Raw genomic sequence first — 57,321 nt, 5'->3', positions numbered from 1 at the left:
TCGGCGGCGGGGAAGGGGAGGTGTCCGGTGTCGGGGTGTTTGGAGTCGCGGACGGCCGCGCCACGGGGCAGGTCGGCCACCTCGACGCAACTCGGCTCTTGGCCGCTGTAGCTGCTCTTCCGGACGTGGGAGGGGATGTGCGCGACCTCGACGCACTCGCCGTTGACACCGCTGTAGCTGCTCTTTCGCCATGACAACTGGTCAGTCACTGCACTCACTCTTCTAGGGTCGTCAGGAGTTCCTTGATGAACGCCAGGGACTGAACCGGGGTGAGTGAGCACCCCTGTGTGTTCCCGAACATGTCGTTGAACATCCTGATCTGATGGTCCTCTTCGAGATACAGGCTAGTTGCCGGGTTCTCCAGGTAGGCGATGCTGGCGTCTCGGGGGTCCGGGAAGTCCATGACGATGAAGGTGCCCTCGGTAGCGGGATGGGCACCGGCTGCGAAGGGCAAGACGTAGATATCGATGTTGCGCCGAGCAGCCATGTGTATGAGGTGCTGGAGCTGTGCCCGCATCACTTCAGGGGATCCAACGGTTCGTTTGAGTGCGCCTTCGTCGATGATTGCTGAGTAAGTGGGAGGATTCGGCCGCTTTAGGACTTCCTGGCGTCGTATGCGCGCACTGACTCGATCTGCGATCTCGTCATCCTCGCGAACTTTGTTCGCTCGAAAGACTGCACCGGCGTACTCAGGGGTTTGGAGCATCCCTGGGATCACTTGGGCGTGATAAGTCCTGAATGCACATGCCTCAGCCTCGAAGTCCGGCAACATCTGGGGGAGCAGGTCCTTGTACCGCGCCCACCAGCCCCGTTCCCCGGCCAGGCGGGAGAGCTCGTGCATCGCGTCTCGAACTTCGGAGACTTCTATGCGGTAGAGGTCCAGAAGCTTGTTCAAGGTCGGTGTGGGGACCGTCTTGGACTCCGCCTGTTCGATCTTGCTCAGGTTGGCCCTGCTGATTCCGGTGTGCTTGGCAACGTCGTTCAGTGTCATCCCGGTTTCTGCTCGAAGCCGCTTGAGTTCTGCGGACAAGCGTCGTCGGCGGACGCTGGGGCTGTAAGGAGGGGCCATGGAAGGAGCCTAACGCAGTTTCTTTCCATGAGTGGATTCTACTTGACCAAGTAGAATCCACTCTCTATCGTTGGATGCAGCCAGTGGCGGGGGTCTCACTGAGAGTCTCCTGGCCAGGCTACGCCCTGCCCGTTCCGCGCATCACGGCAACCGTGAGACTCCTCCAACGGGCACCACGCAACCCCTGTTCACGCCGCTATGCGCAAGGAGTTCGTCCGCATGTCCGCAACCACACCGCTGGCCACGCTGCCCGAGGTGACCGTCCCGCTCGGCGCGCTGGTGCCGCCGCGCTGCCGCCACTACTTCACCGGCCGCACCGACCGCGCCCACTACCGCACCCGCCGCTACGACTTCATCGGCTCGCCCCGCCACCTGCCGCTGGTCCGGGCCTTCCTCGACACCTGCGCCGCCGAGCGCGAGGCCGACTACCGGTACCTGTTCACCCTGCTGGGCTCCGAACTCGCGACCAACGCCCTCACGCACTCGCGGTCGGGCGAGCGGCTGGGCACCTACACCCTCTCCTGCACCCGCAGCCGCGACGGCCTGCGCCTGACCTGCCGCGACCAGGGCGACAAACACCACCGGCCCCGGCCCCTCGGCCGGCGCTCCTACCTGGCCCCCGATCCCGGCGGGCTGGACCCGCACGCCGAGTCCGGGCGCGGCCTGGCCCTCCTCGACGCCCTGGCCACCACCTGGGGTGACAACGGCCAGAGCGACTACCGCCAGGTCTGGTTCTTCCTCGCCTACGACCTGACCGACAACCCCTGGAACACCACCGCGTAACAGCGCATCACGCCCACGACGTGAAACGGGCCCAGGAGAGCGCGCCAACGCCTCCCGGGCCCCCAATCCCGAAAACCACCACTGCTACATAGTGAGAAAGCAGGATCGATGACGCATCCTATCCCCGCACCCCGCCCCATCAGCGACCGGTTGTACCGCACCCCGCCGCCGCTGCCCCGCCGCACCCCTCTCGTGGGACCGTTCTGCCCGGCGTGTGTCCACCGCTCGTGCCGGCGGCGCCGCGCCCAGCGGCTGCCGCTGCGGGGCGGGCACCGCGACGAGTACCGACGCGAGCACGCCTGGGCCGCCGCCGTGCAGCGCCGCTACCGCCACCTGGTGATCTGGTGGGGCGAGGCCACCCAGTCGTTCTGGGCCGCCACGCCCGCCGGGCTGGAGGAGGCCCCCGACATCGACGCCCTGCTCCTGCTGCTGTGGCCGCACGCCACACCGCCCGCCACCCCGCGCACCGAACCCGCGCCAGAGCCGGCCCCGATTGCTGCCCCGACCAGCGCCCCGGCCGCCGCCCCGGCGGCCGCGCCACCCGTCCCGCTGGCCGGTCTGCCCGGCACCCGGCCGCCCTCCACCCTCACACTCCGCCCCTGGGAGCTGGCGGCGGTCTCCTCCCGCCCCCGGCTCCCCGCCGCGGCCTGACGGCACGCCGCACGCGGGCGCGGCCCTTCCCCCGGCCGGGGGAAGGGCCGCGCCGGCCGACCCGGCCGGGGCTACGCGCTCTCCGCCTCTCCGGCGGCGGCCACCTCGGGGCCGGTCTCCGCCGACCGCACCAGCTCGGGGGCGGTCAGTGTCCGGGGCTGCCGCTCCACCGGGGTCAGTTCGGACAGGTCCCTCTCGGAGCGGACGCCGAGTTCGGGGAACCTGCGTGCGGTGGGCAGGACCCTCCCCTCCAGCGAGGCGATCACCTGGTTGTAGTGCTTCACCGAGCCGTCCAGGGAACTCCGCAGCCTCCCCAGGTGCTCGCCCACCTTGGCGAGGCGGTCGTAGATCTGCCGACCCAGTTCGTGGACCCTCTCCGTGTTCTCCCGCATCGTCTTCTCGTCCCAGGACAGGGCGATGGTGCGCAGCATGGGGACGAGCACGGTCGGGGTCGCGATGATGATCCTCTTGCCGAGCGCGTACTCGTAGAGGTCGGCCCTCCGGTCCAGCGCCGCCTGCAACAGCGACTCGTTCGGCAGGAACATGAGGACGAAGTCCGGGCTGCCCGCCACCGTCACGAAGTACTCCTTCGCGGCGAGCGCGTCCACGTGTCGGCGGATCTGCGCGGCGTGCTCGTCCATGAAGCGCCCGTACTCGGCGTCGTCGTCGGCGGCCAGGGCGTTGAGGAAGGCGTCGAGGGAGACCTTGGCGTCCACGACGACCCGGCGGCCGCTGGTGAGGTTGACGACCATGTCCGGGCGCAGTGTGTGCCCGTCGTCGTCGACCACGGTCTCCTGGAGGTCGAAGTCGACGTGTTCGCGCATGTTCGCCAGTTCGACGGCCCGCTTGAGCTGGAGTTCGCCCCACTGGCCGCGTACCTGCGGCTTGCGCAGCGCCTTGACCAGCGCTTCGGTCTGGGTACGGCTCCGGGCGTTCTCCGCCGCCAGGTTCTTGATCTGCTCGTCCAGACGGGTCTCGGTCGAGGTGCGCCTGCCCTCGAACTCGCGCAGGTGGACGTCCAGCTCCCGGAGCTTGTCGGTGACGTCCCGGGTGGTCGCGCCCAGGCTCTTGTTCGCGGTCTCGGCCAGCTTCTCCTGGGACGTGGTCAGCATCTCGGACACGGTCGCCTTGACCTGCTCCGACTGGAGGCGGGCCTGCTCCTCGCGGACCTTCTCCAGCTCCCGCTGTGCGGCGTCCACCGCCGCCTGCCGCTTCTCCAGCTCCGACCGCTCGGTGCGCAGCGTCGCGAGTTCGGTCCGGTGCTCTTCGAGCAGCCTCTCGCGCTGCCCGGCAGCCCCCTTCAGCTCGTTCCTCTCCCTCTCGGCGACCTCCAGACGGGTGCGCAGCCCGGCCGTCGCGGTCTCGTGTTCGTGCTGGGACCGCAGTGCGCGGTCGCGCTCCTCCTTCAGGTCCTCGGCCCGGGCGCGGGCCTGGTCGCCCTGGGCTTCGGCGACCTTCACGTCCGTACGCAGGTGCCCCAGCTCCTCCCGCAGGGCACAGGCCTCGGCGGCGGCGCGGCGGCGGGCGAGCAGGTAGCCGAGCGCGGCGCCGACCGCGCCCGCGAGCAGGGCCAGGGCGATGCTGAGCAGTGTGTTCACGGTGATCTCCTCCAGGGAAGTGCGCGGTCCGTTCACCGGTCCGCGGAGAGGACGGTCCGCCTTCCCGGCCGCCGTGGGAAACACGGCGTCCGACAAGCGCGATGACCGACACCGTAGAAGGGCGCCCGTGCTTTATGCATTCGGATAACCGATAACAGGGGTTATCAGTCTCTGATTTTCTTCCTGCGTCTCCTGCATGGAATCCTGGAAATGTTCCATCGGGTATGGGGATTTTGTCAGGATTTCGGTAGTTCCCCGTCTTCCAGCCCCATCACCCTGCTCACCCCCTGTCTGTACGTGTCCGAGGAGGAACAGTGCAGGTTCTCTATGTCGTCGGCTTCGATGTGGCCCCGCGTGAAGAGGGCGTGCTCCCGTACGCGGCGGCGCTCTCCTGTGTCAGCGAGTGGCTGACCTACAACGCGGTCGGCGAGATCTCCGAGGCGGATCTCCGAGTCAGTGGTGCCCGGGAACTGCGCCACAACAAGGTGAACGGCGACCCCCGCCGGGCCTCCTGGGAGCTGGTCGGACCCGAGGGGTGCCGGGCGTTGCGGGTCAAGGTCAGGGACGAGGACGAGGAAACGGAGTCCTCCTTCATCACACACGTCACCTTGAGCGATATCGGCGGCGCGGTCGGCGTCCGTGTCTCGATGGGGCGCGAGACCTCCGCGACCTGGCTCTCCCCCGCACCGGCCCCGGCCCTGTACCAGCCGGGGATCGTGCGTTCGCTCATGCGCAAGAGCGGTATCGACATCACCGTCGTCGGACAGCGTCAGGACGGCCGTTACATCCAGGTGCGCAGCGACCAGGAAGTGCAGACACTGGCCGACATCATCTCTCACTCCAACCGGCTCCCGCTGCTCCTGCTGCACACGCGGACACTCGCCGCACTCGAAACGGCCAAGCAGGCCGCTGCCAAACTCGTGGGACTCGTCCGCGTGGTCACCCTCGACTACCGGGCCTCCCGGAGCCTCTACGAGCGACTGCCGGGATAGGCGCCCCCCTATGCGGGCGCACGGCTGATCTGGAGCGACCACGAGGCGAAACAGGTGGTCTTCGGTGAGGAGGAGATCAACGGGGACGATCCGGAGCGGGTGCGGGACCGCCTCATGCGTGTGCTCGCGCCTCTCTCCGTCCTTGCGCGCGGCACCGACCACGCCTTCCGCAGGGCCCGGCAGGCTGAGATCAACCGGCAGAGCAGCAAGGCGCGCACCCGGTCTGAGCTGGCCAGGGTCACGGGCGACATGGCGGCCCAGTTGGAGGCCCTCCGAGAGGAACTCGAAGCCGCCCGCGCCGATGCCGAGGATTGGGAGCGGCTCGCGACGGAGGAGGAGCGCAGGGCCGAACGGTACAAGGATGATGCCGAGAAGGTACCCGCCCTGGAGGACCATGTGGAGCAGCTCCGCCAAGCGCTGCGCGCCACGCAGGGGCCGCCGGAGCGACCGGTCGAACCGGAGGACGCCTGGGAGAACCTGCCGGCCCTCGTCACCGGGGACGCCGCCAGCGCCGAGGAACTCTTCCTGCAACTCCAGGACCTCTCCTCCGGCAGGATCGTCTTCACCCCGCACGCCGAGATCACGTGGAAGAAGAGCAAGTACCCCTTCCCGGAAGAGATGACCGAGTGCCTGGTCAAGCTCGCCCGCGTGGCCACCGCCCTGTACGACGGCACGGAGCGGTCCATGCCGCACCTGGACACCTGGATCAGGGACGAGTTCGACCTGAAGGTGGCCTTGCAGGACCAGGCGATCGGGCGCGACGCCAAGCTCCGCCACTTCGTCTACGAGGACCGCACCTGGTTGCGCGTTCCGCACGTCAAGGTTCGGGACTACACAGCCCCCTCGCAGGTGGGCCGTATCTACTTCGCCCTCGACCCGGAGCAGGGGCGACTGATCGTCGACCACGTCGGTCTGAAGCTCTCCTGAACCCTTCCGGCCTCCGAAACGAGGTCCGTTCCGGGGCCGCTGGGATTTCGGAGTCCCTTGTTTCCCGAGATGGGAAAGTTCGTTCCCCTGTGGTCTGATTTTCGCCTGGATTCGCCTTCTCCGAATGGGTTGACGGTTATTTGATTCCGGGTAGGGTTAAATCGACCTGCTCCTTATTCTCGCAGAGGAGAGTGCGGTGGCACTCAAGCAGATCGGTGGATCCGGGTGTGGGAACGGCCCCTGCCCGACGGTCTACGAAACCGAGAACAAGACCATCGTGGTACAGGGTTTCTCCGTCGACGGAGAACGTGTGGGGATCAGCCTTCCTCCTGGTGAGAACCTGGTCGAGATCCCCCGCTACATCCTCGAAAGAGCCCTGGCCAGCGACGGATCCTGACCCCGTCCCCGTCCCCGGTGGGTGTTGCGTGGGCGACGCTTCCCGGGGGCGGCGCGGCCCGCCCGGAACACGAACGACACAAGGGAAATATCCCATGATCATTAATATGGAGCAGTTCGGGCGCTACTTTACCGATTTTTCCTCATCGGCCACACGCATCGAAACCCTCGGGGCCTATGATGTCGGAGAGGAAAGGGAGAACTACGACCTCTACATGAGCGGTGCGCCGCTGCCGCCCGACCGCAACAGGGAGTGGGCGGACAACATACGGGCGTGCGCGGCCGCGGGAAAGTACATGGGCCGGGTCCACATCATCGACCGTCACCTCACCCCCTACCTCCAGTTCGAGATCGACTGGTACTACGCCGTCAACGGGGCCGCGGGCGAGGACATCCGCTTCATCTTCCGCGAGGACGTCCCCGACCTGGTCTACACCGACACCTGGATCTTCGACGACACCACCGTTTTGGACCTGAGCTACGACGACCAGGGGTGCCTGCTCTACATCAACAACAACGAGGACCCGGCGCGGCTCACGGAGGCCAGGGCCGCGTGGCAGGAGTTCCACCGGCGCTCGTTCCCCCTCGCCGAACTGCTCAGGGCGATCCGCAGCGAACCGCTGGCGGTACCCGGGACCGCGGCGCACGCGCAGGCGGCCGGTCGGTAGGCACGCACCGCCGACGGCCCCGGACACCCCGTTCAGCACGGTGGAGAACACATGACCCCCGGTGAAGTACCCGGGCTACGCACGGACTTCGTGATCAACGACCAGGTCAACGGCTACCCAACCCGCTCCGTCACCACCCCGGCCCGTGCCGGGGACCTGGAGGCGCTCGTCCGCGACGGCTACCTCGTGCACCGCCGCATGCTCACACCGCAGACCGCGGCCGAGCTGTCCGGGGCCGTCGCGGGGCTCGCCGAGGCGGAGGAGGGCCTGTCGGAGGCCGAGCACCTCCCCGGCGAGAACATCTACCTCCGCTCCCTGCTCGACAAGGACCGGGCCTTCCACCCGCTCATCGAACTCGAACCGGCGCTGTCCATCGCCCGGTCGCTCCTCGGTCCCCAGGTGTGGATCGACCTGGAGGCCCGGATGAACTACGCGGGCCGGGCCGGTGTCGCCGTGCCCTGGCACGCCCACACACCCGTGATCCCGGACCCGCTCCCGCCCCTCTTCTGCTTTCCGCACCAGATCCACTGCCTGATCTACCTCCGGCGGGTGACCCGCGAGGAGGGCGCGCTCTGTGTCCTGCCGGGTTCGCACACCAGGACCGACACCGCCAAACACCTGGTCGCCGAACGCAAGGCACCCTGCGTCCTGACGGCGAAGGCCAACCAGCCGACCTTGTTCGCCCAGGTCAAAGCGCTGCCGTGGGTGCAGGAGCCCACCCTGTTCCCCACCGCGGAGCGGGGCCACGTGCGGTATGAGACCAAAGCCGTGAGGGTGCTCACCACACCGAAGACCGCGTTCGCGTACACGAAGAAGGTGCTACGGGCGCACAGGTGGGTCAAGGACCTGGCCACCGGGAGGGTACGGCGCACCTACGCCTACGTGGTCACGAGTCTGAGCGCGGCGCAGGCCGGCCCGGAGCGATTGGCGGGCCTGGTGCGGGGGCATGGGCGGATTGAGGCGCTACACCATGTGTGGGACGTGAGCTTGGGCGAGGATGCCTCCCGAGTGCGTGCCGGGGATGGCGATGCTGCGTAACCGGGCCTCCCGCTGCTGGCGGGGCTGGGAATGTCCAGCATTCCCGAAGCGGTCCGCTGGGTCTCCTACGAGGCGTTCACCCGCTCTCTTGGTCGGCTGAGGATCCCCCGGTCGGGGAGAACACGTCTCTCACTCCGAATTTGAAACAGCCCTGGTAGTCCAACGGTCTCTCTGGTGCGTGCGTCGTTCACGGGCTTCGGAGGAGCAGGCGCTGTGGGCGTATGCCCATGTTCCCGGTACCCGTCGCCGCCGCCTGGCTGTCACCGCGTCGGGGTTTGTCATGGGGAGAACCCCGAAGGCAGGCAAGGATCCGTTGTTCGCTGGAGGCTCCTCCTCGTCTTTGCCATGATCTGATTTTCGGAGTTAGTCGTTTTTAGAAGAGTCTGTAGAAAGACATGGTCCGGGACCGCCTGAGATGTTGCCATCCGTGCACACGAAGTGGTTCTCTGAGCGTATGATCATCTCGGAGGCCACCTCGAACTCCCATTCCCCGAAGGCACTTCCGCACCCGACCTTTATCCGGTAGGGGCCTCGGACGTTATCGCGTGTGTAGTGGGCGATGGCAGGGTCTTCGCGGGTCGTCCAGTCAGCCCAGCCCCCAACACGACCAGATGGCTGAACCCAGATGCCTTGCACGGCTCGCCCCGAAGAGCATTCCACGATTCCGTTGACCGTGCGTGGAGTTGAATCTTCGAGGAAGTATGGTATGGAGATTAGGATGAAGACTGCGAGGATCACGAACGCAAGTAGGACGGGAAGCCTTGGAGCAAAGGCGCGGTGTAGTCGTAGACGAAGGAGACGCCACCGGCCGATATCCCACGGTCCTGGTCCCTTGCCAAGATTTTTTCTTTTGATATTTCCGGATGCGTTCATTTGATCTGTTCTGCGATTGTCGCATCGAACAAGAATGCTTGGTGGATCTGAGCATATACACTGCAATATGCCAGAGGGTTCCCGTCAAGATCGTCGAAAGGGCGTGTGGAGCTGGCCTCCCGTGCCATTTCGCCAAGGTCGTCTCTTTTGTAGGACAGGCCAGCCTGTGTCACTGCTTTTTTGATCGCGTGGTTCGATCGTGCGCCGCAGGCCAAGGCCCGCCATAGGGGAAGATGCCGAGGATTGGCCAGCAAAGTCATGCCGAGGGGGATCCAGGGGGCCCCGATGCCTTCCTCTTCGAGTCCCGGATCAATGTACTTCTTTCCTGCTGCAGTTTCCCGTATGGCTTGGTCAAGTCTAGAGCTGCCACTGGTGTTCTTGCGGTAGAAATTCTTCACGCCGAAGTGTTCCTGGGCGTAGCGCATATGGAGGAGGCGTTTGTCGTCGCTTTCGGACCAGAGGGCGGTGCGGACATTGGGCTGCAGGTCGGAGATTGATTTCAAAACCATTAGGCAACTGGCAATGAAGGGTCCATGGGTGATGGATAGTTTCTTCTTCCTCCGATTCTCCTCCAAAGAATCGACTTCTTGAGTGTAAAGAATGTCAACCAAGGCGACGTCGAAGGTGTGTCTATTCAGCGCCTGTCTTGCTTGGTGCGGGTCGCTGGCCGTGTGTACTTGGTGACCTCTCCTGGTTAGTCCCTCTGCAACGTCATCGATGAGTATGGCGTCATCAACCAGAAGAACATCCATCTCATTCCTACGCTTCAGATTCGGGGCCGTGCTCTACGGGAACGTATAGCAAAAGTCGTGCTCCTTCGCCAGGTGTGGATTTAATGGTCAGATCTCCCCCTAGTCTTCGTAGCTCTTTTCGCATGCTGGGCAGGCTGTTTCTTTCGTTATTCAGTTCGTTGGAATTGATCCCGTTTCCCGAGTCTCTAACTTCCAGGTAAAAAACATTTCTTACGCAGTTCGGAGTGAGGAAAACCGGGAGGCTTCCGTGTTGCTGGGCGTTGGTTACGAGTGCAGAGACTGTTCTGTACACCACTTCTCCTGCACGATTCTCCAGAGTGAATGAACCCGAGGGTGCTCTCAATATTATCTGGTCTCGGATCGGTGATGTATTAATGTATTTCCTCAGTAGGCGTAAGACGTTTACATTAGGCATGCGCAAATAGGTGTCTATCTCTGCTTTGCGCATGTTTTTTTCTGCTTCTTCGATCAGTCTTGGTATTTTTTCAAATTCTCCATTCTCAGCCCTTTCTTTTAGGCGGGAAAGAAGGATTATGCTGTCACTGTGAAATAGATTATCAAGGATCTTGAGCTCTCTTTTTGTCTGGTCTGCTTGGTTGTTGGCCGCTTGCTTGCACATGCTGTGCACCGTTCGCCCCGCGACGTAGTAGATGGCTACGTACAGGAATGACATCAAAACCGCCCAAAGATTCTCGGGGGTGAATCGGCCATTTGCACTCAGAATGACTAGTAGTGGGGATATCCCAATGAGTAGGAGCACGCCGAGTTCTGTAGCCAGACGTGTGCCGGGGCTCCGTCCCCAGGGGTACGCGGCCATGACCAGTACGGGGGCGACAGGGTAGCCACACATCTGGACACAGGAAGGGGTGCTTCCGTATTCGCCCTGTGGAATGAGTTGAACCATCAAGAGAGGGGAAAGGAAGGCTGAACAAACCCAGATGGTTGCGCTCACCCAGCCGAGCCCGAATGGTCCCTTGCGCTTGTAGAAGCACCAGCAGGCAAGCCCGGAATGGGTGATCAGGAGAACGAACAGAACCAGTTCTCCGTTTGGGGGGAGGTTGTCGACGATCAGACTGGCGAGGATTGCGGTTCCCTGAGCTGCGAAGGCGAACCATTCACGTTTGGTCACCAGGTCACGAATGATTCTGGAGACGGTGTCCTCGTTGATCGGCGCATCAGTCTGCGAATCCGTCATGCAGCCCCCGGATTGTACGTCATCCTGTCAAGGACATCTGTCCCTCACAGGGTTCGCTGAGCCAGACACGATTGGTGGTGAGCGGTCGTGTAAGGCAGAGGCGACCGCCGGGAGCAGGAGAGGCGCCACGGTGAATGATTCCAAGGACGGGCGTGTCACGTCCAGTGCTGGAGGGGACACGGATGGGCTCATGCCCCACAACGGCCGGATGAACGATCAGGTTGCCGCTACTTCCTCACCAACGAGTGATGGGGCCCACGAATCCGACAGGCAGCGGGTGCATCACTCGATCGACGTGTCCTTCGGTCCGCTGCGTGCACGGTCGTCGGCAGGATTTCCGACGAACTCGTCCACGGAGACGGCGCATGTCGGCATCTGCATGGTCGCGGCAGCGGGCACCGTAGCTCTGGCTGTAGGTGCAGTGGCCGTCGCAGCGGAGGCGCCGTGGTGGGCCGCGGTGGGTGGATCTCTTCTGGCTGCGATGGCAGCCGCCGTCGGTGTGCTCAGGCTGCACCGAGCAGCGCGGCAACGAAGCTGACCTTATGTCGCCTTGTGCAGGTGGCTCGGTGGTGTGGTGCCGACGTATACCGGCACCGCACCACCCTTGTGCGTCTATGGAATAGAAGTTGCTTGAGCACAGGACCCGGCCGCCCGCGGCTCCTGCCGCGGGCGGCCGGGCGGTGGCCGGTGCGTCCTGGCGCGTTGGGCGCACCGGTCCGCTCTAGCCCAGCGGGACGGTGACGCGGGCGGGGGACTCCTCGCCCGAAGCCACCGTCACCCGGTCCCACGGGTCGTTCTCCTCGGCGTAGCGCAGGTCGCCGCTGTCGACCACCACCGCGAGGCGGTGCCCGGCGGGCACGTCCCACACGATGTCCTGGAGGTCGACGCCGACCTGGGCGGGCTCACCGGGGGTGGTGTCGCGCAGGCTGTAGGGCGCGTGCGAGACGAGCGCGCCGCGGCCCCGCTCGTCGATGTCGTACAGGTACACGTACAGCGTCTGGTCGGCTGAGGTCGGCGTGGCCGTGAGCTCCGCCCGCGGGGTGCCCGCGATACGGACGCCGTCGGGGTAGGCGGGGCCGGTCCACACGGCGGAGTGGTAGCGGTCCACCCTGGGCAGGGACACGCCGGTCGGCACGTCGAAGAACTGCTGGAGCGCGCCGGTGAGCAGGATGGTGCCGCTCTGGGCGTTGGTCCCGTACCCGGACCGGTAGCGGTACTCCCAGCCGGTGGCGGGCTCGGCCGCCATGGCGCCCCGGCTCTGCCAGCGGAACCAACTGGTGCTCGGCTTGCCCAGGTAGTACGCGTCGGTGCGGCCGGTCACCGACGCCCAGTCCGCGTGGGAGGTCCAGCCGCCGCCGCTGTTGGGCTTGACGCGCACCGGGTCGGCGGCGGCCGCGCCGTTGTCCTCGCCCAGCAGGTGGTGGTCGAACCAGTCGCCGGCGGCGGACCACACCTCGTCGGGCAGGCCGAGGGCGCCGAAGGCGTCCTGGGTGGCGTGGTCCCCGGGGGTGAGCATGAGTTGCTTGGGGCCCTCCAGAGCCTCGTAGAAGTCGGTGATCTGGTTGGGGTTGAAGATGCCGTCGTTCCAGGTGTGGGCCATCATCACGGCGGTGCCGTTGGCGTTGATCGCGTCGACCTTGTGCATCGCGGAGCGGTCCAGGCTGGCCTCGACGATCGGCGCGACGTTGCCGTCGCGGTACTCCTCCTCGATCATCTGGAGCTTCTCGCCGGGGCTGCCGGTGAGGTTGCCCGCCAGCAGCAGGAGTTCGGCGGCCTGCTCGTTGATGGTCCGGTTCGGGTACAGCGACGCCGCCAGGTCGGCCCACCCGCTGAGGGCGGCGACGGCGTCCACGCGCTCGTCCTCGGCGGCGGTGAGCAGGCTGATGCCCGCGCCGTAGGAGATGCCGGCCATGCCGATCAGGTCGGGGTCGGCGTCGGTGTTGGCCAGGGCCCAGTCGATGACGGCGCTGGCGTCGGCCCGGTCCTCGGGGCCGGCGACCTCGATGCCGCCGCCGGAGTCGTAGAAGCCCCGCGAGGTGTAGGCGACGACCTGGTAGCCGGACTCGTAGGCCAGGCGGTGGGCGGCGCCCACGTAGATGAGGTTGGGGGTGCCCCAGGCGGCGGGCATGACCAGCAGCGGGTGCGGGCCGTCGGTGCCGGGGGTGATGGCCTTGGCGGAGAGTTCGGCGCCGTCGTGGCTCACGATCGTCTCGTGGGTGACGGTGACCGTGGCGGCGGCGGCCGGTGCGGCGGGCAGGAGAGCGGCGGTGAGCAGTGCCGCCGTCCCCGCCGACAGCAGGCGGGTGAGGGCGCGGCGGGTTCGGGAGCGGGAGGGGGGTGTCTCGGTCGCGGTCCGCAAAGCGGGGAACCTCCGGTTCTGGGGGGCAGGGGGAGAGGTTCCGATGGCGCGCGCCTTCGCCATCGGGGGGTCGGTGTGGCGGGGGACACGAGTTACTGTGAGGTAACTTACTAAACAGTAAAGTTAAGGGGTGCGGGCGTGGATGTAAACCCCCCTGAAACCCGGCGGATGCCGGGATCGAGGTCCGGGTGCGGCGGCGGCCCCGGTGCGGGACAATGACCACGTGCGACAACAGCAGCGATCAGTAGTGCTCCTCGGTTCCACCGGCTCCATCGGCACCCAGGCCGTCGACATCGTCCAGCGCAACCCCGACCGCTTCCGCGTGGCGGGCCTGGCGGCGGGCGGCGGCAGGGTGGACCTGCTCGCCAAGCAGGCCGTAGAACTCGGGTCCGGCCTGGTGGCCGTCGCCGACCCCGCCCAGGCTCCAGCCCTGGAGCGCGCCCTCGCCGAGCAGGGCAGCCGCGCCGCCGTTCTCACCGGGGCGGAGGGGGTCGCCGAACTCGCCGGGGCCGAGTGCGACGTCGTGCTCAACGGCATCACCGGGGCCCTGGGCCTGGAGTCCACCCTCGCCGCGCTGCGCGCCGGGCGTAGGCTCGCCCTGGCCAACAAGGAGTCGCTGATCATCGGTGGTCCCCTGGTGCGGGAGGCGGCCTGCCCCGGGCAGATCGTCCCCGTCGACTCCGAGCACTACGCCCTGGCCCAGTGCTTCCCCCGCGTGCCCGAGGGCGAACTGGCCAGCCTCGCTCAGGGACACCTGCACGCTCGCCGCGACGAGGTGCGCCGCCTGGTGGTCACCGCCAGCGGCGGCCCCTTCCGGAACCGGAGACGCGACGAACTGGCCTCCGTCACCCCCGAGGACGCGCTGAACCACCCCACGTGGAGCATGGGGCCGGTCATCACCGTCAACTCCGCCACCCTGGTCAACAAGGGGCTGGAGGTCATCGAGGCCCACCTGTTGTTCGACATCCCCTTCGACCGCATCGACGTGGTCGTCCACCCGCAGTCCGTCGTGCACTCGATGGTCGAGTACGTGGACGGCTCCACCATCGCCAAGGCCAGCCCGCCCAGCATGGCCATCCCGATCGCCCACGGGATCGGCGCCCCGGACCGGGTGCCCGAGGCCGGGCCGGGCCTGGACTTCACCCGTGCCCAGGAGTGGACCTTCCAGCCGCTGGACCACGAGGCCTTCCCCGCCGTGCGTCTGGCCGCCGAGGTGGGGGCGGCGGGCGGTACGGCCCCGGCCGTCTACAACGCCGCCAACGAGGAGGCGGTCGACGCCTTCCTCAAGGAAAACCTCGCGTTTCCGGCCATCATGGACACCGTGTCGCGGGTAGTCTCTGAACATCAGCGGTCGGAGCGACCCCCGGTCGGCCCCCCGGCCCGCCTGACCCTGGACGACGTGTACGCCGCCGACACCTGGGCCCGCGTGCGTGCGCGTGAACTTCTGACGGGCCGGAGCTGAACACCGGTTGAGGAGAGCTGCATGGTCGCGTTGATGACCGCGATCGGGATCGTCCTGTTCGTGTTCGGACTGCTGTTCTCGATCGCCTGGCACGAACTGGGCCACCTCTCGACGGCCAAGATGTTCGGCATCAAGTGCACCGAGTACATGGTCGGCTTCGGCAAGACCCTGTGGTCCTTCCGCAGGGGCGAGACCGAGTACGGAGTCAAGGCCGTTCCGCTCGGCGGCTACGTGCGGATGGTCGGCATGATGCCGCCCGCCCGCAGGACCGGCGGCGACCGGCCGCTCTCCCGCTGGCGGGCCATGGCCGAGGACGCGCGCGAGGCCTCCTTCGTCGACCTGGGCCCCGAGGACCAGGACCGGCAGTTCTACCAACGGGCGCCGTGGAAGCGGCTCATCGTCATGTTCGCCGGGCCGGGCATGAACCTCGTCCTCGCCGCGATCCTGCTCGGCGTGCTGTTCATGGGCCTCGGTATCCCGCAGAGCACCAGCACCATCGGCGCGGTCACCGAGTGCGTCGTCCCCGCCACCAGCACCGCCACCGAGTGCACCGGCGAGCACCCGCCGACCCCGGCGGCGGAGGCGGGCCTGGCGGCCGGCGACACCATCGTCGAGGTGGACGGCGTGCCCACCCCCGACTGGAACAGCGCCAGCCAGGAGATCCGCCACTCCCTGGGCACCACCGAGATCGTGGTCGAGCGCGACGGCGAGCGCCTCCCCCTCGACGTCGACATCATCGAGAACGAGCTGCCCGCGCGCGACGCCGAGGGCGAGATCCTCTACGAGACCGACGCCGACGGCGACTGGGTCCACGACGACCAGGGCTACCGCGTCTACCAGACCGAGACCGTGGGCTTCCTCGGGATCGTGTTCACCCAGGAGCGGTCCACCCTCACCCTGGGCGAGTCCGCCGCCGAGATGGGCGGCATGCTGGTGAGCGTGGGCCGGGCCCTCATCGACCTGCCGGGCAAGGTGCCCGAGGTGTTCGCCGCCGCCTTCCTGGGCGAGGAGCGCACCCAGGACTCCCCGGTGGGCATCGTCGGCATCTCCCGCATCGGCGGCGAGATCATGTCCCAGGGTCTGCCCGTGGCCGACACCGCCGCGATCATGATGCAGATGCTGGCCGGGGTGAACCTCTTCCTGTTCGCCTTCAACCTGGTGCCCATCCTGCCGCTGGACGGCGGCCACATGGCGGGCGCGCTCTGGGAGTGGCTCAAGCGCGCCTGGTCGAAGATGACCCGCCGCCCGGCCCCCGCCCCGGTGGACGTGGCGATGCTGACACCGGTGGCCTACGTGGTGGTGGCGTGCTTCCTGGTGTTCAGCGTGGTGCTGCTCATCGCCGACCTGTTCAACCCCGTGCGGCTCTTCGGCTGACGCCGGAGAGTGAACGCGGGGTTGCGTGAGGGGGAAGATCGGGCCGCCGACGCCCGTTGAGGGAGGTGGCGGACGGTTTCGGCCCCTTGGTCCCCGCGCTGCGGGTAACCTGGGCCCACGCTCTCGGCGGCGGCCCGGCGATTCGGTGCCGCGGGCGCGGTACCGTGCCCGACGGCCGTGCGCCCTGTGTTCTCGCATCCGGACGAATCAAGGCCGCCCCCTCACGGCGGCAGACGACGAGGTGAATCAAGCGTGTCCGTCGATCTCGGTATCCCCGTAACCCCGCCGCGTCCCCTGGCGACCCGGCGCGTGTCGCGGAAGATCATGGTCGGCAACGTCCCCGTGGGCGGGGACGCGCCCGTGTCCGTGCAGTCGATGACCACGACCCGCACCTCCGACATCAACTCCACCCTCCAGCAGATCGCCGAGCTGACCGCCGCCGGCTGCCAGATCGTGCGCGTGGCCGTGCCCACCAACGACGACGCCGACGCGCTGCCGATCATCGCGAGGAAGTCGCAGATCCCGGTCATCGCCGACATCCACTTCCAGCCCAAGTACGTGTTCGCGGCCATCGACGCAGGATGCGCGGCCGTGCGCGTCAATCCCGGCAACATCAAGAAGTTCGACGACAAGGTCGCCGAGATCGCCAAGGCCGCCGGCGAGGCGGGCACGCCCATCCGGATCGGGGTCAACGCCGGCTCGCTCGACAAGCGGCTGCTGGAGAAGTACGGCAAGGCCACGCCCGAGGCGCTCGTGGAGTCGGCGCTGTGGGAGTGCTCGCTCTTCGAGGAGCACGGGTTCCGCGACATCAAGATCTCGGTCAAGCACAACGACCCGGTCGTGATGGTCAACGCCTACCGGCTGCTGGCCGCCAAGTGCGACTACCCGCTGCACCTGGGCGTCACCGAGGCTGGTCCGGCCTTCCAGGGCACCATCAAGTCGGCCGTGGCCTTCGGTGCCCTGCTCTCGGAGGGTATCGGCGACACCATCCGCGTCTCCCTGTCGGCGCCCCCGGCCGAGGAGGTCAAGGTCGGCGCCCAGATCCTGGAGTCGCTGGGCCTGCGCGAGCGCGGCCTGGAGATCGTCTCCTGCCCCAGTTGCGGCCGCGCCCAGGTGGACGTGTACACGCTCGCCGAGGAGGTCACCGCCGGCCTGGAGGGCATGGAGGTGCCGCTGCGCGTGGCCGTCATGGGCTGTGTGGTGAACGGCCCGGGCGAGGCGCGCGACGCCGACCTCGGGGTGGCCTCGGGCAACGGCAAGGGACAGATCTTCGTCAAGGGCGAGGTCATCAAGACCGTCCCGGAGTCGCAGATCGTGGAGACCCTCATCGAGGAGGCCATGCGCATCGCCGAGGAGATGGGCGAGTCCGTCGAGCCCGGAGAGCCCACCGTCGCCGTCGCGGGCTGAGGCCGCACCGGACACACGCTCCGGGGGCGGGGCCGGGAGAGCCCGGCCCCGCCCCTCGTGTGCCGGGCGGCTGTGGCCGGGAACGCTTGCACCGGGTGAAAGCCCTGCCGCGTCGAGCGGTGCGGGTCACGTGCCACGGTGATCCGTGCCACTGGCGAAGGGGTGGTGGGATCTCCCGGGCGCTCGGTTCGGGCCCGGCGGTGCGTTGATCCGCATCGCCGACACGGATCGGGTGCGCTGTGTGCTTTTCATTCAGCTATGGGCGAATCATGGGCATGCCGCCGAAGAGGGAGCCCCGGGGCCCGTGTCGCTTCCCGTTTTCACTCTCCGTCGTGATGACAATGCAGAGAGAGGCCACGGTGGGGGAGGACACGGATGCGACGACGAACCCGGGCAGCCGTCTCCGCGGGAGTCCTCCTGGCCGCGTTCGCCACGGCAGCCCCGGCCACAGCCCAGGACCCGGCCCCCGACACGGAACAGGCCGCACCCGGCCTCGCCTGGGGGCCCTGCGCGGACCTGGAGGCCGTTGAGGGCGAGGCCCTGGAGTGCGCCCGCCTGGAGGTCCCCCTGGCCCGGACCGCCGACGGCGCGCCCGCCGACGGATCGGGGGCCACCGTCGAACTCGCGCTGAGCCGGGTGCCCGCCACCGGCACCCCCGAGCGCACCCTCCTCGTCAACCCCGGCGGTCCCGGAAGCCGCGCCCGGCACTGGGCCGCGCACACCGCCCGCCGCATGCCCGCCGAACTCCGCGAGAGCTACGACGTTGTCGCCTTCGATCCCCGCGGCATTGGCGCCTCCACCCCCGGCATCGTCTGCGACCCCGGTCACCTGGCCCCCGTCCGGCCCGACACGGTGCCCGCCGACGCCTCCGCGGAGGAGGCCCTGCGCGAGGCGGCAGCGGCCTACGCCCGCGCCTGCGGGGAGAACACCGGGGCGCTGCTCGACCACATGCGCACCGAGGACACCGCCCACGACCTCGACGCCGTCCGCGTCGCCCTGGGCCGCGAGCGGATCGACTACCTCGGCTACTCCTACGGCACCTATCTCGGCACGGTGTACTCCGCCCTCTACCCGGAACGGGTCCGTGCGCTCGTGCTGGACAGCGCCGTCGGCCCGGACACCCCCTGGTACGAGAGCAACCACCGCCAGAGCCGCGCGCTGGACCGCGCCATCGGCAACTTCTTCGCGTGGACCGCCCGGCACGACGGCGTCTACCGCCTGGGCACCACCGAGCGCGCGGTCGCCGACGCCTACTACCGCCTGCGGTCGGAACTGGCCGACGCACCGGACGAGGGCACCGTCGGCCCCACCGAACTGGAGACCGCGGTCCTCGTGGCCGCCTACACCGACGCCGTCTGGCCCGCGGTCGCCCGCGCCCTGTCCTCCCGCGTCAACGACGGCGAACCCGCCGCCCTGGTCGACCTGCACACACGCTTCGGCGAGGCGCCCGAGGGCGATCGCGCCTACGGCGGCTACCTGGCCGTGCAGTGCACTGACGCGCACTGGCCCGACGACTGGGGCACCTGGCGCGGCGACGCCGCCAAGGCACACGTGGCGGCCCCCTTCATGGGATGGCACAACACCTGGTACAACGCTCCGTGCGTGGACTGGCCCGCCGAGTCCGGGGACTGGTTCCAGGTCGGGGACGGCCCGGGGGAGCACTCCGCCTACACCGGCCCCGCCCTGATCGTGCACGGGACCGAGGACGGTGCCACCCCCATCGAGGGCGCCCACGCCCTGCGTGCCCGCCTGCCCGGATCGGTCCTGGTCACCGAGGACGGCGGGAGGGTCCACGGCATCACCTTCGGCGGCAACACCTGTGTGGACGAGACCGTCACCGCCTACCTGCGCGACGGGCGCCTGCCCGAGCGCACCGGCAGGGGGCCCGACACCGCCTGTGCGGCCCGGAGCGCACCCGCCCCCCGCACCGGGCAGGGTGCCCCGGCCACACGGGCCGACCCCGTCGGCCCGGTCCGGCTGGAGCGCTCCGATGAGTGCCGACAGCCGGTCTAATACTCTGGAAGCGGTGCGAACCGGCTCTGGCCCTCCCTTCCGGCGCGCATCGCAGGATCGACAACGATGGGGGATACGCGATGCTTCGGACCACGCCGGTACGGATCCTCGGAGAGCGGGACCGGCCGGCCGTCAGGGCGATCCTCGACACCGATCCCGTGGGCAACGTCTTCGTCGCCTCGCGGCTGAGGGCCACGCGCATCTCCTCGGGCTTCAGCGGCACCGAACTGTGGGGGCACGTCGAGGACGGACGCCTGGACGCCCTGTGCTACTCCGGTGCCAACCTGGTCCCGATCAACGCCGGACCGTCCGCGATCCGCACCTTCGCCGACCATGCCCGCTGGCGCGGGCGCCGCTGCTCCTCCATCGTCGGCCCGGTCGAGGCCGTCAACGACCTCTGGGAGCAGCTCGCCCCCTCCTGGGGCCCCGCACGCGCCATCCGCGCCAGCCAGCCCGTCCTGGAGATCGACGGCCCCCCGGCCGTGCGTCCCGACCCCGCCGTGCGTCGTGTCCGCCGCTCCGAGATGGACATCCTGCTGCCCGCCTGCGTCGCCATGTTCACCGAGGAGGTGGGGGTCCCGCCGGACTCCGGCGACGGCGGCGCCCTCTACCGTGCCCGGGTCGAGGAACTCGTCCGCGGTCGACGGGCGTTCGCCCGGATCGAGGACGGGCGCGTGGTGTTCAAGGCCGAGATCGGCGCGGTCACCCCGCAGGCCTGCCAGGTCCAGGGCGTGTGGGTCCACCCCGAGCTGCGCGGCCGAGGCTACTCCGCCGGGGGGATGGCGGCCGTGGTCCGCTACGCCCTCGCCGAGATCGCCCCCCGTGTCACGCTCTACGTCAACGACTTCAACACCGCGGCGCGCGCCACCTACCGCAGAGTGGGCTTCCGCCAGGTGGGCGAGGTCATGTCGGTGCTGTTCTGAGAAGGCCGACCCGCACGGCCGTGAGCTTCACGCGGAGCTCCACCGCGCTGTGCGCGACGGTGCACCGCGCGAACCGGTAACGGTAGCGGTGATCGGTCCCCGACCGGTGCCTGCCGGTCGAACGATCGCGCCACGCAGTGTGTCGCACGTCACCTCATGGTGGTCGCGGTGTGTACCCTGATCCCTGTCCGCAAAGAGGGGGAACACGCGGCGGAGCCGTAGGGCCGATCCCGGCCGCGCCGAAACCGGGTGTGCCGTCCCTGCCCCGGACCACCCTTGTCTAAGGTTGTGTGCTGTAGGCGGCGCACCCCGCGCGTCCGTCGCGGGTGAGGGGAGTGACCGGATGGCGGAGACGAGGCAGCTCCGGGAACAGGTGTCCTCGGACGCGCCCGGATTCCGCGGCACCGAACCCCTCCCCCCCGGGACCGAGGCCGGGGACCCCTCCGGCGACGCCACCGACCACACCGTCTGGAGCTGCGCGGGCAACCTCACCGCCATCAGGTCCATCCGCTCCCGCGTCCGTGGGTTCCTCTCGGGGAAGGGGCACGGCGACGACGCCCTGGACGACGCCGAACTGGCCGTCAGCGAACTCGCCACCAACGCGCTCCTGCACTCGCGCTCGGGGCAGAGCGGCGGCGTCATGACGCTCTTCCTGCGCTCGGGGCACGGGCGGCTCCGCGTCGCCGTCGCCGACCAGGGCGAGCGCGAGGGTGACGGCGGGTACACCCGCGAGGACGGCGAGGACTACGGCCGCGGACGGTTCATCGTCGACAACTGCGCCACGCGCAGCGGGGAGTACCGGGCCGGGACGACCCACGTCGCCTGGTTCGAGATCGACGACCCGGCCCCCTCATGACGCCGGTCGGTGCTCGCCGCACCCGCGCCGACGCGGGTGCCGGGCGGCCCTCTCCTAGCGTCCGCTTCCTGGCGCCGGGTGCGCCACCCTGACGGGGTCGGGCTCGCACAGGACCGTCACCCGGCGCCCCTCCGGCAGGGGCGCGTCGGCACCGGCCACGACGCAGGCGCCGGTCCACAGCGCCAGGGCCACCAGGGCCACGCGCGTGGGCTCGTCGCCGCGCTCGTCGACCGCCACCACGTCGTCGGCCGACAGCGCCAGCCGGTCGCGCAGGAGCGAGAAGCGCCCCATCAGGTCGCTGTGCGGGTACAGGGTGGCCAGCACCCCGTCACTGGTCCGCTCATAACCCAGGATGCCGTTGTCGAAGAGCCCCCGTGAGGGGTGGTAGCCGCTGCCGTCCGGGCTGGGGCGCAGCAGTTCGTCGAAGGGCGTGGTCCCCAGCGCGTCGCCGAAGGCGATCACCTGGCGCACCCGCGAGCGCTCGGCCAGCTCCAGCGCTGTGGGGGCCAGGTCCGCGGTGACCAGGAGCAGGCGGGCGTCGGTCTCGGCCAGGATCGCGCCCTGGGTCTCCAGGTCGGACGAGGTCGACAGCGGCAGTGCCCGCCCCCCGACACTCATCACCGTGTACGTGGCCAGGAGGCGCTCCGGCGAGACCGGGGCGAGGATCCCCACCACGTCGCTGAAGCACATGCCCCGGTGGCTCAGTCCCGCCGCGGCCCGCTCCACCGTTGCGGCGAACGTCAGCGCCTCCACCCTGCTGCCCCGGCCGCGGATCGTCCCGCCCAGCGCGGGGCGCAGCCGGAGCCGCTCGCATAGCCCGCCGGTCAGGGATCCGATGGGATCGTCCCTGCGCGGCAGGTGGCGTCCTGGTCGTTGCGGTCCCGAAATCAGCCCTACCCCCATGCAAACCCCAACTCTGCCGTGGCGCTGTGGCGACCCGGGCTCGCCATGCCCCCTCCACGTGGCGAGCCCGGGTCACATCCGCATCCGGTGCGGACACACGTCCTGATCTCCGGGACGCGACGCTTCCGGAGCGGTCCTTCCGGCCCGGGGCGGGCCGGTGTCACGGGTCCGTTCCCCAGTTGCCTGAAGCTTAGCGTCTTCACGGTTGAATGCACATGCACTATGCGGTGCATATGCATATGTAGATTCGGGAAACGCCCAGGACCGTGCCGGAGCGCCGGGTACCGGAGCCTTCAGCTCGCGGTGCCGTTGCGCTCCACCCAGTCCGTGATCTGGCTGCGTGAGTTGAACCCCATCTTGCGGTTGATGTTGGCCACGTGCCGCGCCGCCGTCGACGGCGTGATGAAGAGCGCCCGGGCGATCTCCGGGTTGCTCTTGCCGGCGCTCACCAGGCGCGCGATCTCCCACTCCCGCCGAGTGAGGCTCGGCTGAGCACCGTTCGCCGCCGCCGGAGCCGCGGTGGACGCGCCGCTCCGGGCACCCCGGGTGCCCCGGGAGGTGCCCTTCCCGCGCGTCGGGCCGTGCCCGTTGCCCTCCTCGGCCAGTCGCTCGGCCTCCTGGACCGCCTCGGACAGATCCATCTCCCGGCCGTGCTCCCACCAGCCGATCAACTGCCGTTTGCGGCGGCGGAGCCGCTCGGCGTCCCCGAACGGCCACGGCGCCCGCTCGGGGTCCCGGCCCAACTGCTCCCGGACGGCCGCCGCCGCGCCGGCGATGCGGCAGGCCCGTTCCTTCTCGCCGCCGTCGAAGGCCACCCGCGCGATCGCGGTCAGCGCTCGCGCGGCGTCGGCCCGCTGGCCCGCCGCGTGGCTCAGGCCCAAACCCTCGCTCAGGTAGTCGTAGGCCTGCTCACTGCGGCCCTGCGCGTGGGCGACACGGCCGATCCCGGCCAGGCAGCGCGCCTCGTCGGGGACCGAACCGATGACCCGTTGGGTGTCCAGGGCCTCCCGGAAGGAGCGGTCCGCGGTCACCAGGTCGCCGCCGGCCTCCGCCGCGACGGCCTGGCCCATGAGCATGACGCCGACGCCCCAGCGGTGGTCCATACCCCGCAGAAGCGTGAGCGCGGCGTTGAAGTACTGGTCGGCGACGGTGAGGTCGCCCTGCTGCGCGACCAGGGCCGCCCGGGTGCCCAGGGCGATCGCCTCGCCGAACAGGTCTCCGGAGTCGCGGCACAGCCGCAGGGCCTCCTCGACACGCACGGCCGCCCGGTCACAGGACCGGGTGCGCACCTCCACGAGCGCGAGCATGTTCAGGCACACGCGCACGAACAGTTCGTCCCCGGCCTCTCGGGACAGCCTCAGTCCCTGCTCGCCCAGCTCCAGGGCCCGGTCGTCGTCGCGTCGCACACGCGCCAACTGCGCCCGGCAGACCAGGGCGTGCGCCCACGACGGCGCCTTGGCCGCCTCGTCGGGCTCCATGAACCGGTCCATCCACAGCTCGCCCTCGAAGGCGTTGTGGTAGCTCATCCAGTGGGAGGTCAGGCCCGCACACAGGCTCAGCCCCGCTTCGAGGGCCCCCTGCCCGTGCACCCGGTGCAGCACCGAGCGCAGCGTCTCGTACTCGGTCCTGATCCGCTGCCGGTCGAGGTCCCGGTCGGCCCAGGGCATCGGTTCGCTCACCCCGACCCGTCGGCTGAGCCCCTCCACCAGCCGCAGCATCCGGTCCCGCAGCCGCTCGTGGAAGTCCGCCTCCTCCCCGCGCGCCGACAGCAGCCCCTGGGCGAACCGCAGAACGGCCCCCGTGAGCCGGTAGCGCACCCGGCCCTCGACCTCTCCGCACACGGTGACCAGGCACCGGTTCAGAAGGGAGGAGAGCAGGTCGAGGATGTCGGCCTCCGGTACCTCGGAGTCCGCGCACACCTGCTCGGCCAGCTCCAGGTCCCAGCCGCGGAACACCGACAGCCGGGCCAGCAGCGCCTGTTCCGGCCCCGTCAGGTCCTTGTGGACGAAGGCCAAGACCAGCGGCAGTACGTCGCTGCGCGCCACCGCCTGCCCCGGACCGGGGCGTGCGGTGGGTGAGGCCAGGTGTTCCCGCAGCCCCGCGGCGAGCGCGTCGAGGCCCATCCCCGGGGCACTCGCCCCGAGCACCTCGATGCCCATGGGGACACCGCCGACCAGGTCGCACAGCTCCGCCACCGTCCCCCACTCGTGGGAGGAGACCGAGAACCTGGGGTCGCGCGCCCGGGCCCGGTCGGTGAACAGGCGCACCGCCTCCGCGCCCGCCGGGTCGGGCGGAGGGGCGCCGCGCGCCGCCACCGGCATGGCCATCGGAGGCACCCGCCACACGGTCCCGCCCGTCAGGTGGACCGGCTCCCGGCCGGTCAGCAGCAGCGCCACCCCCGGGCAGGTCTCCAGCAGGGTCTCGCAGACCCCGGCCACCTCGTCGGCCGCGCGGTCGCAGGGGTCCAGCACCAGCAGGAGCCGACGCGGGCGCAGGGCCGCCAGAACGGTCGCCGACAGCGGTCGTCCGGGCTCCTCGATCACCCCCACGGCCTCGGCGATGCGCACGTAGACCTCGGAGGCGCAGGAGGCGTCGCCCAGTTCGGCGAACCACACCCCGTCGGGGAAGGACACCGTCGCCTGCTCGGCCACACGCAGCGCCAACCGGGTCTTGCCGATGCCTTCGGAGCCGCACAGGCTGACGGAGCGGCGTGTGTCCAGGAGCCGGAGCAGGTCACTCAGGTCCCGCTCACGACCCACGAACCCGGTACCCGGCCGGGGGAGGTTGTGGCGTGCGGGCGCGGTCAGAGGTGCCATGGCCTTCAATGTAGGGGCGGTCGGGGAGGGCCCCACCCGGGGACGGAAGGGGTTGCGGACGGTGTCGGGAGGAGGGACTCTCGGGTTTCTGGTTTAGCGCGTGCACGCGCACTGTGCAAGTGCTTCTGCGCGTTCCGGCGCGCCCCGGGCTCAGTCCTCGGCGGAGGTCCAGCCGGTCAACTGCGTCCTGGAGGAGATGGAGAGTTTTCTGAAGATGTTGGCGATGTGCCGGGCCGCGGTGGCCTGACTGATGATGAGCCGTTCGGCGATCTCCCGGTTGGACAGACCCGTCTCGGCGAGTTCGGCCACCTCACGCTCCCGGGGTGTCAGGGACGAGGGCCCGCCCGAACGGGGGAAGGCCAGGGCCCGGTCGCGTACCTGCTCCAGGGGCAGGTGCCGCCAGGCGTTCCAGGAGTCGGCGGCCGCGGAAGCGCCCACCTGCCGCTCCACCACCGATCTCAGCCGGACGGTCTCGGCCGACGGCCGGCCCAGCGACGTCCGCAGGTCGGAGGCCACCCCCGCCAGGGCCCCCGCGCGCTCGGCCTCGCCTTCGGCCAGCGCCAGGTCGGCGAGCGCCTCCAGAGCCCGCGCCACGGCGATCCGCTGTCCCGACGCGAAACTCACCAGCAGGCACGTCGTCAGGGGCTCCTGGGCCTCCAGGGTCTCCCCCTCGGCGAGGTGGAGGCGGCCCAGCTCCCGGGCGCAGCGCGCCGTGGCAGGTGCCGCACCCAGTTCGGTGAAGACCTCCAGGGCGTCCGAGAGCAGTGCGCGGGCCCGCACCGCCTCGCCCCGCTCGGCCGCGATCGACCCCAGCCCGTGCAGTCCGCGCGCCACCGTCCACCGGTCGCCCAGCTCCTCGGCCGCCGTGATGGCGAGCTCCAGGTGTTCGACGGCCCGGTCGGCCTCCCCGCGGCGCCTGCACAGCAGGGCCCGCACGGTGAGGAGCGCGGCGTCGGTGACGGGGTCGTTGGCCCGCCGCGCCCACCTCCACGCCTGTTCGGCGTGCTCGTAGGCCTCGTCCGTGGACCCCGTGCGCAGGGCCAGCTCCGCGAGGGCGGTCAGTGCGGAGGCGGCGGCCCCCGGTTCGCGGCAGGCACGAGCGGCCTCCAGAGCCGACCGGGCCAGGGCGAAGACGCGGGGCGCGGAGTCCAGTTCCAGGCGCAGTTCCGCCTGGAGCGCGAGGGCCCGGGTGCGCAGGACCGGCGGCTGGCCGTCGGGATCGGTCTCCAGCACCCGCTCCAGGACGCGGCTGCCCTCGGCCGAGAGGTCGCGGACCGTCCAGTAGGGGCGCAGTGCCACACACACGCGCAGGGCGTCCTCCACCCGTCCGTGGGCCACCGCCCACTCCACGACCCGCGTGTGGTTCTCCCGGTGGTGGTCCATGAAGCGCACCAGGCCCAGGCGCTCCCCCCAGGGCATCGGTTTGCCCACGTCCGCGGCCCGGGCCTCCAACCAGTGGACGAGGTGCCGCAGGTACCGCTCCCACCGCTCTTCCTCCCCGCCCCCGGCGGCCAGCCGCTCGGCGGCGTAGGCGCGCACGGTCTCCGTGAGCCGGTAGTGGGCGGTGCCGTTCACCTCGGCGTCCATCACCACCAGGGACTTGTCCAGGAGCGAGAAGTGCAGCGGCAGGATGTCGGCGGGGTCCACACCGTCTCCGGAACACACTTCCTCGGCCGACTCCAGGCACCAGGTGGTGAACACCGACAACCGGTGCAGCAGGAGCTGCTCGGGCTCCGTCAGCAGGTCGTGGCTCCACTCCAGCACCGCGCGCAGGGTGCGCTGGCGCGGGGGGAGGTCCTCGGAGCCGTCGCTGGTGAGCAGCCGGAACCGGTCGTCGAGCCTGTGCAGGATCTGCTGGACGGAGAGCACCCGCACCCGGGCCGCCGCCAGTTCGATGGCCAGCGGCACGCCGTCCAGGATCCGGCAGATCTCCGCGATGTAGCCGGAGTTCTCCCGCGTCATCTCGAACCCGCCCGAGCGGGCCGCGTGGGCCCGGGTGACGAACAGGCGCACTGACTCGTAGCGCCGGGGGAGCGGGGCGGGGTCGGCCGCGTTCGGGTCCGTGGGCGTGGGCCGTGCGGGCAGCGACAGGGGCGGCACCCGCCAGATGTTCTCCTCCGGGATGTGCAGGGGCTGGCGGCTCGTCGCCAGGATGCGGACCCGGGGGCAGTGCCGCAGGATCTCCCGGCACAGCTCGGCCATCGACTCCACGGCGTGCTCGCAGGTGTCCAGCAGCAGGAGGAGGTCCTGGGTGCGCAGCGCCGTGATGACCGCCTCCAACGGAGTGCGGGAGTCGTCCTCGACCGCCTGGAGGCCGACCGCCACCGCCGCCAGCACCTGGCGGTGGGTGGCGGCCTCGCTGAGGTCGATGAAGCGCACACCGTCGGGGAAGCGGCGCAGGACGCGTTCGGCCAGGTGGAGGGCGAGACGGGTCTTGCCGATACCGCCGGTTCCGGTCAGCGTGACCATCCTGGCGGTGCCCAGGATTCTGCTCAGATCGATGATGTCGCGCTCACGGCCGACGAATCGGACGAACTCGCCTGCCGACAGGGGAAGGTTGTGGCGGGGGTGGGACATGGCCTCGATTTACCTGATCTCCCGGAGGATGCTCCGGCCTTCAGGCCGGGGAGGAACCCGGTCCGCCGCGCAGCGGCACATGCGCTGGACATGTCCATGTCTGGCACCACCGGGCTTTTTGCTCATACTTGGATTCCTCGTAAGGTTTCGTGCATGCGAACGGCGTGCAAGTGTCGGGCCTCCCCGACCCCCGCACAGGCGACCCAGTTGGGCCGCACGTTCGGGTGCGTGCTCCTGGTGTGGAACAAGACCCTGGCCGAACGGCACGCCGCGTACCACCAGCGGGGCGAGAAGACCCCCTACGGGCAGACCGGCCGGGCGCTGACCGGGTGGAAGAAGACCACCGATCTGGCGTTCCTGTCCGAGGTGTCCTCCGTCCCCCTCCAGCAGACGCTCCGCCACCAGCACACGGCCTTCCAGAACTTCTTCTCCGGCCGTGCCCGCTCCCCCCGGTTCAAAAGCCGCAGTAGTCGCCAGAGCGCGCACTACACCCGCAGCGCGTTCCGTGTGCGCGACGGCCGCCTGACGCTGGGCGAGTTCCGCCGCCGACTGGAGTACAAGGCCGCCCGCCGCGGCCGCACCCTGGCCGTGGCGGACCGGTGGTTCCCCTCCGCCAAGACGTGCGCGCACTGCGGGCACCTGCTGGACACACTGCCGCTGGGCACCCGGTTCTGGGCGTGCCCCCGCCGCCGCGCCCGGCACGACCGGGACGTCAACGCGGCCAAGCACATCCTTGCGGCTGGTCGAGCCGCAGTCCGCGCACGCGCGGGCGACGCCTGTGGAGCTGGTGTCAGACGGCAAGGGCCCTCCCTTCCGCGATCGGCAACGAAGCAGGAAGCCGCTGCCGCGAGGCAGTCCACCTAGGGTGGAACCGTCCCTCCGGGGACGGCCGGACCCCCTCCCTTCAGGGAGGGGGAAGTCAATCGGACGGCGGATCGGTCCGCCGCGCGCCCAGGGCGCCGCGGGCGAAAAGGACACGGTCTTTGTGCCGAGTGTCGCACCGGACGCCCGTACCTGTCTCCACATTGGCCGGTTTCGGCACAAGCGGTCCGAAACCGCCCATGCCGACCGCGAACGTGCTACGGTGCGGCCACACCAGGCCACCGCTCCGGGCTCCAGGTCGAGGGGTCGGCGGGGCCCTGCTCGCCTGACTCCAGGTCCTTCACCTCGTGCCCGCCGTCGGCACCGAACGGCGGGAACCACACGAAGGGGACGCCCTTCTTCGCGGCGTACTGGATCTGCTTGCCGACCTTGGCGGCGGAATGGAAGACCTCGGTGTTGAAGCCCCGCTCACGCAGGAGAGCTCCGGTGCGCAGGGCCTCGGACCGCTGCTCGGCACCGGGCACCACGACCACCACGTCGGTGGGGCAGGCGCGCCCGGGCACGATGCGGCCCTCCGCCACGAGCTTGGCGAAGATCCTGGTCAGACCGATGGAGATGCCCACACCCGGCAGGCGGCGGCGGATGAACTGCCCGGCCAGGTCCTCGTAGCGTCCGCCCGCGCAGATGCTCCCGTAGCCGGGGTCGTCGTCGAAGGAGGCCTCGTAGACCGTGCCGGTGTAGTAGTCCAGCCCGCGGGCGATGGACAGGTCGGCGATTACGTCGCCCTCGGGCAGGTCGGCGAGGTCGCCCAGAACGAAGGAGAGCTCCTCCAGCCCCTCGTCGAGCAGGTCGGAGGAGACCCCCAGGGCCCGGACCCGTTCGACGGCGTCCGCCCCGCGCACGCGTGCCAGCGACAGGCAGGCGTCGGCCTGTCCGTCATCGAGGCCCTCGCCCAGGAGGATCTCGCGCACGCCGTCGTCGCCGATCTTGTGCAGCTTGTCCACGGCGCGGATGACCGCGACCGGGTCCTTGATGCCGAGCCCCTCGTAGAAGCCCTGGAGGACCTTGCGGTTGTTGACGTTGAGCGTCCAGGCGGGCAGGTCCAGGCCGCTGAGCACCCCGTGCACGATCCGTGGCAGCTCGGCGTCGAAGTGCAGCGGCACCGAGTCGACGTTGATCACGTCGATGTCGCACTGGGTGAACTCGCGGAACCGGCCCTCCTGAGGGCGCTCACCGCGCCACACACGCTGTATCTGGTAGCGCTTGAACGGGAAGGCCAGCTCGTTGAAGTGCTGGGCGACGTAGCGGGCGAAGGGCACCGTGAGGTCGAAGTGCAGCCCGAGCCTGGCGTCGGTGTCGTCCTTGGCTTCGGCCTGGAGCCGCTGGAGCGTGTAGACCTCCTGGGAGGTCTCGCCCTTGGCCGTCAGGACGTCCAGGTTCTCCACCGACGGCGTCTCCACCGAAGCGAACCCGAAGGACTCGAACCCGGCCCGGATATGGTCCAGCCAGCGCTGCTCCACGGCCCGGACCTGGGGGGTCCACTCGGGGAAACCGCTGATGGGGGTGGGGCGGACGACACGCTGCTGGGACATGTGGGGTTCTCGGCTCCCTCGGGAGAGATCGACGGGTGTGCTCCGCTCCCCGCGCGGACCGCCGGATGCGGCACGGGGGAGGGGATGGTGTCCATCCTAGAGCCAACCGCGCGGCGGAGGCCGTGAGCCGTGCGGCGGTACCCCGCCGGCCCGCGTGGACGGGTGCGGGCCGACGGGGCGCCGCCCCCGCGGTGGCCGCGGGCTCGTGCCAGGAGCTGTCCGCGGCCGCGCTTCGGTGGGGGCAGCATCCACCGTAGACTCCGCCACTGGTCGGGGGCAGGTCCGGACACGGCCGGATACGGTCGCTCACAATCAGGTAAAGACGCCCACACGGTGCGGGAACCGGTGTAGGCCCGTGAACTGCCGTCGGGGACGGGGCGAAGCACGCGATTCCCGTCCCTGTGCGTCTTTCTCTCCCGAAACGCCCTCACCGACGGTGATCCGGTGCTAGGTTCCAGGCACGGTGCCCCCGGCCGCGGTTCGGATCCGGGGCGCCCTGCCCTCCACGGCCCGGCCCCGGTGATCCGGGTCCCCGGCCGCACTCCCGGCTCTTCCCGTGAGGACCCAACGGTGATCCACGCAGCCAGCAACGCCAGCCACGGCCGAACAGTGACCGGACTGTCCACGAAGATCATCGTGGCCGGCGGGTTCGGGGTCGGCAAGACCACCTTCGTCGGCGCCGTCTCCGAGATCCCGCCGGTACGGACCGAGGCCGCGGTCACCGCGGCCAGCGCCGGTGTCGACGACCTCTCCCACACGCCGGACAAGACCAGCACCACCGTGGCGATGGACTTCGGCCGTATCTCCCTGGAGACCGACCTGACGCTGTTCCTGTTCGGGACCCCCGGACAGCAGCGGTTCTGGTTCATGTGGGACGACCTGGTCAGAGGTGCTCTGGGTGCCGTGGTCCTGGCCGACACCCGGCGCCTGGAGGACACCTTCCAGGCACTGGACTACTTCGAGCGCCAGTACCGAATCCCCTTCGTCATCGCGGTCAACGACTTCTCGCCCGAGAGCCCCTACACGGCCGACGACCTGCGCGACGCCCTCGACCTCACCCCCGACGTGCCCGTCGTCCACTGCGACGCCCGCGACCGCAACTCGGTCGTGGGGGTGCTGGTCACCCTCGTCAAGCACGCCATGGTCGTGGAGTCCCGGCAGCGCTCGGTCCGCCAACCCGTCTAGTTGTGTTTCGCCGCCCCAGGCCCGCCACCGTCCTCGTGCCGCTTCCAGCCGTGGCCTGTGAACCGGACGGCTCAGGGGTGCGGGGGAAGCGAGGGCTTGCGCCCGGCGTTACCCTGGCGTGGTGTTCGGACGAATGGCGGAAAGCGTACGCCGACTCCTGGGCAAACCCGGAGCGGTGGACCTGCGGCCCTATACCAAGCTCCTGCCGGCGATCGAGGCCGAGGAGGATGGTCTGCGTGAGCTCGGCGACGACGAGCTGACGGAACGGGCCATCGAACTCGGGAACGCCGAGCTTCCCTACGAACGTGACGACCTCGTGTCGCTGTGCGCTGTGGGCCGTGAGGCCGCGCGGCGCGCGCTGGACGAGCGCCCCTTCGACGTGCAACTGCTCGGCACGATGGCCCTGCTCGACGGCCGCGTCGCGGAGATGGCCACCGGTGAGGGCAAGACCCTCGCGGGCGCCCTGGCCGCCGCCGGGTTCTCCCTGCGCGGCAAGCGGGTGCACGTCCTGAGCGTCAACGACTACCTCGCGCGCCGCGACGCGGAGTGGATGCGTCCGCTCTACGACATGCTCGGTGTGAGCGTCGGGTGGATCAACGAGGACTCCGCGCCCGAGGAGCGCGCCGAGGCCTACTCGTGCGATATCACCTACGTGTCCGTCAGCGAGCTCGGCTTCGATGTCCTGCGTGACCGCATGGTCACCGAGATCGCCGACCGCGTCGTCCCGGTGCCCGAGGTCGCGATCGTCGACGAGGCGGACTCCGTGCTGGTCGACGAGGCGCGCGTCCCCCTGGTGCTCGCCGGGGCGGCGGAGAGCGTGGCCGCGGACGTGGAGATGGCCGACGTCGTCCGGACGCTCAGCCCGCGACTGCACTACGAGGTCGACGGCGAGGGCCGCAACGTCCAGCTCACCGACGCCGGTATCGACGCGGTGGAGAAGGCCCTGGGCGGTGTGGACCTCTACTCCGAGGACGACACCACTGTCCTCCCTCAGGTCAACCTGGCGCTGCACGCCCACGTCCTGCTCCAGCGCGACGTCCACTACGTCGTGCGCGACGGCGAGGTGCGCCTGATCAACGAGTCCCGCGGTCGGATCGCGCTGCTCCAGCGCTGGCCCGACGGGCTCCAGGCCGCGGTCGAGGCCAAGGAGAAGGTGGCCCTCAGCGAGACCGGCGAGGTGCTCGACTCCATCACCGTCCAGTCCCTGGTGCTGCGCTACCCCACGCACGCGGGCATGACCGGTACGGCGATGGCCGTGGCCGAGCAGCTCCGCGAGTTCTACGAACTCGAGGTCGCCGTCATCCCCTCCAACAAGCCGTGTGTGCGCGAGGACCACGGCACGCGCCTGTACGCCACGCGCGAGGAGAAGGAGGACGCGCTCGTCGAACGGGTCGAGGAGGTCCACAGGACGGGCCGTCCGATCCTCATCGGCACGCAGGACGTGGCCGAGTCGGAGGTGCTCGCCGGGCGTCTGGCCGAGGCGGGCCTGGAGTGTGTGGTCCTCAACGCCAAGAACGACGCCGACGAGGCGTCGATCATCGCAGAGGCCGGCACCTACGGGGCGATCACGGTCTCGACCCAGATGGCCGGGCGCGGCACCGACATCCGGTTGGGCGGCAGCGACATGTCCGACCGCGAGCGCGTGGTGGACACCGGTGGTCTCTACGTCATGGGGTTCGGGCGCTACCCCAGCAGCCGCCTGGACGGGCAGTTGCGGGGGCGTGCGGGGCGCCAGGGCGACCCCGGCGACTCCGTCTTCTTCGTCAGCATGGACGACGACCTGCTGGTCAACCACGCCTCGGAGACCACCGGGTACCGGACCGCGGACGATGGTGAGATCACCGACGAGGGGTGGCTGGCCCAGGTCGACCACGCCCAGCGGGTCTCCGAGGGGCAGTTGCTGGAAGTGCACCGCAACACGTGGCGCTACAACCAGCTCATCGACGTGCAGCGCGACGTGGTCCTGGAGCACCGGGAGAAGGTGTTGACCGGCGACGAGGGCGACCGCACCATCGCCGCCGACCGCAGGGAGCGCCACGCCGCATTGGTCGAGGAGCTCGGCGGGGAGGAGGTCGCGCAGGCGGCCCGCCTGATCACCCTCTACCACCTGGACCGCGGGTGGACCGACCACAACGCCTTCCTGTCCGAACTGCGGGAGGGCATCCACCTGAGGTTCCTGGGCCGCAGGGACCCGCTGGACGAGTTCAACCGCGAGGCGGTGCCCGTCTTCAAGGGCTTCCTGGACGAGGCCCGGGAGCGGGCCGCCGACAGCTTCGCCGAACTGGAGGTGCGCGAGGGCGGGCTGGACGTCGGCGACGTGGGGGTCAAGCGCCCGTCCATGACGTGGACGTACATGGTGCATGACCACCCGTTCAGCTCCGCACTGGAGACCCTGGTGGGCCGGCTCAAGGGCGGCAGGGGATCCTCCAACGGCGATTGACCGGGGCCGCTGTTTCGGCGGGTGCGCGGGTCGGGACCAAAGTCCCGCCCGCGCATTACTTTTGTCAGATCCTTCGTTCGAAATGTCGATGCGGCCCGAAGGTTCGGTGTGGCATTGCCGGTTCCGGGTTAACATGGCGGAGTTTTCAACGGAATCCGAGACGGTGAGACTGAGGCCACAGTGGTTCATGAGATCGGCGAGCAGGAGAAGATCAGTTACGGGAGAAACGATCGTTTCGAGGGCGGTCCAGTGGGCGGTGGTCAGTTCTGGATCGCCGAGGACGGCGAGCCTGTCGCCAAGATCGGCGGTCCCAAAGAGTGGCGCCCCACCCCGATGATCGACGTCCGTGTGGGCGATGTCTTCACCGTTGGCGGCCGGGCCTGGAAAGTCACGGATATCGTCGACGCCGACGCGCCCACGGCGTATCTCTTGGCGACACGGATCAGTTGATCGCGGGCCCCGGAAACCGGGGCCTTTTCCTTGTTTTCGGATAGGAATAGCAACCCCCTGACACGTTTTCGTTCCCGCTGCTCGGGAGGGGGTGGCTTCCGATCGCTTCCCGCCGCGTTCGGGGTCCGGGCGCGGAGCGGAGTCGGCCGATTCCTATGTGTGCGGTGTTTCCCTTGAGTGTCGGTTTCGGGTGATCGAGACATTCCGGTTACCCATTGGAGGGTGTTCGCGTTATCGCCTGTTCGTTAACGTCGGCGGGGTGGGGCGCGCCCCGTGCCGGGCGCACGAGGTCTCGGAGGGCATGCCCTCGTGGGCCGGCGGGCCGCTGCGCCCCACCGCTCCGGCCGGTCCCAGGGGCTGTCCCCCGCCCCTGGGCCTGGTCCCGCCCCCCTCGGGAGGCCGGAGGGGATAGGTTCTCCCGTATGGGGATCCGACACATCGCACTCTTCTCGTGGCGGGACGACGTCACACAGGCCCAGGTCGCCGAGGTCGAGGCGCTCCTGGCCGGCCTGCCCGGCACCGTTCCCGCCCTGCGCTCCTACGCCTTCGGGCCTGATCTGGGACTGGGTGAAGGCCGCCACGACTTCGCCGTGGTGGCCGACCTCGACGACGAGGCCGGATTCGCCGCCTACCGCGACCACCCCGCGCACCAGGCCGCGCTGAAGGTCATCCGCCCGATGCTCGCCGGGCGTGCCGCCGTCCAGTTCCGCCTCCCGGCCTAGAGTCCGTCCCCCGCCCGCGGTGGCCGCGCCGGGGTCAGGTCAGGAGCCGGGAGATCTCCCCGAAGGTCGGGCACGGCCAGGACAGGTAGCAGCCCAGGCATCCGTCCCCGTCGGGCGTGTCGCCCTCCCCGGGGCGGTGGAGGAGGAGCAGGTCCAGGCAGACCCCAGCCAGGGCGGTGACCTCCGCGCGCGCGTTCGCGTAGAAGGCGACGTCGTTGATCCGGGAGAGCGCACTGGACGAACGCGCCTTCGGGAGGCCGACGGTGTCCGGCTCCCATGGCACCGCGCGGGTCGAGCGGTCCCGGATCCCCTGCACGCACCGGAGCAGCCGTGCGTGCTCGGAGGGGGCCCCACCCCGCGGCGTCGGAGTGGTGAACGATGCCATCGCTGATCTCCCAACGCGTGGACGCGCAACCTCGCGATGTTACACAGGGTATAGGCGGCATCGCTGATTGTCGCGTTACGCGCGACGGCCGCCGGCGGACCGCCCCCGAGGGGAGAGGCGGCCCGACCGCGGTGCGCCGCTGTCAGCAGGCGCCCCCGCAGCTGCAGGAACTGCCGCTCTGGCAGCCGCAGCTGCACCCGGAGCCGCAGCTGCACCCGCCCAGGGCGGGGAGAGTGGTCGGTGTGTCGGTCACGATTCCTCCTCGGGGTCTCGGCGGTACCCGTGCCGACGGTGCCGGTTCCCTTCCCGGTGACGGGAGGGGCATCACGGGCGCGCGTCCCAGGGCCAGGGGTGCCCTGTGCGCCGCCGTGACAACCCGCCACGCCGGAACGACGTGCGGCCAGCCGAGGCAGAGCGGTCGCCGTGCGGCCCCCGGGAACCGGGGCGACCTGCGGTGTCTCCGCGTGGACTCAAGCGAAGAGACCCGGACCGGGCACCGGGCGGCGCGTCATTTGGTAGAGCCAAACCTGCCCGAGGAACATGACCGGAACCATCGGCGCCAGCACCCTCCACACCACCGCCGGAACCTCAGGGCGTCGGCGCGCACGGGCCTGGGAAGTCGTGCGGCCGCACCACCGACAGTACGGCCCGCACCTCGGGGAGGCGCGTCGTCTCCAGGAAGGGGCTCCCATGCCGTGCCTACTCCCCGGGGAGTACGGCCGCCGCCTAGAACACCCCTTCTGGGGGAGCGGGGGAGTCCACGGCGTCGGCGTCGCGGACCGGCGCCCGGCCCGACGTGAATCGGTCCAGGTCCCGCCCCTCCACCAGGCGCGCCATCTCCGGGTCGCGGTGCGCCCGGCGCCCCAGCTCGTCGGCGGGCAGCGGCCGGTGTCCCGCCACCAGCACCAGGTTGCCGAACCGGCGTCCGCGCAGCACACCCGGATCGGCGGTCAGCACGGCGTGCGGCAGCACCTCCCGCGCGGTGGCGGCCTGGCCGCGCGCGTGCGCCAGGCCGTGCCCGTCGCCGACGTTCACCACCAGGAACCCTCCGGGGCGCAGTACCCGCGCTGCCTCTGCGTAGAACTCCACCGATGTCAGCTTCGCCGGGGTCCGCGCCCCCGAGAACACGTCGGACAGGACCAGGTCGGCGCTCGCGTCACGGCGGGCGGCGATCCACTCCCGGGCGTCGCCGATCCCCACGCGCAGCCGGGCACGCCGGTCCCAGGGCAGCCGACGGCGCACCATCTCCACGAGCGGGGCGTCGATGTCCACCGCACGCTGGTCCGAACCCGGTCGGGTGTGCGCGATGTAGCGGGCCAGGGTGAGAGCCCCGGCACCCAGGTGCAGGGCCTCCACCGGCTCGCCCTCCGGGGCGACCAGGTCGGCGGCGTGCGCCATCCGCCGTACGTAGGAGAAGTCCAGGTAGGCGGGGTCGGACAGGTCCACGTGTGACTGCGGCGTTCCCTCCACCACCAGGAACCAGGAGTCGGCCCGGTCGGCGTCGGCCAGCAGTTCCGCCCCCGGCACCCCGGTGTCCTCCTCCCGATCGCGCTCGCGCACCCTCCGTCCGCCCATGGCCCCGACCTCCGTTCGCTCCAACCCAGACTAGGGCCGGTTTCTCGAACGCGGTGCAGTGTGCTCCCGAGGGCACGTCCCCGTTCCCGAGGGCACTAACCTGGGTCTTCCGAGTGTCCCCACAGCGCGCCCGCCGGGCGCCAGCAACGAGGAGTGGCCGTGCTACTGCGGATGTCGACCCTGTTCCTGCGCACCCTGCGCGAGGACCCGGCGGACGCCGAGGTGCCCAGCCACAAGCTCCTCGTGCGCGGCGGGTTCGTGCGCAGGGCCGCCCCCGGTGTCTACTCGTGGCTGCCCCTGGGCAAGCTGGTCCTGGAGAACGTGTCCCGGGTGGTGCGCGAGGAGATGGACGCCATCGGCGCCCAGGAGGTCCTCCTCCCCGCCCTGCTCCCCAAGGAGTACTACGAGGCGACCGGCCGCTGGACCGAATACGGCGACACCCTCTTCCGCCTCAAGGACCGCAAGGGCGCCGACTACCTGCTCGGCCCCACCCACGAGGAGTTGTTCACCCTCCTGGTCAAGGGCGAGTACTCCTCCTACAAGGACTTCCCCGTCGTCCTGTACCAGATCCAGGAGAAGTTCCGCGACGAGGCGCGGCCCCGGGCCGGGGTGCTGCGCGGGCGCGAGTTCCACATGAAGGACTCCTACTCCTTCGACATCGACGACGAGGGCCTCCAGGCCTCCTACGACGCCCACCGCGCCGCCTACATCCGCATCTTCGACCGCCTCGGCCTGGAGTACGTGGTCGTCTCGGCCACCTCCGGGGCCATGGGCGGGTCGGCCTCAGAGGAGTTCCTGGCCGTGGCCGCCACCGGCGAGGACACCTTCGTGCGCAGCACGGGATCGGACTACGCCGCCAACGTCGAGGCCGTCGCCACCCCCGCGCCGTCCGCGCTCCCGGTCGAGGGGCTGCCCGAGGCCCGGGTCCACCACACCCCGGACACCGCCACTATCCGCACACTGGTGGACTTTCTCAACGCCGCCGGCCTGGGGCGCGACTTCAGCGAGGCCGACACCCTCAAGAACCTGCTGGTCAAGACGCGCGAGCCCGGCGCGAAGGACTGGGAGCTGCTCGGCGTCGGCGTGCCCGGAGACCGTGAGGTGGACCTCAAGCGCCTGGAGGCCGCGCTGGAGCCCGCCGAGGTCGCCCTCCTCGACGAGGCCGACTTCGCCGCCCACCCCTTCCTGGCCAAGGGCTACATCGGCCCGCGCGCCCTGATCGACAACAAGGTCCGCTACCTGGTCGACCCGCGTGTGGTCACCGGCACCTCCTGGGTGACCGGCGCCGACGAGACCGACCACCACGTGCTGGACCTGGTCGCGGGACGCGACTTCACCCCGGACGGCACCATCGACGTCGCCGAGGTGCGCGACGGCGACCCCTCGCCGGACGGCCGGGGCACGCTCTACACCGCGCGCGGCATCGAGATCGGCCACATCTTCCAACTGGGCCGCAAGTACACCGACGCCTTCGCCGTGGACGCCCTGGGCCCCGACGGCAAGCCCACGAGGGTCACGATGGGCTCCTACGGCATCGGCGTCTCCCGCGCGGTGGCCTCGATCGTGGAGCAGTCGCACGACGACAAGGGCATCGTGTGGCCGCGCGAGGTCGCCCCGGCCGACGTCCACGTGGTGGGCACCGGCAAGGGCGAGCAGATCGAGGAGGCGCTGCGGATCGCCGGGGAGCTCCGGGCGCGCGGCCTGCGCGTGCTGGTGGACGACCGCAAGGGCGTCTCGCCCGGGGTGAAGTTCACCGACGCCGAACTGCTCGGCATCCCCACCGCCGTCATCGTCGGCCGCGGCCTCAAGGACGGGATCGTGGAGCTGCGCGACCGCGCCACCGGCGAGCGCGAGGAGATCGCCCTGGCCGATGTCGTCGACCGGGCCGAGGCCGCCTGCAAGGCGTGAGTCCCTCCGGGGACGCCGCGCGCAGAAGGTCCGCGGCGTCCCCGGCCGGCGGTCACGCCTCGTCGAACCCGGGCAGGGCGTCGAGCTCGCCGCCCCACACCAGCGCCCGCACGGCGGCTTCCTGGAGGGCCCGGGCCGCGAGCGCGCGCAGCCCGGCGTCCCCGGACGCCGAAAGCCACAGGCACGCCCGTGCGGCAGCCCTCTCCAGCCCCACGGCGTAGCCGTCCAGGACCGCGTCGCCGCGCTCCTCGGGCAGCGGGTAGGCCGGGCGGGCGGGGGTCGGCCCGAAGCCGCGCTCAACGGCAGCCGCGTGCAGCGCGTCGCGTGTCTCCCGGTGGTGGTCCATGTGGGTCAACGCGCGGTCGCGCCGCTGCTCGTCACCGGCGGCACCCCGGACGAACTCGTACCCGTACACCGCCGCGTGCTCCGCGCCGAGCGCCTCGGCCAGCGCCTCCTCCGCCACACCCGTGCCCTCCGCTGTGCGTGCGCCCTCCACGGGAGCGGGAGTCTCAGACATCCGCGACCTCTTCCTCCCCGTCGGCCTCGCCGTCCCCGGGGCCGCCCTCCTCTTCGTCCCCGGCCCCTTCGAGGCGGCCCAGAAGGTAGGCGTGTCCGGCCTCGCAGGCACCGATCCCGCTGATCAACTGCGCGATACCCGGGTCGGAGACGTCCAGGGCCTGGTCGATGCGCGTGCTCGCGGCGGCGGCCTCCAGCGCGCGCAGCCCGGCCGCGTCCAGGACCCCCTCCGGTTCGGGGACGGCGGCGGCCGTCCCTCCGGAGGCCCCGCCCCCTCCGTCGGCCGCCGCGAGGGAGTCCTCCGGCAGGGCCTCCGTGAGCGCGTCCACGTGGGAGAGGTGGCGCTCCAGTGCACCGCGCAGCAGTTCCTCGGGGAGGTCGCCGCCGGCCAGCGCCGCCTCGTAGCGGGCCACCGTCCGCTCCTTCTCCCGGAGCACCGACCGCAGGACGTACTCCTCCGGAGCCACCTCCCGCGGGTACCAGTCCACCCGGCCGCATCCGGCCAGGCCGAAGGCGGCACCGGCCGCCGCGGCACCCAGCATGGCACGGCGGCTGACACCGCCCCGATCCCGGCCCACCCGGCCTCCTCCCGTGTCCCGCGCCAGGGGCGCGGTTCTCGCAGCTCGCAAGCGACGGCCGCCCTCACGCGGCCGGAGCCTATCCTTCCATGGAAGGAGCCCCCGCTCCCCGCTCCGACGGGTGCTCCGGCGTCCGCCGACGCGCCCTGGCCGCTTCGGGGGACCTGGAACGCTCCTAGGTGTGGATACCCTTGCAGCACGACCGCACCTCACACGCGAGGGCGGCCGGTCCGCCTTCCCGGAGGCGGACCCACACGTCGCAGACTACGTACAGAGCTGGACCGCCCCGTACACGACGGCTCAGGCCGAGCGGGCGGGATTTCGCTGTTGGAGGGGCAACACGACATGGGAGCGCAGGCGCGCGAGGAGCGCATCGCCGAGCTGCTGGAGCCGGTCCTGGCCAAGGCCGGGCTGGAGCTGGAGGCCGTCGAACTCACGCCCGCGGGCAAGAAGCGGGTACTGCGCGTGATCGTGGACTCCGACGACGGTGTTGACCTGGACACGATCGGCGAGGCCACCCAGGACGTCGACGGCGCCCTGGAATCCTCCGATGTCATGGGCGAGCTGCCCTACAACCTGGAGGTCTCCTCGCCCGGCGTGAGCCGGCCGCTGACACAGCCGAGGCACTGGCGACGCAACCGCGGCCGGCTGGTGAAGGCCGCCCTCGCCGAGGGGGGAGAGGTCACCGGCCGTATCACCGGCGCCGACGACCAGGGGGTCACCCTGGAGATCGAGGGTCAGCCCCGCACCTTCGCCCACGCCGAACTGGCCCAGGGCAGGGTGCAGGTGGAATTCCGCCGCGACACCGACGCCGACGCGGCGGACTAGAGGGGGAGCCCCGTGGATATTGACATGAGTGTCCTGCGCAGCTTGCAGGGCGAGAAGGACATCTCGGTCGAGCTGGTCGCCAAGGCCATCGAGGACGCCCTGCTGATCGCCTACCATCGCGAGGAGGGCGCGGACAAGCGCGCCCGCGTCGAGCTCAACCGCTCCAGCGGCCACGTCACCGTGTGGGTGGCCGAGCTGGACGAGGAGGGCGAGACGGTCGGCGAGTACGACGGCACCCCCTCCGGGTTCGGCCGCATCGCGACCTCCACCGCCAAGCAGGTCATCCTCCAGCGCCTGCGCGACGCCGAGGACGAGATGACCCTCGGCGAGTTCGCCGGGCGCGAGCACGACATCGTTTCCGGCATCATCCAACAGGGCCGGGATCCCCGCAACGTGCTGGTCGACCTCGGCAGGCTGGAGGCCGTGCTGCCCCCGCAGGAGCAGGTGCCCACGGAGACCTACACGCACGGCGAGCGGCTGCGCGCCTACGTCGTGCAGGTCCGCAAGGGCCACCGCGGTCCGTCGGTGACCCTGTCGCGGACCCACCCCAACCTGGTGCGCAAGCTCTTCCAGTTGGAGGTGCCCGAGATCGCCGACGGCACCGTCGAGATCGCCTCCATCGCACGCGAGGCCGGGCACCGCACCAAGATGGCGGTCCGCTCCAACCGCGGCGGCGTGAACGCCAAGGGCGCCTGCATCGGCCCGCTCGGCAGCCGCGTCCGCAACGTCATGGCCGAGCTGCACGGCGAGAAGATCGACATCGTCGACCACTCCGACGACCCTGCCGTGTTCGTGGCCAACGCGCTCTCGCCCGCACGCGTCAACTCGGTGGAGATCCTGGACATGGCCGCCAAGGTGGCCCGCGTGATCGTCCCCGACTACCAGCAGTCCCTGGCGATCGGCAAGGAGGGGCAGAACGCCCGCCTGGCCGCGCGACTCACCGGATGGCGCATCGACATCCGCTCCGACGCCCAGCCCGACGCCGACACGGCGGAGGGGGCCGACGGGCCCGGCGCGGACGCCGACGGCGCTCCGGTGGCCGACTGATCGGATCGAACCCGTGTCACGACGCGATAGGGTGGAGGAAGGCGGTCTTGGCCGACCCGTGCGCACGTGCGTGGGGTGCCGGTCACGGGCAGTCCAGTCCGGCCTCGTGAGGCTGGTGGCCGAGGGCACGGTCATCACGCCCGACACCCGGGGCCGTCTTCCAGGGCGCGGTGCCTACCTGCACGACGACCGGCGTTGCCTGGAGCTCGCCGTGCGTCGCAGAGTGTGGTCGCGGGCCTTCAGGGAGCGGAGCGCCCACGGCTCCGGCCAGTGGGACCTCTCCCGCGTGGAGGCACTGATCGGCTCCGCCCCGAGTGGCGGAACCGTGCCCGGTTCCGGTTAGGGTTGGAATGTCTGAGCCGACCGTCGGTGTTGTACTCACCGAGGTCGGCGTGCCGTGCTGTGTCGGCACGCACAACCGGCCCATTGTTGTGTAGCGATGAGGAAGCAGGTCGAGATTGCGATGAGCGCCTGATGAGTACGCAGCGATGAGTAACTCGAGCTGACAACGGTCCGGCACGTGCCCATGTCCCGGACCGAAGCTGAAGGAGAGTAGTGGCGAAGGTCCGGGTGTACGAACTCGCCAAGGAGTTCGGAGTAGAGAGCAAGGCCGTCCTGGCCAAGCTCAACGAGATGGGCGAATTCGTCCGTTCGGCGTCCTCGACGATAGAGGCACCGGTCGTACGACGCCTGCAAGAGGCTTTCAACGACGGATCCCAGGGCGGTGGGAAGAAGAGCGGTTCGGCTCCCAAGCCGGGACCGCGCTCCGCCGCGTCCGGATCCACACGCGCGGCCGCGCCCAAGCCGGGGCCCGCACCCAAGCCGGGACCGCGCCCCGCGGCGCCCAAGCCCGGCCCCAAGAGCGAAGCGCCCAAGGGTGAGTCCGCCAAGGCCGAAGCGCCCAAGAGCCAGGCGGCTCCGCGGGCGGCCGCGCCCAAGCCGGGGCCCAAGGCGCCCCGCGGCGACGCCGGTGCGCGTCCCGCGGCGCCCAAGCCCGGCCCGCAGGGCGGCCGTGGTGAGCGTCCGCAGCGCGGCGAGCGCGCGGGCCGCTCCGAGGGCGGCCGCGGTCCGCGTCCCACCGGCCCGCGTCCGGGCAACAACCCGTTCGCGTCCAACGCCTCCGGCATGGGGTCCAAGCCGACCGCTCCGCGTCCGGGCCCGCGTCCGGGCGGGAACGCTCCGCGTCCGGGCCCGCGCCCGGGCGGTCCGGGCGGTCCGGGCGGTCCGCGTCCGGGCCCGCAGGGCGGCGACCAGCGCGCCCCGCGCCCGGGTGGCGCCTCCGGCGCTCCGCGTCCGGGACCCCGTCCCGGTCCGCGTCCGGGTGGTCCGGGCGGTCCGGGCGGTCCGCGTCCGGGCCCGCAGGGCGGCGACCAGCGCGCCCCGCGCCCGGGTGGCGCCTCCGGTGCTCCGCGTCCCGGCGGCGGTGCCCCGCGTCCCGGCGGCGGTCCCCGTCCGGGTGGCGGTGCCCCGCGTCCCGGCGGTCCGCGTCCCAGTCCGATGAACATGCCCGCGTCCCGTCCGGCCGCCCCCGCGGGCGGTGGCCGGGGCGGACGTCCCGGTGGCGGCCGCGGCCGCGGGGGAGCCCCCGCGGGTCCGCGTCCCGGTGGTGGCGGCGGCGGCCGTCCCGGCGGGTTCGGCGGCCGTCCCGGTGGCGGCGGTCGCGGGCGCGGTGGCGGCACGGCCGGCGCGTTCGGCCGTCCGGGCGGTCGTCCCGGGCGCTCCCGCAAGTCCAAGAAGCAGCGGCGCCAAGAGTTCCAGGACCTCCAGGCCCCGTCGTTCGGCGGCGTCAAGATCCCGAGCGGCAACAACCAGGTGATCCGCCTGTCCCGCGGTGCCTCGCTGTCGGACTTCGGCGACAAGATCGACGTCAACCCGGCGTCGCTGGTCCAGGTGATGATGCACCTGGGCGAGATGGTCACCGCGACCCAGTCGCTGCCGGACGAGACCCTGCAACTGCTGGGCGAGGAGCTCAAGTACACGGTCGAGGTCGTCAGTCCCGAGGACGAGGACCGCGAGCTGCTGGAGTCCTTCTCCATCGAGTTCGGTGAGGACGAGGGCGGCGACGAGGACCTGCGTCCGCGTCCGCCGGTGGTCACCGTCATGGGTCACGTCGACCACGGTAAGACCCGACTGCTGGACACCATCCGCAAGGCCAACGTCGTCAGCGGCGAGGCCGGCGGGATCACCCAGCACATCGGTGCCTACCAGGTCTCCACCCGGGTGGAGGACGAGGACCGCAAGATCACCTTCATCGACACCCCCGGCCACGAGGCGTTCACCGCCATGCGTGCCCGAGGTGCGAAGGTCACCGACATCGCGGTGCTCGTGGTGGCGGCCGACGACGGCGTCAAGCCGCAGACGGCGGAGGCCATCGACCACGCCAAGGCGGCCGAGGTGCCGATCGTCGTCGCGGTCAACAAGATCGACGTCGAGGGTGCCGACCCGCAGCGGGTCCGCGCGCAGCTCACCGAGTACGGCCTGGTGGCCGAGGAGTACGGCGGCGACGTCCAGTTCGTGGACATCTCCGCGCTCAAGGGCACCAACATCGACTCCCTGCTGGAGTCGATCGTCCTGACCTCCGACGCGGCCCTGGAACTCCAGGCCAACCCGGACATGGACGCGCAGGGCATCGCCATCGAGGCCTACCTGGACCGCGGCCGCGGTTCGATGGCCACGGTGCTCGTCCAGCGCGGCACCCTGGACGTGGGCGACTCGATCGTCTGCGGCGACGCCTACGGCCGTGTGCGGGCCATGCTCGACGAGCACGGCCAGAACGTGCAGAGCGCCGAGCCGTCCCGCCCGGTGCAGGTGTTGGGCCTGACCAACGTGCCCAGCGCCGGCGACAGCTTCCTGGTCGTCAAGGACGACCGGGTGGCCCGGCAGATCGCCCAGCAGCGCGAGGCGCGCGAGCGCTTCGCCCAGCAGGCGAAGTCGGCGCGGCGGGTCACGATGGAGACCTGGCAGGACCGCCTCAAGGAGGGCGAGCGCTCCGAGCTGCTCCTCCTCATCAAGGGTGACATGTCCGGTTCCGTCGAGGCCCTCGAAGAGTCGCTGCTCAAGATCGACTCCGGCGGCGACGAGGTCGCCATCCGGGTCATCGGGCGCGGTGTCGGTGCGATCACGCAGAACGACATCAACCTGGCGTCCTCCGCCGACGCGATCATCATCGGCTTCAACGTTCGGCCCGAGGGCAAGAACAGCGAGCTCGCCGACCGCATGGGCGTGGACATCCGGTACTACTCGGTGATCTACAAGGCCATCGACGAGGTCGAGGCCGCCGTCAAGGGTCTCCTCAAGCCGGTCTACGAGGAGGTCCAGCTCGGCAGCGCCGAGATCCGCGAGGTCTTCAAGGTGCCCAAGATCGGCAACATCGCCGGTTCGATCGTCCGCGGCGGCCTCATCCGCCGCAACGCCAAGGCGCGGCTCATCCGCGAAGGGGTGGTCATCTCCGACAACCTCACCGTGGAGTCGCTGCGCAGGTTCAAGGACGACGCGACCGAGGTCCGCGAGGGCTTCGAGTGCGGTATCGGTGTCGGCTACAACGACCTGCGGCTCGAAGACGTCATCGAGACCTACGAGATGCAGGAGAAGCCCCGCGACTGACCCTCGCGGAGTCTGATCCCACTGGGGCCCCGGCCGCGAGGCCGGGGCCCCTCCTTTGACGGCTCACACACCCACAGGTGATCCACGTGTACGTTGGGGCGCTGTCCCTGGACGTCCTGCTCGGGGACGTCCGTTCACTCAAACAGAAGCGTTCGGTGGTGCGCCCGGTCATCGCCGACCTGCGCCGCAAGTTCTCGGTGTCGGTGTCCGAGACCGCCGACCAGGACCTGTACCGCAGGGCGAGGATCGGTGTGGCGGTGGTCTCGTCGACGGCCGCGCACGCCCGGGAGCTCATGGACTCCTGTGAACGGTTCGTCGCGGGCCGTCCCGAACTGGAGCTGCTGTCCGCCAGGCAGCGGCTCTTCAACGAAGAGGAAGACTGACCATGGTTGACGCCGCTCGCGCGCGGAAGATCGCCGACCGCATCCAGCGCATCGTCGCCGAGATGCTGGACCGGCGGGTCAAGGACCCCCGCCTGGGGTTCGTCACGGTGACCGACGCCCGGATCACCGCCGACCTGCGGGACGCCACGGTGTACTACACGGTGTTCGGCTCGCCCGAGGAGAAGGCGGGTACCTCCGCCGCCCTGGAGAGTGCCAAGGGCCTGATCCGCAGCGAGGTGGGCCGCCAGACCGGTATCCGGCACACGCCGAGCCTGACCTTCGTCTTCGACGAGGTGCAGCAGAACGCCCAGCACATCGAGGAGCTGCTCGCCCAGGCGCGCAGGTCCGACGAGGAGGTGGCCCAGAAGGCCACCGGGGCCCGGCACGCCGGGGAGGCCGACCCCTACAAGGCCCCCCGCGAAACCGAAGAGGACGAGTAGGGCGAACGTTCGGGCGGCGGTGCCACCGCGCCGCCGCCCCCCTTTCTTTCGAGGAGAGCCATGGCCGAGAGCGGTGTCCTGGTGGTCGACAAGCCCGCCGACTGGACCTCCCACGACGTGGTCGCCAAGACCCGCGGACTGGCGCGCACCCGCAGAGTGGGGCACGCCGGAACGCTGGACCCGATGGCCACGGGCGTGCTCGTGCTGGGGATCGAGAAGGGCACCAAGATCCTGGGCCACCTCGCGCTCACCGAGAAGGTCTACGAGGCGACCGTCCGGCTGGGACTGGCCACCAACACCGACGACGCCCAGGGCGAGCCGGGGGCGCGCACGGACGCCTCCGGGGTCCTGGAGGAGGACGTCCGCGAGGCCGCGGCCCGGCTCACCGGGCGGATCCAGCAGGTGCCGCCGCAGGTCAGCGCGATCAAGGTGGACGGCAAACGCGCCTACAAGTCGGCCCGGGAGGGCAAGGAGGTCGCGCTCAAGGCACGCGAGGTGACGGTGAGCGCCTTCAGCGTCTCCGACGTGCGCAGGGTGGCGGACGCCGACGGCGTGTTCGTGGACGTGGACGCCGAGGTGACCTGCTCCAGCGGCACCTACATCCGGTCGCTGGCCCGTGACATGGGTGCCGACCTGGGGGTGGGCGGCCACCTGACCGCGCTGCGCCGTACCCGGGTGGGCCCCTACGACCTGGCGCAGGCCCGCACCCTGGAGCAGCTCGCCGAGGAGTTCACGCAGGTCCCGCTGGCTCTGGCGGTGGCGGCGGCGTTCCCGGCGCGGGAGCTGACCGAGGAGGAGACGGGGCGGATCCGGCACGGCAACCGGATCGCGGTGCAGGGTCCGGGCGGCGGCCCGGTGGGGCTGTTCGCGCCCGACGGCCGCGTGGTGGCGCTGGGGGAGAACCGCCGGGACCACACCAAGCCGGTGGTCGTCTTCGACCCCGCCTGACCTGTTTATTGGCGCTTATCATGTACATGAACCCTCATTGTGGCTAGAATCATGTACATGATGATGCTGCCGCTGGCCGAAGCCAGAAACAAGCTGTCCAAGATCATCGATGCCGTCGAGAGAACCCACGACTCCATCACCATCACGCGCAACGGGAAGCCTTCTGCCGTGGTGATCTCCGTGGACGACTACGAGTCGCTCATGGAGACGTTCGCTCTTTTGGAGAGCCCGGAGGAGCAGGAGCGGCTGCGTGAAGCCGAGAAGTCACTTGAAGCGGGCGATGTAACGACTGCTGAGGAGATGGCCGAACTCCTGCGGGAGCGAGTGGAACGTGAGGTCAGGCATGAGTGACCGGTACGACCTTGTTCTGGCCCGGCCTGCTCGCCGCGCGCTTATGGAGGAACTCCCGGTCAAGATCGCCTCGGCTGTGTGGGAGTTGGTGGACGGGGATCTTCGATCCGCGCCTCGACGGGTGGGGAAACCCCTTCAAGTCCCGTTCCGTGGACAGTGGGTGGCGCGCCGTTCCACATACCGTGTGCGTTACCGGATCGACGATGAGGCGCACACGGTTATCGTCCTCGATATTCAGGGCAGGGCTGACGCCTATCGTTATTCGGGGAGGCGCTGACCGTTGGAATCACACCATGCCGGTGGTGCCCTTCGGCGTTCTCGGTGGTCAGGGAGTGGCTTGGATCCCTTGTTCCACATAGGATCGGTCGATCCTGTCGAGCACCGCTTGGATGCGTTCGTCAGAGACGGATCCGTGCTCGGTCTCCATGGCAGCCAGTAGTTCCCCGAGACGGTCCTGTTCGATCTTGCGCCGGATTGTCTCCGTGGCGTAGGAGGACGGCCCCAACGGTCCGCTGTGGGTGCGTGCCTCTTCCCCGATGTCTTCGGGCAGAGGCACAGAGTGCTGCTCGCTGCCACGTCCCATACCACCGATGCTATCCAGCATGCCGCCACGGTCCCGGGGAGAGTGCCGGGTGGCATCGGTCCGTCCGGTCCTCTCTGGGGGACCATTGGTGTGATGGCGCCCTTCGGCGTCTTCCAGTCCATGCGGGACACGCTGCGTGCGGCCCGCCGATGAACCGGGCGTGTGTCACGAGCCGGTGCGCGGCCCGGTGTCCTCCGACTCCTCCCACAGCGTCGACCGCTCCTCGATCCACCGCCGCATGAGCACGGCCGGATCGACACCCTCGGCCGACGCCGCCGCGCGGACCCGGTCCATGGCGGGCTTGGGCAGCCGGATCGAGGGGACGACCACGAACCGGTCCGCCGGGACCGGTTCGTGCCGCTTCAGTTCTCCCCGGGCGATCTCTTCGCCGAGGTCGTGGTGGTCGTAGGACCGGGCCAGTTCTTCGAGTCGCTTCTCGTCCACGGCCGATCCTCCCGAGGTGCTCCCGCCGCCGGTTGAGTGTCACGGACGACGTTCCCACACGCCGGGCCCGTGCCCGGCCAGGAAGTCCGCCAGGGCTCCGGTGAGTTCGGCGGGACACTCCATCGACGGCATGTGCCCCGATCCGGGGAGGTCGAGCAGGCGCGCCTCCGGCAGGCCCGCGGCGTACACGTCGGAGATCTCCTGGATCTCGGGTACGTCCCGGCCTCCCTTGACCACCAGGGCCGGTGCGGCCACCTCCGCCAGGCGGCCCTCGGCGGGCGGCTCGGGCGGCGCCTCCGTGGCGGGCGGGCCGCTCCACATCCGCTGGAAGGTGGCGCGGTACAGCTCCAGGAGCCGCTCCCACATCCCCTCGGGCAGGTCCCGCGGGCTCCGGTGCGGCCCCAGCACGAAGAACCGGGCCTGGGCCCGCGCCACCGCCGCCACATCCTCCGGGGCGGGGTCGGCGTGCCCCCGCCGGTACCGCGCGAGGCGCTCGGGCGGCACCGCGTCGGCCATGGCCCGGCCCGCCGCCGTGACGAAGCTCTCCGGCCACCGCCGCCCGGTCATCGCCGCGCACACCAGCCCCAGGGCGCTCACCCGCTCCGGCGAGGTCAGGGCGGCGTCCACCGCGAACCCGCCGCCCATCGACGCCCCCACCAGGGCGGCGCGTTCGATGTCCAGCGCGTCCATCAGGGCCAGCAGGTCCTCGTGGTGGGCGACCGCCCCGGAGGCGTCGTCCGACTCGCCGTAGCCGCGCCAGTCGTAGCGCACCACCCGGTGGCGCTCGGCCAGCGCCGTGAACTGGTGGTCCCACATACGGCGGTCCCCGACCGCCGCGTGCACGAGGACCACCGGCGGGCCCTCGCCCCTCTCCTCGTAGCCCAGTACGGTCCGGCCGATGTCGATGCGCGTCATGGAGGGGACGCTACGGCCGGGCGGTGGCCGGGTCGACCCCTGTCCGCTCAGGGCGGACGGTCTCCGCCGCGGGCGCTACGGGTGCCCGCGTGCACGGAGCGCCCGCGGCGGTGGCACCCTGGATTCAGGGGGACCCGGCGCGTGCCGATAGTGTGCGTTGCGGTCGTTCACGAACAGGTGCGAGGGGAGTCCACTGGTGGGGCGTTGGGAAGGGCTGGAGGACGTTCCCTCCGGATGGGGCCGTTCGGTGGTGGCGGTCGGTGTCTTCGACGGCGTGCACCGCGGCCACCAGGCGATCGTCGGGACCGCGCGGCGGCGGGGGCGCGACCTCGGGGTCCCGGTGGTCGTGATGACCTTCGACCCCCACCCGGAGGCGGTCCTGCACGGGGCGGGTCCGGGCGTGCTCACCCCGGTGGGGCGGCGTGCCGACCTGCTGGAGGAGCAGGGGGCCGACCAGGTGTGCGTGCTGCCGTTCACTCCCGAACTGGCCGCGCTCACCGCCGAGGAGTTCGTCCAGCGCGCGCTCGTCGACCGGCTCCGCGCCCGCGCCGTGGTGGTGGGTGAGGACTTCCGCTTCGGGCACCGGGCGGCCGGCGACGTGCCGGTTCTGGAGGAGCTCGGCGGCAAGTACGACTTCACCGTCGACGGGGTGCGCCTAGTCGCCGACAGCGGCACGATCACCTCCACGCGCGTGCGCGCCCTGCTCGCAGAGGGTGCGGTCGCCGAGGCCGCGCTGCTGCTGGGGCGCCCGCACCGGGTGGAGGGCGAGGTGGTGCACGGCGCGGCGCGCGGCCGCGAGCTGCTCGGCTTCCCCACCGCCAACATGGACCTCGCTCCGGACACGGCCGTGCCGGGCGACGGCGTGTACGCGGGCTGGCTCAGCCACACCGCCCCCGTGCAGGGGGGCGGTGAGTCGCGGTGGCCCGCGGCGATCTCGGTGGGCACCAACCCCCAGTTCGACGGCACGGAGCGCACGGTCGAGGCCTACGCCCTGGACCGCAACGACCTGGAGCTGTACGGCGCGCACATGGCGGTGGACTTCACCGAGCGGATCCGGGGCCAGGAGAAGTTCGCGAGCCTGGAAGAGCTGATCGCCGCCATGCACCGCGACGTCGACCGCTGCCGCGAGGTGCTCGTGCGGTGACGGACGGTGGCGGGTCGGTGCGTGGCCTCACCCTTTGGGGTAGAGTGGGTCCGTCCACGTGTGCCCTGCCTCCGTCCCTCCTCCCGGAGGGGCCGTCGGCGGGGAGCGCGGTGCGCCCACGCCGTCTGCGGCGGGCCCGCGCACGACACACGCGACGGTGACTGTTCGTACGCGCGGTCACCGCGTCTGCCCCCGGCCCCGTCCGGGGGGTCCCGCGTACCGCTGACGAAGAATGGAGCGCTGTGTCGATCGACACCGCCACCAAGGCGAAGATCATCTCCGAGTACGGCACCGGCGAGGGTGACACCGGTTCTCCCGAGGTCCAGGTCGCGCTGCTCACGCACCGCATCACCGAGCTGACGGAGCACCTCAAGGGCCACAAGCACGACCACCACAGCCGTCGCGGCCTGCTCCTGATGGTCGGCCGCCGCCGCCGCCTGCTCAAGTACATCGCCAAGCAGGACATCACCCGGTACCGCTCGCTCATCGAGCGCCTGGGCCTGCGCCGCTGATGTGGCCGCGGGGGTGGTTTCGGCTGCCCCCGCCCCTTCGTTGGGAGTAGGGTGTGACACGTGCGGGGCCCGGTCCCGTGCGCGCACAGAAGCATAGACAGACAGGTCCCGTGATCCTTCCTCGGCCACAGGGGCCGGTCCTCGGTAGTGGTCTCCGGCACGCCTCTCAGGGGCGCCGTGGACTTCGATCGATGACCGGCCGTCATCACTTCCGAGGCACGACGCGGGCGAGGACCAGCGCACCGCTTCCACGCGAGTGCGCCCCACAACGTGTAGTAGGAGGTCGCCCATGGAGGGCGTGTTCTCAGCCGAGGCCGTGATCGACAACGGCCGCTTCGGCACCCGTACCATCCGCTTCGAGACCGGCAGGCTCGCGCAGCAGGCCGCCGGTTCGGCCTCGGTCTACCTGGACGACGAGACCGTCGTCCTGTCGGCCACCACCGCCTCGAAGCGCCCCAAGGACAACCTCGACTTCTTCCCCCTGACGGTGGACGTCGAGGAGCGCATGTACGCCGCGGGCCGCATCCCCGGCTCCTTCTTCCGGCGCGAGGGGCGTCCCTCCGAGGACGCCATCCTCACCTGCCGCCTGATCGACCGGCCGCTGCGCCCGTCGTTCAGGAAGGGCCTGCGCAACGAGATCCAGATCGTCGAGACGATCCTGGCGCTGCACCCCGACCACCTGTACGACGTCGTCGCCATCAACGCGGCCTCGATGTCCACACAGATCTCCGGCATCCCCTTCTCCGGTCCCATCGGCGGCGTGCGCGTCGCCCTCGTCGAGGGCCAGTGGGTGGGCTTCCCCACCCACACCGAGCTGGCGGACGCCACCTTCGACATGGTCGTCGCCGGGCGCGTTCTGGAGGACGGCGACGTCGCGATCATGATGGTCGAGGCCGAGTCCACCCAGCGCACCCTGAAGCTGGTCGCCGAGGGTGCCGTCGGCCCCGACGAGCAGACCGTCGCCGAGGGCCTGGAGGCCGCCAAGCCCTTCATCAAGGTCTTGTGCAAGGCCCAGGCCGCCGTCGCCGAGCAGTCCAGCAAGGAGACGGCCGAGTTCCCGATCTTCCTCGACTACGAGGAGGACGCCTACCAGGCCGTTGAGTCCGCCGTCCGCGAGGAGCTGTCCAAGGCTCTGACCATCGCCGACAAGCAGGAGCGCGAGGGTGAGCTGGACCGCGTCAAGGCGCTCGCGGCGGAGCGGGTCGGCGAGGCCTTCGAGGGCCGTGAGAAGGAGGTCGGCGCCGCCTTCCGGTCGCTGTCCAAGCAGCTCATGCGCGAGCGCGTGCTGCGCGAGAAGGTCCGCATCGACGGCCGCGGCCCCAAGGACATCCGTTCGCTCAGCGCCGAGGTCGGCGTGCTGCCGCGGGTGCACGGCTCCGCCCTGTTCGAGCGCGGTGAGACCCAGATCCTGGGCGTCACCACGCTGAACATGCTGCGCATGGAGCAGATGGTCGACACTCTCAACCCCGAGAAGACCAAGCGCTACATGCACAACTACAACTTCCCGCCCTACTCCACCGGTGAGACCGGCCGGGTGGGCTCACCCAAGCGGCGCGAGATCGGGCACGGCGCGCTCGCCGAGCGGGCCCTGCTCCCGGTCCTGCCCTCGCGCGAGGAGTTCCCCTACGCCATCCGGCAGGTGTCCGAGGCGCTGGGTTCCAACGGCTCCACCTCGATGGGTTCGGTCTGCGCCTCCACCATGTCCCTGATGGCGGCCGGCGTGCCGCTGAAGGAGATGGTGTCGGGCATCGCGATGGGCCTGATCAGTGAGGGCGACGAGTTCGTCACGCTCACTGACATCCTCGGAGCCGAGGACGCGTTCGGCGACATGGACTTCAAGGTCGCCGGCACCCGCGAGCTCATCACCGCGCTCCAGTTGGACACCAAGCTCGACGGCATCCCCGCTGAGCAGCTGGCCCTCGCCCTCCAGCAGGCCCGCGGTGCCCGCCTGGCCATCCTGGACGTGATGCAGGAGGCCATCGAGCGCCCGGCCGAGATGAGCCCGAACGCTCCGCGCATCCTCACGGTGAAGGTGCCCACGGAGAAGATCGGCGAGGTCATCGGCCCCAAGGGCAAGATGATCAACTCGATCCAGGACGACACCGGCGCCGAGATCACCATCGAGGACGACGGCACGATCTACATCGGCGCCACCGACGGCCCCTCGGCCGAGGCGGCCCGGGACACGATCAACCAGATCGCCAACCCGACGATGCCCGAGGTCGGCGACCGCTACCTCGGTACCGTGGTCAAGACCACCACGTTCGGCGCGTTCGTGTCGCTGCTGCCCGGCAAGGACGGCCTGCTGCACATCTCGCAGATCCGCAAGCTGCACGGCGGCAAGCGGATCGAGAACGTCGACGACGTGCTCGGCATCGGTGAGAAGATCCAGGTCGAGATCCGCGAGATCGACGACCGCGGCAAGCTCTCGCTTGCCCCGGTCGAGGTCGTGGAGGAGGCCGCAGCCGTCGCCGCCTCGGCGGAGGACCCCGCCGAGGGCTCCGACGAGGACGCTTCGGGTGACAAGGAGGGCGGGGCTCCGCGCCGCCGTCGCCGCCGCTCCTCCGGGGGCCGCTCCGAGAACACCTGATCAGGAAAAAGTCAGATTTGGGGGGCGGTCGCACCAGGGGTGCGGCCGCCCCCGGCGCGTATGCTCTGCTGGACCGGTGGGGCGTGCGCGACAGGCGCCCCCGGCGTACCCGACGAGAAGAAGGACCCATGAGTTCTGTCCCCATCGCAGCCGAGCAGGAGCCGGACACCACCCTCACCCTTCTGGAGCCCGAGGGGGGATCGGGGCTGGTGCGGCGGACCGTGCTCCCCGGCGGCCTGCGGGTGGTCACCGAGGACGTCCCCGGCGGCCGTTCGGCCGCCTTCGGGATCTCGGCCACCACGGGTTCGCGCGACGAGGACGGCAGGCACGCCGGTTCGGCGCACTTCCTGGAGCACCTGCTGTTCAAGGGGACCAGGACCCGTTCGGCACTGGAGATCTCCTCGCTGCTGGACGGGGTGGGTGCCGACCACAACGCCTACACCACCAAGGAGCACACCTGCTACTACGCCAAGGTGCTGGACCGGGACCTGCCGCTGGCCGTCGACGTCGTCGGCGACATGGTGGCCAACTCGGTCCTGGACGAGGGCGAGGTGGAGACCGAGCGCGGCGTGATCCTGGAGGAGATCGCCATGTACGAGGACGAGCCCGCCGACCTGGTGGACGACGTCTTCGCCGCGCACTTCTTCGCCGACAGCCCGCTGGGGCGGCCGATCCTCGGCACCGCCGACACCATCCGCGCCCTGTCGCGGGACCGGATCATGGAGCAGTACCGGGAGGCCTACGTCCCCGGTGAGCTGGTCGTCACCGCCGCCGGGAGCCTGGACCACGACGGGGTGGTGGAGCTGGTCCGGGGGATGTTCGCCGAGAAGCTGGCCGCGGCCGGGGACGCCCGCCCCGCCCGCCCCCGCACCGCCGGTGCCCGGGTGGGGGTCCACGACGGCACGGTCGTGGTGTCCCGCGAGACCGAGCAGGCGCATATCATCCTCGGTTCGGAGGGGCTGCCTCGCACCGACGGGCGCTGGCACGCCCTGCGGCTGCTCACCGCCGCGCTGGGCGGGGGCATGTCCTCCCGGCTGTTCCAGGAGGTGCGGGAGAAGCGCGGCCTCGCCTACTCCGTGCACTCCTACCACATCGGCTACGCCGACACGGGCCTGTTCCAGGTCTACGCGGGCTGCCTGCCGGAGAAGGCCGACGAGGTCATCGGGGTGTGCCGCGACGAGCTGGCCAAGGCCGCCGCCAACGGGATCACCTCAGAGGAGCTGACCCGCGCCAAGGGCCAGATCCAGGGCGCGTGGGTGCTGGCCAACGAGAGCACCAACGCCCGCATGGGGCGGCTGCTGGGGCACGAGCTCAACCACCCCCGCCACATGTCCGTGGACGAGGACCTGGCGCTGTTCGACGCCGTCACCGAGCGGGACGTGGCCGAGGTCGCCGCCGAGCTGCTGGCCCGCCCCCGCGCGCTGGCCGTCATCGGCCCCTACGACGAGAACCGCGCGTTCTAGTGCGGCGGCCGGGGCGCCGGGCCGGGAAGGCCCGGCGCCGCCCCGGCCACCTTCGGTTCGAAGCAGGTGTTCGGGTGTTCTTCAACCGTTGGGAGGCCGATCCGTGTTCACCGTGCGCCCCGCCACCGGGGCCGACACAGCCGGTGTGGTGTCGATGATCGCGGCGCGCTGCGACTGGATGGAACGGCGCGGCTTGGAATCGTGGCGGGAGAACGTCGACGACCTCGCCGGGCAGGCCGCGAGCGGCTCCATGTGGGTGCTCCAGGCCCAGGGCCGGATCGTCGGATGCGCCACGGTCATGACCCAGCCGCCGCCCAAGGACTGGACCGCCGAAGAGGCTGCGGAGCCCAGCCTGTACCTGTTCACCACCGTGACCGATCCCGCATACCGGGAGGCCGGGCCCGGAACGCTGATCGCCCTGTGGGCGGTCGACCGGGCTGCGCGGCAGGGCCGAAAGTGGGTTCGGCGCGGCTGCTTCTTCCCCGAACTGGTCGCGTACTACGAGACCCAGGGGTTCGTCCTGGTCAAGGAGCAGGACCGCAGTGCCGGACACCTGTACCTGCTCGCGCGCCGGGCCGAGCGCCTCGATCTCGGGAGGCTCGGTGTGGCGGAGAGCCCGGAGGTCTGACGTTCTTGGGGTGGTCGACCCCTGTGCTGGTGCAGAACTCAGCCCCGACCCCTGCACCAGCACAGGGGTCGACCCGTATGAGGGCGAAGGCCTCTCTCCAGTCGTGGCCCTGAACTGCGATTCCCTATGGCTCGGCCACATCTCCACGATTTTGAATCCATTCAAACATCCGATGGATGGCCGGATGCGGCCATGATGGTTCTGAGTACCTCTTATCAGCCTTAAGGCGCATGTCGCACGCTTGCGTGCCGCATGGTGTGTTCTGCGTCACCATTTTGTTTTGTGTGTGGTCTTGCTAGCTTCTTGCCCGGTCCCAAGGACAACCACCGTCCGTGCCCCGATGGCACGCAGGGGTGTTGCAAAGTCGGTGATCGATGGCATCGCTCCTGGTCACAGAAGCGTTCCAGCGTGAGGAAGGTGCCTTGAACACAACAACGGAGCCCTGGTAGAAGGTCAGGAACTTCCACACCCCTGGCCTCACAAGGACTCCGTTGCACCCCCAGTCTGCCATGCCCTCCCCCGCCCTGTCCGCGCCCGCCGAGGAAGAAGCCGATCCCCGCGACCGGCGGGGCCGCCGCCACCGCCTGGGCTGTATCGTCCTGGTCTGTCTGTGCGCGGTGCTGGCCGGAGCCCGCTCCCTGACCGCGATCGGCCAATGGGCGGCCAACGCACCCCCACGCACCCTGGCCCGTCTGGGAGCCCGCACCACCTGCCCCGGACTCGGAGTGCGCACCGCCCCCTCGACGGCCACCATCCGACGGGTGCTGACCAGCCTGGATCCTGCCGCCCTGACCCGCATGACCACCGCCGCCGACCTGGCTGTGCTCATCATTGACGGCAAGAGCGTGCGCGGCTCGCGCACCCGCCGTTCCCAGGCCGTGCACCTGCTGGCCGCGATGACCCCCGCCGGGCACGTCGCCGCCCAGATCCGGGTAGCGGACAAGACCAGCGAGATCCCCGCGCTCGCCGACGTCCTTGACGGGTTGGACATCGAGGGCAGCGTGGTCTCCGCAGACGCGCTGCACACCCAGACCGACACCGCCCGGCACCTGGTCAGCGAGCGCAAGGCCCACTACGTGTTCACCGTCAAAGGCAACCAGCCGACCTTGTTCGCACAGGTCAAAGCGCTTCCATGGGCGAAGGCGCCCGCCCTGTCCACCGAGACCGATCGCGCACACGGGCGGGTCGAGAGGCGCACCGTCAAGGTGCTCACCGCACCCCGGATCGCGTTCCCGCACGCGGCGCAGGTGCTGCGGGTGCACCGGTGGGTCAAGGAGGCGGCCACCGGGCGGGTGCGGCGCACCTACGCCTACGTCATCACGAGCCTGCCCGCCGAGCGGGCCGACGCCGCCCGGTTGGCGGGCCTGGTGCGGGGTCATTGGCGGATCGAGGCGCTACACCATGTACGGGACGTGAGCTTCGGCGAGGACGCCTCGCGGGTGCGGACCGGGCACGGTCCGCAGAACATGGCGATGCTGCGCAACCTGGTGATCCCGCTGCTGGCAGAGCTGGGGCACACGAGCATCCCCGAGGCGGTGCGTTGGGTGTCCTACGAGGCTTTCAGTCGCCCGCTCGACCTTCTCGGACTCGCGTGACCAGCGCTGATCCCGACCTCACCCGACTTTGAAACAGCCCTG

The 57,321-nt window shown here is 70.2% G+C and carries 51 protein-coding genes (1 of these 51 only partly in view); 34 read left to right on the top strand and 17 right to left on the bottom strand.

Going from position 1 to position 57,321, the window contains the following annotated elements; translation table 11 throughout:
* A protein-coding gene (locus B042_RS0111270) for a DUF397 domain-containing protein (RefSeq protein WP_028648376.1) crosses the window boundary here: on the bottom strand, positions 1-209 show its 5' portion. The gene continues 37 nt to the left of window position 1, outside the view; only the first 209 of its 246 coding nucleotides appear in the window; its start codon is at positions 207-209; the stop codon falls past the left edge of the window.
* A 5-nt stretch (positions 210-214) separates the two neighbouring features.
* Complete coding sequence (locus tag B042_RS0111265) at positions 215-1,069, bottom strand: helix-turn-helix transcriptional regulator (RefSeq protein ID WP_028648375.1); 855 nt, start codon at positions 1,067-1,069, stop codon at positions 215-217.
* Between the two features lie 219 nt (positions 1,070-1,288).
* On the opposite strand from B042_RS0111265, the gene B042_RS0111260 reads away from it, so the two are divergent.
* Both B042_RS0111260 and B042_RS26505 read left to right on the top strand, forming a co-directional pair.
* Complete coding sequence (locus B042_RS0111260; protein WP_028648374.1) at positions 1,289-1,852, top strand: ATP-binding protein; 564 nt, start codon at positions 1,289-1,291, stop codon at positions 1,850-1,852.
* A 108-nt stretch (positions 1,853-1,960) separates the two neighbouring features.
* Positions 1,961-2,503, top strand: coding sequence for a hypothetical protein (locus B042_RS26505; RefSeq protein ID WP_231493937.1), 543 nt, complete (start codon positions 1,961-1,963; stop codon positions 2,501-2,503).
* 71 nt (positions 2,504-2,574) lie between these two features.
* Here the strand turns inward: B042_RS26505 and rmuC are convergent, their stop codons facing one another.
* Complete coding sequence (rmuC, locus tag B042_RS22880) at positions 2,575-4,101, bottom strand: DNA recombination protein RmuC (protein WP_051415640.1); 1,527 nt, start codon at positions 4,099-4,101, stop codon at positions 2,575-2,577.
* Between the two features lie 314 nt (positions 4,102-4,415).
* Here rmuC and B042_RS0111245 point away from each other — a divergent pair, with 314 nt between their 5' ends.
* The 5 genes from B042_RS0111245 to B042_RS26090 all read left to right on the top strand — a co-directional run bounded on the left by B042_RS0111245 (position 4,416) and on the right by B042_RS26090 (position 8,122).
* Complete coding sequence (locus tag B042_RS0111245; protein ID WP_028648373.1) at positions 4,416-5,093, top strand: hypothetical protein; 678 nt, start codon at positions 4,416-4,418, stop codon at positions 5,091-5,093.
* Between the two features lie 54 nt (positions 5,094-5,147).
* Positions 5,148-6,020: a hypothetical protein gene (locus B042_RS0111240; RefSeq protein WP_028648372.1), complete on the top strand. Its 873-nt coding sequence runs from the start codon at positions 5,148-5,150 to the stop codon at positions 6,018-6,020.
* A gap of 196 nt (positions 6,021-6,216) precedes the next feature.
* Positions 6,217-6,417 carry a hypothetical protein gene (locus B042_RS0111235; RefSeq protein ID WP_028648371.1) on the top strand — a complete coding sequence of 67 codons (201 nt, stop codon included), beginning with the start codon at positions 6,217-6,219 and terminating at the stop codon, positions 6,415-6,417.
* 94 nt (positions 6,418-6,511) lie between these two features.
* On the top strand, positions 6,512-7,084 hold the full coding sequence (locus B042_RS24365) for a DUF6879 family protein (protein ID WP_155989028.1): 573 nt from the start codon (positions 6,512-6,514) through the stop codon (positions 7,082-7,084).
* A 51-nt stretch (positions 7,085-7,135) separates the two neighbouring features.
* A complete protein-coding gene (locus B042_RS26090) occupies positions 7,136-8,122 on the top strand; it encodes a phytanoyl-CoA dioxygenase family protein (protein WP_051415634.1) in 987 nt (328 codons plus the stop codon).
* 869 nt (positions 8,123-8,991) lie between these two features.
* Here the strand turns inward: B042_RS26090 and B042_RS25685 are convergent.
* From B042_RS25685 to B042_RS0111220, 3 genes are all read right to left on the bottom strand, one after another.
* Positions 8,992-9,747 (bottom strand): hypothetical protein, encoded by a 756-nt coding sequence (locus B042_RS25685; protein ID WP_155989026.1) that lies wholly within the window; start codon positions 9,745-9,747, stop codon positions 8,992-8,994.
* Between the two features lie 7 nt (positions 9,748-9,754).
* Positions 9,755-10,942 carry an ATP-binding protein gene (locus B042_RS25680; RefSeq protein ID WP_155989024.1) on the bottom strand — a complete coding sequence of 396 codons (1,188 nt, stop codon included), beginning with the start codon at positions 10,940-10,942 and terminating at the stop codon, positions 9,755-9,757.
* Between the two features lie 721 nt (positions 10,943-11,663).
* On the bottom strand, positions 11,664-13,364 hold the full coding sequence (locus B042_RS0111220; RefSeq protein WP_081748737.1) for a CocE/NonD family hydrolase: 1,701 nt from the start codon (positions 13,362-13,364) through the stop codon (positions 11,664-11,666).
* Positions 13,365-13,548: 184 nt separating this feature from the next.
* Here B042_RS0111220 and dxr point away from each other — a divergent pair, with 184 nt between their 5' ends.
* The 6 genes from dxr to B042_RS0111190 all read left to right on the top strand — a co-directional run bounded on the left by dxr (position 13,549) and on the right by B042_RS0111190 (position 21,336).
* Positions 13,549-14,763 carry a 1-deoxy-D-xylulose-5-phosphate reductoisomerase gene (gene dxr, locus B042_RS0111215; RefSeq protein WP_028648369.1) on the top strand — a complete coding sequence of 405 codons (1,215 nt, stop codon included), beginning with the start codon at positions 13,549-13,551 and terminating at the stop codon, positions 14,761-14,763.
* 21 nt (positions 14,764-14,784) lie between these two features.
* Positions 14,785-16,137 (top strand): RIP metalloprotease, encoded by a 1,353-nt coding sequence (locus B042_RS0111210; RefSeq protein WP_028648368.1) that lies wholly within the window; start codon positions 14,785-14,787, stop codon positions 16,135-16,137.
* A 252-nt stretch (positions 16,138-16,389) separates the two neighbouring features.
* On the top strand, positions 16,390-17,544 hold the full coding sequence (gene ispG, locus B042_RS0111205; protein WP_028648367.1) for a flavodoxin-dependent (E)-4-hydroxy-3-methylbut-2-enyl-diphosphate synthase: 1,155 nt from the start codon (positions 16,390-16,392) through the stop codon (positions 17,542-17,544).
* A 375-nt stretch (positions 17,545-17,919) separates the two neighbouring features.
* On the top strand, positions 17,920-19,557 hold the full coding sequence (locus tag B042_RS0111200; protein ID WP_028648366.1) for an alpha/beta hydrolase: 1,638 nt from the start codon (positions 17,920-17,922) through the stop codon (positions 19,555-19,557).
* A gap of 80 nt (positions 19,558-19,637) precedes the next feature.
* Positions 19,638-20,480, top strand: a complete 843-nt coding sequence (locus B042_RS0111195) for a GNAT family N-acetyltransferase (protein WP_028648365.1) — start codon at positions 19,638-19,640, stop codon at positions 20,478-20,480.
* Between the two features lie 343 nt (positions 20,481-20,823).
* Positions 20,824-21,336 (top strand): ATP-binding protein, encoded by a 513-nt coding sequence (locus B042_RS0111190; protein WP_028648364.1) that lies wholly within the window; start codon positions 20,824-20,826, stop codon positions 21,334-21,336.
* A gap of 54 nt (positions 21,337-21,390) precedes the next feature.
* Here B042_RS0111190 and B042_RS22865 read toward each other — a convergent pair whose 3' ends face one another.
* The 3 genes from B042_RS22865 to B042_RS0111175 form a co-directional block, all read right to left on the bottom strand.
* Complete coding sequence (locus tag B042_RS22865) at positions 21,391-22,239, bottom strand: AMP-binding protein (protein WP_036554710.1); 849 nt, start codon at positions 22,237-22,239, stop codon at positions 21,391-21,393.
* Between the two features lie 293 nt (positions 22,240-22,532).
* Positions 22,533-25,055, bottom strand: coding sequence for a LuxR C-terminal-related transcriptional regulator (locus B042_RS0111180; RefSeq protein WP_231493936.1), 2,523 nt, complete (start codon positions 25,053-25,055; stop codon positions 22,533-22,535).
* Between the two features lie 150 nt (positions 25,056-25,205).
* Positions 25,206-27,632 carry a LuxR C-terminal-related transcriptional regulator gene (locus B042_RS0111175; protein ID WP_028648362.1) on the bottom strand — a complete coding sequence of 809 codons (2,427 nt, stop codon included), beginning with the start codon at positions 27,630-27,632 and terminating at the stop codon, positions 25,206-25,208.
* A gap of 153 nt (positions 27,633-27,785) precedes the next feature.
* Between B042_RS0111175 and B042_RS0111170 the strand changes: the two genes are divergently transcribed.
* The gene (locus B042_RS0111170) at positions 27,786-28,496 is read left to right on the top strand and encodes a zinc ribbon domain-containing protein (RefSeq protein ID WP_028648361.1); all 711 of its coding nucleotides are present in this window, start codon (positions 27,786-27,788) and stop codon (positions 28,494-28,496) included.
* 215 nt (positions 28,497-28,711) lie between these two features.
* Here B042_RS0111170 and hisS read toward each other — a convergent pair whose 3' ends face one another.
* Complete coding sequence (gene hisS, locus B042_RS0111165) at positions 28,712-30,046, bottom strand: histidine--tRNA ligase (RefSeq protein WP_028648360.1); 1,335 nt, start codon at positions 30,044-30,046, stop codon at positions 28,712-28,714.
* Between the two features lie 570 nt (positions 30,047-30,616).
* Here hisS and B042_RS0111160 point away from each other — a divergent pair.
* From B042_RS0111160 to B042_RS0111145, 4 genes are all read left to right on the top strand, one after another.
* Entirely contained in the window at positions 30,617-31,231 is a 615-nt protein-coding gene (locus B042_RS0111160) for an ATP/GTP-binding protein (RefSeq protein ID WP_028648359.1), read from the top strand.
* 133 nt (positions 31,232-31,364) lie between these two features.
* Positions 31,365-33,671, top strand: coding sequence for an accessory Sec system translocase SecA2 (gene secA2, locus B042_RS0111155; protein ID WP_028648358.1), 2,307 nt, complete (start codon positions 31,365-31,367; stop codon positions 33,669-33,671).
* Positions 33,672-33,851: 180 nt separating this feature from the next.
* Positions 33,852-34,121: a DUF6406 domain-containing protein gene (locus B042_RS0111150; RefSeq protein WP_028648357.1), complete on the top strand. Its 270-nt coding sequence runs from the start codon at positions 33,852-33,854 to the stop codon at positions 34,119-34,121.
* Positions 34,122-34,543: 422 nt separating this feature from the next.
* Positions 34,544-34,843 (top strand): Dabb family protein, encoded by a 300-nt coding sequence (locus B042_RS0111145; RefSeq protein WP_028648356.1) that lies wholly within the window; start codon positions 34,544-34,546, stop codon positions 34,841-34,843.
* A 34-nt stretch (positions 34,844-34,877) separates the two neighbouring features.
* Here the strand turns inward: B042_RS0111145 and B042_RS0111140 are convergent, their stop codons facing one another.
* Positions 34,878-35,228 carry a hypothetical protein gene (locus tag B042_RS0111140; protein ID WP_028648355.1) on the bottom strand — a complete coding sequence of 117 codons (351 nt, stop codon included), beginning with the start codon at positions 35,226-35,228 and terminating at the stop codon, positions 34,878-34,880.
* 726 nt (positions 35,229-35,954) lie between these two features.
* Complete coding sequence (locus B042_RS0111130) at positions 35,955-36,803, bottom strand: spermidine synthase (protein WP_028648354.1); 849 nt, start codon at positions 36,801-36,803, stop codon at positions 35,955-35,957.
* Between the two features lie 171 nt (positions 36,804-36,974).
* Between B042_RS0111130 and B042_RS0111125 the strand changes: the two genes are divergently transcribed.
* Positions 36,975-38,711, top strand: coding sequence for a proline--tRNA ligase (locus tag B042_RS0111125; RefSeq protein WP_028648353.1), 1,737 nt, complete (start codon positions 36,975-36,977; stop codon positions 38,709-38,711).
* A 52-nt stretch (positions 38,712-38,763) separates the two neighbouring features.
* On the opposite strand, the gene B042_RS0111120 is transcribed toward B042_RS0111125, so the two are convergent.
* Entirely contained in the window at positions 38,764-39,228 is a 465-nt protein-coding gene (locus B042_RS0111120; protein ID WP_028648352.1) for a DUF4439 domain-containing protein, read from the bottom strand.
* Entirely contained in the window at positions 39,221-39,769 is a 549-nt protein-coding gene (locus B042_RS22860; RefSeq protein WP_369797696.1) for a hypothetical protein, read from the bottom strand. Before B042_RS22860 ends, B042_RS0111120 begins: the two co-directional genes overlap by 8 nt.
* Positions 39,770-40,150: 381 nt before the next feature.
* On the opposite strand from B042_RS22860, the gene rimP reads away from it, so the two are divergent.
* From rimP to B042_RS24950, 9 genes are all read left to right on the top strand, one after another.
* Positions 40,151-40,633 (top strand): ribosome maturation factor RimP, encoded by a 483-nt coding sequence (rimP, locus tag B042_RS0111110; RefSeq protein ID WP_028648351.1) that lies wholly within the window; start codon positions 40,151-40,153, stop codon positions 40,631-40,633.
* A gap of 24 nt (positions 40,634-40,657) precedes the next feature.
* The gene (nusA, locus tag B042_RS0111105) at positions 40,658-41,680 is read left to right on the top strand and encodes a transcription termination factor NusA (protein ID WP_028648350.1); all 1,023 of its coding nucleotides are present in this window, start codon (positions 40,658-40,660) and stop codon (positions 41,678-41,680) included.
* Between the two features lie 13 nt (positions 41,681-41,693).
* Entirely contained in the window at positions 41,694-42,023 is a 330-nt protein-coding gene (locus B042_RS0111100) for a YlxR family protein (protein ID WP_081748734.1), read from the top strand.
* 212 nt (positions 42,024-42,235) lie between these two features.
* Positions 42,236-45,283: a translation initiation factor IF-2 gene (gene infB / locus B042_RS0111095; protein WP_028648348.1), complete on the top strand. Its 3,048-nt coding sequence runs from the start codon at positions 42,236-42,238 to the stop codon at positions 45,281-45,283.
* Between the two features lie 86 nt (positions 45,284-45,369).
* Complete coding sequence (locus tag B042_RS0111090; RefSeq protein WP_028648347.1) at positions 45,370-45,666, top strand: DUF503 domain-containing protein; 297 nt, start codon at positions 45,370-45,372, stop codon at positions 45,664-45,666.
* A 2-nt stretch (positions 45,667-45,668) separates the two neighbouring features.
* The gene (rbfA, locus tag B042_RS0111085) at positions 45,669-46,106 is read left to right on the top strand and encodes a 30S ribosome-binding factor RbfA (RefSeq protein ID WP_028648346.1); all 438 of its coding nucleotides are present in this window, start codon (positions 45,669-45,671) and stop codon (positions 46,104-46,106) included.
* A gap of 60 nt (positions 46,107-46,166) precedes the next feature.
* On the top strand, positions 46,167-47,054 hold the full coding sequence (truB, locus tag B042_RS0111080) for a tRNA pseudouridine(55) synthase TruB (RefSeq protein WP_028648345.1): 888 nt from the start codon (positions 46,167-46,169) through the stop codon (positions 47,052-47,054).
* Positions 47,055-47,111: 57 nt separating this feature from the next.
* Positions 47,112-47,405 carry a type II toxin-antitoxin system Phd/YefM family antitoxin gene (locus B042_RS0111075; RefSeq protein ID WP_028648344.1) on the top strand — a complete coding sequence of 98 codons (294 nt, stop codon included), beginning with the start codon at positions 47,112-47,114 and terminating at the stop codon, positions 47,403-47,405.
* Positions 47,398-47,682, top strand: coding sequence for a type II toxin-antitoxin system RelE/ParE family toxin (locus tag B042_RS24950; protein WP_081748733.1), 285 nt, complete (start codon positions 47,398-47,400; stop codon positions 47,680-47,682). The genes B042_RS0111075 and B042_RS24950 overlap by 8 nt, the downstream gene beginning before the upstream one ends.
* A 48-nt stretch (positions 47,683-47,730) precedes the next feature.
* Here B042_RS24950 and B042_RS0111070 read toward each other — a convergent pair whose 3' ends face one another.
* From B042_RS0111070 to B042_RS22855, 3 genes are all read right to left on the bottom strand, one after another.
* A complete protein-coding gene (locus tag B042_RS0111070) occupies positions 47,731-48,009 on the bottom strand; it encodes a hypothetical protein (RefSeq protein WP_081748732.1) in 279 nt (92 codons plus the stop codon).
* A 144-nt stretch (positions 48,010-48,153) separates the two neighbouring features.
* Complete coding sequence (locus tag B042_RS0111065) at positions 48,154-48,432, bottom strand: hypothetical protein (protein ID WP_028648342.1); 279 nt, start codon at positions 48,430-48,432, stop codon at positions 48,154-48,156.
* A 39-nt stretch (positions 48,433-48,471) separates the two neighbouring features.
* Positions 48,472-49,347 (bottom strand): alpha/beta fold hydrolase, encoded by an 876-nt coding sequence (locus B042_RS22855; protein WP_051415632.1) that lies wholly within the window; start codon positions 49,345-49,347, stop codon positions 48,472-48,474.
* A gap of 196 nt (positions 49,348-49,543) precedes the next feature.
* Here B042_RS22855 and B042_RS0111055 point away from each other — a divergent pair, with 196 nt between their 5' ends.
* The 6 genes from B042_RS0111055 (at position 49,544) to B042_RS0111030 (ending at position 57,279) form a co-directional block, all read left to right on the top strand.
* Positions 49,544-50,491, top strand: coding sequence for a bifunctional riboflavin kinase/FAD synthetase (locus B042_RS0111055; protein WP_028648341.1), 948 nt, complete (start codon positions 49,544-49,546; stop codon positions 50,489-50,491).
* Between the two features lie 242 nt (positions 50,492-50,733).
* Positions 50,734-51,003 carry a 30S ribosomal protein S15 gene (rpsO, locus tag B042_RS0111050; RefSeq protein WP_028648340.1) on the top strand — a complete coding sequence of 90 codons (270 nt, stop codon included), beginning with the start codon at positions 50,734-50,736 and terminating at the stop codon, positions 51,001-51,003.
* A 289-nt stretch (positions 51,004-51,292) separates the two neighbouring features.
* Complete coding sequence (locus B042_RS0111045; RefSeq protein WP_028648339.1) at positions 51,293-53,593, top strand: polyribonucleotide nucleotidyltransferase; 2,301 nt, start codon at positions 51,293-51,295, stop codon at positions 53,591-53,593.
* Positions 53,594-53,721: 128 nt separating this feature from the next.
* Positions 53,722-55,056, top strand: a complete 1,335-nt coding sequence (locus B042_RS0111040; protein ID WP_028648338.1) for a pitrilysin family protein — start codon at positions 53,722-53,724, stop codon at positions 55,054-55,056.
* Positions 55,057-55,159: 103 nt separating this feature from the next.
* Positions 55,160-55,684, top strand: a complete 525-nt coding sequence (locus B042_RS0111035) for a GNAT family N-acetyltransferase (protein ID WP_028648337.1) — start codon at positions 55,160-55,162, stop codon at positions 55,682-55,684.
* A 491-nt stretch (positions 55,685-56,175) separates the two neighbouring features.
* Complete coding sequence (locus B042_RS0111030; RefSeq protein WP_231493836.1) at positions 56,176-57,279, top strand: ISAs1 family transposase; 1,104 nt, start codon at positions 56,176-56,178, stop codon at positions 57,277-57,279.
* Positions 57,280-57,321 lie beyond the last annotated feature (42 nt).

Origin of the sequence: Nocardiopsis sp. CNT312 (genome assembly GCF_000515115.1) — a bacterium.
Lineage (GTDB): Bacteria > Actinomycetota > Actinomycetes > Streptosporangiales > Streptosporangiaceae > Nocardiopsis.
This window is presented reverse-complemented; position numbering and strand designations above follow the sequence as displayed.

What these genes read in the sequence shown, in the direction of transcription:
- B042_RS0111265 (WP_028648375.1), bottom strand. Translation starts at nt 1,069, where the DNA reads ATGGCCCCTCCTTACAGCCCCAGCGTCCGCCGACGACGCTTGTCCGCA.
- B042_RS0111260 (WP_028648374.1), top strand. Translation starts at nt 1,289, where the DNA reads ATGTCCGCAACCACACCGCTGGCCACGCTGCCCGAGGTGACCGTCCCG.
- B042_RS26505 (WP_231493937.1), top strand. Translation starts at nt 1,961, where the DNA reads ATGACGCATCCTATCCCCGCACCCCGCCCCATCAGCGACCGGTTGTAC.
- B042_RS24365 (WP_155989028.1), top strand. Translation starts at nt 6,512, where the DNA reads ATGATCATTAATATGGAGCAGTTCGGGCGCTACTTTACCGATTTTTCC.
- B042_RS26090 (WP_051415634.1), top strand. Translation starts at nt 7,136, where the DNA reads ATGACCCCCGGTGAAGTACCCGGGCTACGCACGGACTTCGTGATCAAC.
- B042_RS25685 (WP_155989026.1), bottom strand. Translation starts at nt 9,747, where the DNA reads ATGGATGTTCTTCTGGTTGATGACGCCATACTCATCGATGACGTTGCA.
- B042_RS25680 (WP_155989024.1), bottom strand. Translation starts at nt 10,942, where the DNA reads ATGACGGATTCGCAGACTGATGCGCCGATCAACGAGGACACCGTCTCC.
- B042_RS0111220 (WP_081748737.1), bottom strand. Translation starts at nt 13,364, where the DNA reads ATGGCGAAGGCGCGCGCCATCGGAACCTCTCCCCCTGCCCCCCAGAAC.
- B042_RS0111210 (WP_028648368.1), top strand. Translation starts at nt 14,785, where the DNA reads ATGGTCGCGTTGATGACCGCGATCGGGATCGTCCTGTTCGTGTTCGGA.
- B042_RS0111200 (WP_028648366.1), top strand. Translation starts at nt 17,920, where the DNA reads ATGCGACGACGAACCCGGGCAGCCGTCTCCGCGGGAGTCCTCCTGGCC.
- B042_RS0111195 (WP_028648365.1), top strand. Translation starts at nt 19,638, where the DNA reads ATGCTTCGGACCACGCCGGTACGGATCCTCGGAGAGCGGGACCGGCCG.
- B042_RS0111190 (WP_028648364.1), top strand. Translation starts at nt 20,824, where the DNA reads ATGGCGGAGACGAGGCAGCTCCGGGAACAGGTGTCCTCGGACGCGCCC.
- B042_RS22865 (WP_036554710.1), bottom strand. Translation starts at nt 22,239, where the DNA reads ATGGGGGTAGGGCTGATTTCGGGACCGCAACGACCAGGACGCCACCTG.
- B042_RS0111180 (WP_231493936.1), bottom strand. Translation starts at nt 25,055, where the DNA reads ATGGCACCTCTGACCGCGCCCGCACGCCACAACCTCCCCCGGCCGGGT.
- B042_RS0111175 (WP_028648362.1), bottom strand. Translation starts at nt 27,632, where the DNA reads ATGTCCCACCCCCGCCACAACCTTCCCCTGTCGGCAGGCGAGTTCGTC.
- B042_RS0111170 (WP_028648361.1), top strand. Translation starts at nt 27,786, where the DNA reads ATGCGAACGGCGTGCAAGTGTCGGGCCTCCCCGACCCCCGCACAGGCG.
- hisS (WP_028648360.1), bottom strand. Translation starts at nt 30,046, where the DNA reads ATGTCCCAGCAGCGTGTCGTCCGCCCCACCCCCATCAGCGGTTTCCCC.
- secA2 (WP_028648358.1), top strand. Translation starts at nt 31,365, where the DNA reads ATGGCGGAAAGCGTACGCCGACTCCTGGGCAAACCCGGAGCGGTGGAC.
- B042_RS0111145 (WP_028648356.1), top strand. Translation starts at nt 34,544, where the DNA reads ATGGGGATCCGACACATCGCACTCTTCTCGTGGCGGGACGACGTCACA.
- B042_RS0111140 (WP_028648355.1), bottom strand. Translation starts at nt 35,228, where the DNA reads ATGGCATCGTTCACCACTCCGACGCCGCGGGGTGGGGCCCCCTCCGAG.
- B042_RS0111130 (WP_028648354.1), bottom strand. Translation starts at nt 36,803, where the DNA reads ATGGGCGGACGGAGGGTGCGCGAGCGCGATCGGGAGGAGGACACCGGG.
- B042_RS0111125 (WP_028648353.1), top strand. Translation starts at nt 36,975, where the DNA reads ATGTCGACCCTGTTCCTGCGCACCCTGCGCGAGGACCCGGCGGACGCC.
- B042_RS0111120 (WP_028648352.1), bottom strand. Translation starts at nt 39,228, where the DNA reads ATGTCTGAGACTCCCGCTCCCGTGGAGGGCGCACGCACAGCGGAGGGC.
- B042_RS22860 (WP_369797696.1), bottom strand. Translation starts at nt 39,769, where the DNA reads ATGCTGGGTGCCGCGGCGGCCGGTGCCGCCTTCGGCCTGGCCGGATGC.
- rimP (WP_028648351.1), top strand. Translation starts at nt 40,151, where the DNA reads ATGGGAGCGCAGGCGCGCGAGGAGCGCATCGCCGAGCTGCTGGAGCCG.
- nusA (WP_028648350.1), top strand. Translation starts at nt 40,658, where the DNA reads ATGAGTGTCCTGCGCAGCTTGCAGGGCGAGAAGGACATCTCGGTCGAG.
- rbfA (WP_028648346.1), top strand. Translation starts at nt 45,669, where the DNA reads ATGGTTGACGCCGCTCGCGCGCGGAAGATCGCCGACCGCATCCAGCGC.
- truB (WP_028648345.1), top strand. Translation starts at nt 46,167, where the DNA reads ATGGCCGAGAGCGGTGTCCTGGTGGTCGACAAGCCCGCCGACTGGACC.
- B042_RS0111075 (WP_028648344.1), top strand. Translation starts at nt 47,112, where the DNA reads ATGATGATGCTGCCGCTGGCCGAAGCCAGAAACAAGCTGTCCAAGATC.
- B042_RS24950 (WP_081748733.1), top strand. Translation starts at nt 47,398, where the DNA reads ATGAGTGACCGGTACGACCTTGTTCTGGCCCGGCCTGCTCGCCGCGCG.
- B042_RS0111070 (WP_081748732.1), bottom strand. Translation starts at nt 48,009, where the DNA reads ATGCTGGATAGCATCGGTGGTATGGGACGTGGCAGCGAGCAGCACTCT.
- B042_RS22855 (WP_051415632.1), bottom strand. Translation starts at nt 49,347, where the DNA reads ATGACGCGCATCGACATCGGCCGGACCGTACTGGGCTACGAGGAGAGG.
- B042_RS0111045 (WP_028648339.1), top strand. Translation starts at nt 51,293, where the DNA reads ATGGAGGGCGTGTTCTCAGCCGAGGCCGTGATCGACAACGGCCGCTTC.
- B042_RS0111040 (WP_028648338.1), top strand. Translation starts at nt 53,722, where the DNA reads ATGAGTTCTGTCCCCATCGCAGCCGAGCAGGAGCCGGACACCACCCTC.